Below are 55,551 nucleotides of genomic sequence, written 5' to 3' on the forward strand. Positions count from 1 at the left end.
CCGGATTCGCGCCCGCCGCACGGCCTGACGCCGGTCCGGCCACCAGGGCCTCGTAGGGTCGGGGGATGACCACACCGGAATTCATCCGCGCCATCCGCGCCACCGCCGGGAGCCGGCTGCTCCTGCTGCCCGCCGTCACGGCCATCGTCTTCGACGACCGGGGCCGGGTGCTGCTCGGCCGGCGCTCCGACACCGGACAGTGGTCCGTGATCGGCGGAATCGCCGAGCCGGGGGAGCAGCCCGCGGACACCGCGGCGCGCGAGGTGTACGAGGAGACGGCGGTGCGTTGCGTGCCCGAGCGGGTGGTCCTCGTCCAGATGCTGAGGCCGATCACCTACCCCAACGGCGATGTCTGCCAGTTCCAGGACATCACCTTCCGCTGCCGGGCGACCGGCGGGGAGGCGAGGGTCAACGACCACGAATCCCTCGAAGTGGGCTGGTTCGAGGTGGACGCGCTGCCGCCGCTGGAGCATTTCGCGCTCGACCGGATCCACCGGGCCCTGCGGGACGAGCCGACCTGGTTCGAGGCCGCGGCCGAGATAGCGCCCGAGGCCGCGCACTAGGCGAAGCAACTCGGTCCGGCCCCGGTCGTCCGGCCGCGGTCTGACGGTGCTCCGGCCGGGCTCCGGCCGCGGTCCGACCGGGCTCCGGCAGGGGCCGGGTCGGGGCCGGGCCGGTGTCGGACCGGGCCGGTGTCGGACCGGGCCGGTGTCGGACCGGGCCGGAGAGCTTAGCCGGCGGAAAGGGCCGCCTCCCGGTACAGGGCGACCGCCTGGTCGCCCATCACGGCGCTGTACGAGACCTCCGGCACGGTTCCGCCGCCCTCGTGGCCGCCCAGCACCCCGGCCAGCGCGCCGTCCACCAGCCAGGGGCTGCCGCTCGTGCCGCCGCTCAGGTCGGGGCAGTCGATCCGGCGCTGGGTTTCGGAGAACAAGCCCGTGGTGTTGGCGCACCGCAGCGGGGTCTCCGCCTCGCGCGGGTACCCGATGACCGTCGCCGTGGCGTCGTCCGGCTGATCGGCCGCCACGGGGAAGCCGCCCACGAGGTCCTCGACGGACCCGCTCTCCCCGCTGTCCACCGGGGCCACCGTCGCGAAGGCGATGTCCGCGTCCGGATCCTCACCGTCGGTCCAGCCGCGGGAGACGTGCACGCCGGTGAGCTTCCAGATCCCGTACGGGGCCTCGCCGTCCCGGTAGCCCGGCGCGAAGACGGTCGTGTCCGGACTGCCCAGGCAGTGCGCGGCGGTGGCGATCACATCGCGGCCTTCGCTCCGGACCACGGCGGCGGTACAGAAGTGCCCGCCGTCCAGACCACCCGCGAAGAGCGCGCCCACCCGGTCCGAGGTGGCGCCCGGCAGGGCCTCGGCTGTGACACCGAGCGGCGCCACGGCCGCGGCGTCGGGCACCTCCATGCCGGCCATCGTGGCCATCGCGGCCAGCGAGAGCAGGATCCGGGCTGCCCGGCGGGCGCGGGTGCGGGCAGGCCGGGGGTGCTGGGGCATGCGGTGGATCATGCCCCGAGCCTCTCCGGCGAACCTATGTCCGGAGCCCGGTATTCCATATGAATCGGCTGTGAACCGTCAGGCCGCGGGTCTCGGACGGCGAAGCTACAGCCGGGCGGCACCCTGCGCGACGCGAGGGCTCAGCGCCGCTCGTACACCGTCACCCGGCGGCCCCGGACCTGCCGGTCCTGCACCACCGTGAACCGCTCGGCCAGCACCGCGGCCTTCACCTTGTCCCGCTCCGCCGACGGCGCCTTGGCGACCTTCGCCGCATCCGTCACCAGCAGCACCCGTCGCTGGGCGAGCAGCGCCGCCCGGATCCCCGCCGGCTGCGCCTCCTCACCCTTGAGGGTCCCCGAGGCGACCGGGCTCCGGTCCAGCGCGATGTCCGCCAATCCGGCGAAGGCTCCGGGGGAAACCAGCGCGGTGTCCCGCCGGGCGGCCGGAACGAACAGCACCGCGTCCCCCGACCGTTTCAGCCGGGACACCTCACCCGCCACCGCCAGGACGTCGTCGACCCGGCTCGCCGGAGCCCGCTTGCCCCGCTCCACCGGCAGCAGCGCCAGCACCGCCACCCCTATGACGCCCGGCACGACCAGGCCCGCCGCCCCCGGGAACCTGGGCGCGGTGGCCCCTGCCGCCGCGCCCAGGGCCGCGCCGATCAGCAGTGCCAGACCCAGCATGCTGAACAGCACGTACCGGTCCAGGAACAGCGGCTGGACCAGCGACAGCCCGATCAGCCCGAGCTGCGGCACCCCCAGCAACGGCAGTCCGACCGCCGCCACCGACAGCCGTCCGGCACGCGGGCCCTTCCACCGGACCACCCCGGCGCAGAGCCCGCCGACCGCCAGCAGGATCCCCGGACCGATCAGCATGTGCCAGGTCAGCGGCGGTATCCACGACACCTGGTCGGACTGGCCGCGGCTGAACAGGATCAGCGGCAGCGCCCCCGCCACCGCGCCCGCGCCGCCCGCCGCCCAGCGCAGCCAGAGCCCCCGCCCGGCCCGCGCCCACCACAGGGTCGCGGCGTGAGCGGGCAGGATCAGCAGCGACAGCCAGTTCAGCAGGGCGCACACCAGCAGGGTGATCCCGTACGCCGTCCAGCGCGGCCAGGCCCGCCGCCCGGGCCGGTCCGCCACGAGCGTGACCAGGAACAGGGTCGACAGTCCGGCACCGGCCGCGACGAGCGCGTACGGGCGGCCCTCCTGGAGGTAGAACTGCACGGCCGGCAGCAGCCCGAGCGCCAGCCCGCCGCCGAGCCCCGCCCAGAACCCGGCGAGGCGCCGCCCGATGAGGGCCACACAGGCCGCGGCGGCCGACACCGCCAGGACGGACGGCAGCCGCAAGGTCGTCGTACCGGCCCCGAAGACGTCGAAGAGGCCGTGCATCAGCAGGTAGTACAGCCCGTGCACGGCGTCGACGTTGCCGAGCATGTCCCAGATCTCGCCCGCCGACCGTCCGGCCACCTGCCAGGTCGCCGCCTCGTCCCGCCACACGCTGTCCTGGCGGGACAGCCCCCACAGACCGAGCGACACCGTCCACACGACCGGAAGCAGCCACACGAGATGCCGTCGCCGGCCGGGGGACAGGTGGAAAGGCAGGCCGGCGGATATGTGGGAAGGCATGGAGATGCGCGGGTCCTCGGTGCGATGCGTGGGCGGAAGGCACCAGTCTATGGACGACACGGACGGGTTTCGGACCGGGTGTTGTGCAGCGCGGAGCGTGATCGCCGGGGCCGGCCGCGCCTAGCCTCGCCGCAGGAGCACGAACGAGGGGCGGTACCCGGTGAACTGGCTCATCCACGATTACCGCGAGAGCGATCTCGCCGCAGTCGTCCATCTGATCGACACCACGGCCGAACTCGGCCAGGAATCCGTCTTCTCGCTCGCCGAGTGCATCAGCGCCCTCACGGACCGGCAGCCCTGCGTGGTCGCGGTCCACCAGGGCGTTCCGATCGGCGCGGCCCTCGCCTGCGTCACCGGGGAGCGGGCGTGGGTGATGCGGATCGCGATCGCGGCGGGCTGGCGCGGCCGCGGTCTGGCCAGCGCCCTGCTCGTCGAGCTGGAGCGGCGGCTCATCGCCGCCCGGGTCGGCCGGATCGCCTACGTCCTGCCCGAGGAGGACCTGCTCGGCGAGGGCCTCCTCAACGCCGGGTACACCCGGCAGCCCGCCGTCGCCTACTTCGAGAAGACGGAGCCGCTGCACGGCCCGGCGGCGGGCCTCCTCGACGACCTCGGCGGCCGTTTCCTCCCCAACGACCTGTGGGCCAAGGTCGCCGGCATGGAGAAGGAGAAGGAGCTGATCGAGCGGCGGGTGGTGCTGCCGCTCGCCGAACCCGAACGGGCCGCCTCGCACGGGGTGCGGCCGCCCCGTGCGATCGCCCTCTTCGGCCCGCCCGGCACCGGCAAGACCACCTTCGCCCGGGGCATCGCCTCCCGGCTCGGCTGGCCCTTCGTGGAACTGCTGCCCTCCCGCCTCGCGGACGAGGGAAATCTGGCCACCGCGCTGCGGGACGCCTTCGCCAGGATCGCCGAGCTGGAACGCGTACTCGTCTTCATCGACGAGGTCGAGGAGATCGCCCCCGTGCGCACCGAGCCCGCGCAGCCCGGCGGGATCCACGGAGTCACGAACGAGCTGCTGAAGCTGATACCGGGCTTCCGGGAGGGCGACGAGCGGCTCCTGGTGTGCGCCACCAACTCCATCCGCTCCCTCGACCCGGCCTTCCTGCGGCCCGGGCGCTTCGACTACCTGATCCCGATCGGCACCCCCGACGCCGGGGCCCGCGCCGCGATCTGGGCCCGCTACACGGAGCGGCGCGCGGACGTCGACGTGGCGGCCCTGGTGGCGGCGACCGAGCTGTTCACGCCGGCCGACATCGAGCACGCGGCGCGAATCGCGGCGCAGGTCTCCTTCGAGCGCGACCTGGAGGCGGTCGGCGCGCGGGGCGCGGCGGCCGCGCAGCTGGGCGCGACGACCGAGGACTACCTGGCGGCGGTCGCGCAGTGCCGTCCGACCGTGACCCCCGCGATGACGGGGGAGTTCGAGGCGGACATCACGGCGCACGCCCGGTTCTGAGCTCCGTCCCCCGGTTGCGGCGGGGGACGGCCAACCGGCCCGCAGCCACTCCCCAAAGCGGCTGCGGGCCTCCCGCACGAACTGGAGGTCCGTGCGGGACGGTCACGCTCCGGTTGGGGTGTACCGCCGGCTGGAGCGTGACGCGCGAAATGCCGCGGAGGGTGTCCTGAGCGCCCTCCGCGACACCTTCGAGTCAACCAGCGGGCGGGGTGCCCGTACATCGGCCGGACGGACACAGTGGCCCCGGCCGAACGGCCGGGGTGTCGGCCACGGCCTCCGGGGGCGATACACCTAGTGCCGTGCCGTGCCGGGCGTCGCGGGCCGGTGAACCTTTCCGGTCACAGCACTAGCGTGCGCAGCGGTACGTGAATTCCACCGCGGCCGTGCGCTGCCCGGGCGACAGCAGCTGGAGCTCGGCCCGCGCCGGATACGTTCCGGCGCCCTGGAAGGTCCAGAGCAGATGCAGCCGGGCCTCCCGCTGCCCGCGCGGGACCCGCTCGGTCAGCTGCTCCGAGGAGGTGCCGTCGCTGCGGAGCCAGCGGTACGTGAGGGTCCCCGGGCGCCCGTTGGTCCGTACGACCGCCACCACGTCGGCCGTCGCATCGCAGGAGGGGCCTTGCGCATCGGTGGTCACGGCCACGTCCCGCACCTCGATGGAGGGCCCGTACCGCTGCCATGCCAGATACGCGAGGACCGCGAGCAGCACGACCGCGGCGAGGGCGTACCGGCGCAGGCCGGCGCCCCGGTGGCCGCGGGGCGCCGCGGCGACGGCCATCGGGAACGGCGCGGGCATGGCCGCCGTGACGCCGGGCCCGAAGCGCAGGACGGAGCCTTCGACCCGGTCGGGTGCGACCCCGGCCGGCCCGGCGGCCTCGGCGATCCTGGTGACCTCGGTACCTCCTGTGAGCTGCGTGCCCGTGCCGTCCGGGCCCTGCGCCGGTTCCCGTGGAGGCCCGCTGAACCAGTGACTGCCGAGGACCGTGGCGCTGTAGTCGTCGCCCTGCGGGGCGGGGGAGCGGGGATCGTTCATGAGACGGGCTCCTGACAACGCAAGAGGTACTGCGAGTCGGACGCGGACTTGTTCCCGGCGGTGGGCTTGGTGGTGACCCGGACGCCGCCGTAGCAGCCGCGTCCCCGGGTGAAGGTGTGGGCCTGCACCACCGTGGCCGGCGAACCGGGCTGGACCACGACCGTGTCCGTGCCGTCCGCCACGGCGTAGTCGCCCTGGGCGGAGCCGAGGAACCACTCCAGTACGACGGTGACCGGCCCGGTGCCCTCGGCGGCGACCGAGACGGTGGCCTCACCCGTGTACACGCCGGTCCGGAGCGAGACGGCGACCTTCGTGACCTTCAGCGTCGGCGTCGGCGTCGGAGTGGGCGTCGGAGTGGGCGTGGGCTTGGGCGTCCAGGCCGGAGTCGGCGTCGTCGTCCAACTCGGCGTCGGCTTCGGGGTCGTCGCAGTGGGCGTGGGCGTGAGGATCGGGGACGGGGACGGGGACGGCGAGGGAGAGGGGCTCGGCGACATGGACGGGGACACGGCCGCACTAGGGGCCGCGGTCGGCGAAGCCGGCCCGGCAGGCGAGGCGCTCGTCGTGGCGAACGCGCTCAGGGCGGAGGCCCCGCCGGGGGCCGCGCCGATCGCGTCCGTCGTGAGGATCAGCGCGGCCCCCAGGACCAGCGCCACCCCCGCCGCGAACCAGCCGCCGCGCCCGGGGGCCCAGCCGGAGCCACTGCTCAGCGTGGTCGTGGCCACCGACGTGGTGCCCGCCGCCGCCTCGCCCGCCGAGGGGAACAGCAGCGGCAGCAGCGCCGCCATGGCCGCCAGCCTGCGCTGCCCGCGCTCCTCCCAGTCGGGGCCGTACGCGGCGAGCGCCACACCTTCCAGTTCCGCCACGAACACCTCGGCGTTCTCCGGCCGGTGCTCCGGCTGCTTGGCCAGCCCCCGCCGGATCAGCGGGCGTACGGGCTCCGGGGCCTCGGTCTCCGGCACCGGCGCCTCTATGTGCTGGACCGCGAGCTCCGCGAAGTTGTCACCGTCGTAGGGCTTGCGCCCGGTCAGGCACTCGAAGAAGGTCGCAGTCGCCGCGTACACGTCGGCCGCCGGCGAAGCGGGCCGGCCCTGCCACTGCTCGGGGGCCATGTAGGCGGGCGTTCCGGCCACCCCGGGCGTGGTCCCGCGCCCCGCCGCGATGCCGAAGTCGACCAGCTTCGAGGAGCCGTCCGCCGCGACCAGCACGTTCTCCGGCTTGTAGTCGCGGTGGACGACGCCGGCCCGGTGCGCCGCGGCGAGCCCGAGGAGGGAGCCCTTCAGCAGCACCAGCGCGGCTTCGGCCTCGGCCCGCCCGGACTGCCTCAGCAGCGCGCGCAGGGAGATGCCGTCCACCAGTTCCATGACGATGGCCGCCCCGCCGGGAGCTTCCACGTACTCGTACAGCCCCACCACGTACGGCGACCGCAGTCCGCCGAGGAGCCGCGCCTCGGCCCTGAACTCCTGTACGAAGACGGTGTCCTCGCGCAGGCGGTCGCTGAGGTACTTCACGGCGACCGCCGTGCCCGTACCGTCGTGGACGGCGAGCACCACGCGGCCGCTGCCGCCCGAGCCGAGTTCCCGGATCTCCGAGTAACCGGGGACCGTCCACGTGCTGTTCATCGTTCCCGCCCTCTGCCGTGGCGTCGCCACGCCGCCACCAACGTCCCCCGGCTGGCCGGTCCTGGCCGGTCCTGGCCGATCGGTGACCGGCCCCTGTGGGCCGGTCTTCCCCTGGGACGTGGTTTCCGCCACGGCCGGTTCCCACCCCGTGGGGCGTATCGGAGTGTGTCCCGGACCGGTCGCGGGACGGTGTCTAGGCCGCGGCCGGGACCGCTCCGATCATGGCGTGCAGCCGCTCGGCCGCCGCCCGCCCGAAGGCCGGGTCGTTGATGTGGGTGTCGTAGTCGTGGAGCCGGGCGGTGCTGCCCCGCAAGCCGTCGCGCAGCGCCGAGAACAGGGCCCGGTCCGCGCCGGGATCGTGGTACGGGCCGCCCGGCGCACCGAGCGTGGACAGTCCGCGGAGCGGGATGCACACGGCTGTGGGCCCGGTCGCCGCGCGGAGTTTGGCGGCGACTCTGCGGCCGAGCTCCGTGCACTCGGCCTCGGTCGTACGGACCACCGTGACGGACGGGTTGTGGACGCGCACGCGCCGGTCGCGGGCCCGCTCGGGCAGGGTCTCCAGCGGGCCGAACTTCACCATGTCCAGCGCCCCCAGGCTCACCACCTGCGGAATCCCGGCCCGCCCGGCCGCGCTGAGCCGGTCGGGGCCCGCGCTCAGGATGCCGCCGCACAGGTCGTCCGCGAGTTCGCTGAGGGTGAGGTCGAGGACGCCCGCGAAGATGCCCTGTCCGGCCAGGGTCTCCAGGGTCCGGCCGCCGGTGCCGCTGACGTGGAAGACCAGTACCTCGTAGCCCAGTTCGGTCAGCCGCTCCCGGGCCGCGTCCACGCCGGTCGTGGTCACGCCCGCCATGCTCGTCGCGATCAGCGGGCGGGCGCCCTCGCCCAGCGTGGCCGGGCGGTGCGGGTCGAGGCAGGACCGGGCGTAGGCCTTGGCCATTGCGGCGACCGCCTCCACCGCGTTCGCCATGATCGGCGCGGAGACGCTGTTGATCCCCGCGATGTCCACCACGCTGTACATCATCGTGATGTCCGAGGACCCGACGTACGGGGCGACGTTCCCGGACGCCATGGACGAGACCATGAGCTTCGGTACGCCCAGGGGCAGGGCCCGCATCGCCCGGGTGGCGATGGAGGTGCCCCCGCTCCCGCCGATCGAGAGCACCCCGTGCAGCCGGCCTTCGGCGTGCAGGCGTGACAGGGTCGCCTCGGCGCCCCGTGCCATCGTGGTCACGGCCGCGCCCCGGTCGGCGGCCGCGCGCAGTACTGACAGTTCCGTTCCCGCTGCCCGCGCCACCGCGTCCCGCGGCACGTCGGCGGGCACCCGTGGCTCCCCCATGATTCCTGTGTCGACCAGTACCACCTCGACGCCGGCGCGCAGCAGTTTCTCGCGCAGCCAGCCGTACTCCACACCCTTGGTGTCCAGGGTTCCCACCAGCACGACGTTCGTCATAGGTGCAATGTCCATGCGGGCGGGGTTCGCTGGCAAGTAAAGGGAAGGTCAACCATTCCGCTTCAGGAGTTCCAACAACGTCTCCAGGAAGGGGATCTGAGAGGCGATCAGCTTGTTCTCGGCCACCGGGGGAGGGAACCAGGCCACCCGGTCCAGCTCGGGGAACTCCTGCACGTTTCCCGAGTGCGGCGGCCACTCCATGGTGAAGGTCCCGGGCTCCATCAGCGCGGGGTCGAGGTCCGCCTCCACCGCCCAGACGGTCACCAGCTTTCCGCTGCGCAGTCGTACCTCCCCCAGCGGCAGGTACTCGCCCTCCGGCGGCGGCAGCCCGATCTCCTCGGTGAACTCCCGCCGGGCCGCGTCCCGCGGCGTCTCGTCGGGACCGTACTCGCCCTTGGGGATGCCCCAGCCCCCGGCGTCCCGGTCGGCCCAGAGCGGGCCGCCCATGTGCCCCAGCAGGACCTCGACTCCCGGCTCCGCCTCCTGTCCGCCGGTCCGGCGGAACAGGAGCAGGCCGGCGCTGCGCTTGTGCGTCATGGGCCATGTATGCCCCGTGCGCGCGGCGGCCAGTGATCCGCGAGCAGGGTTCGGACGTCCGGGGACCGGTTTCACGGGCGGTCACTGGTCCTGCGGTCACTGGTCCTGCGGTCACTGGTCCTGCGGTCACTGGTCGTGATGTCACTGGTCGTGCCGCAGCGGCCCGCGGTCAGTGGTCGTGCGGGCCGTGCCGGTGGACCGGGCCGTGGGCGTCCGCGCAGTGCGGGTCGTAGGCCGGGTCCTCGCCCGGTCGGCCGAGCGTGAGCAGGGAGTCCTGCACGTGGTCCACCTGGAGCGTGGTGTGCGTGATCCCGTACTCCTTGCTCAGCAGCTGCTCCAGGTCGCGGCGTACGGCGTGGCAGTCGCCCGCCGGCTCCACGAGCACGTGCGCGGAGAGCGCCGCCTGCCCGGAGGTGATGGTCCATATGTGCAGGTCGTGCACTTCGGTGACCGGCGGCTGCTGGACGAGCCGGTCACCGACCGCGTCCGGGTCCAGGTGGGCCGGGGCGGCCTCCAGGAAGATCCGGCCGGAGTCGCGGACCAGCCCGTAGCCCGCCTTGACCATCAGGGCCACCACCACCAGGGTGGCGATCGCGTCGGCCTGCCGGAATCCGGTGGTGAGGACGATCAGACCGGCGACGGCGGTCCCGATGAAGGCGAAGAGGTCGTTCAGGATGTGCTGGTAGGCGCCCTCGACGGCGAGCGAGGAACGGTTCGCCCTGGAGATGCACCAGGCCGCGGCGACATTGACGGCGATGCCCGCGAGCGCGGTCACCACGACCAGACCGCCCTCCACCGGCGGCGGGTCGGCCAGCCGCCGCACCGCCTCGTACGTCAGCCAGATCGCCAGCAGGAACAGGGTCAGGCCGTTGGCCTGCGCGGAGAGTATCTCCGCCCGCTTGAGGCCGTACGTGTACCCGCCGCGCGCGGGACGGGCGGCCAGCCGCATCGCGATCAGCGCGAGGATGATCGAGACGGCGTCGGTCAGCATGTGGGCGGCGTCCGAGATCAGGGCCAGGGAGTTGGCCAGGACGCCGACGACCACCTCGATGGCCATGAAAGCGCAGATCAGGATGAGCGCGATCGCCAGCCAGCGCCGGTCGGCGTCGGCGGACACCCCGTGACTGTGGCCCGCGTGGCCCCCGTGGCCCCCGTGGTCCGTGTCGCTCGCGTGGCCCGTGGTGGCCCGTCCCGGCCCATGCCCGTGATCGGCGTGGTCCTGCGCGTCGTGCCCGCTCATGGTGTCCCCCGTCTCATCGACTCACCCGTTTGTTCGGTTCTGTCGCGTGTAGTGAAGCGCACCCCGGCGCGAGGAGCAAAGGCTGCAACGGGGACCGTTGTCATTACCCATAAGAGGCCTCTGACCTGCGACGATGCCCGCCGCTGCCGGGTCTTGCGGATCGTGGGAAAATCGGGTCATGGTCCAGCGCCCTGGTGTGCCGACCGCACCCGAGCTCGTTCTGCGGACCGACCAGGGCTCCACCGTGATCAGCCCGGGCCGGACGTATCAGGTCGGCCGTGACCCCCTCTGCGAGATCTGCCTCGACGACGCCCGCGTCTCCTGGCACCACGCGATCCTGCGCCCCGAGGGAGACCACTGGACGGTGGAGGACAAGGGCAGCACCAACGGCACCTGGGCCGACGGACACCGCGTCCACGAGTGGAACGTCGGCGTGGGCAGCGAACTGCGCTTCGGCAGCGCCGCCGACGGCCCGCGCGCCGTCCTCGTCGGCCCCACGTCCACCCTCGTGTCGGGCGCCGGCCGGCCGTCCCAGGTCTCGAACCCGCCGCTGACCAGGACCTTCCGCTCGCCCTCCACCGTGCGCCCGCTGCCGGCCCGTACGACCGTCCGGATCGGCCGGGCCGCCGAGAACGATCTGGTCATCAACGACCTGGTGGTCTCCCGCCGACACGCCGAACTGCGCGGCCTGCCCGACGGCAGCTACGAGATCGTCGACCTGGGCAGCCACAACGGCACCTACCTCAACGGCGCCGCCGTCCAGGTGGCCCGCGTCGCCGAGGGCGACATCATCGGCATCGGCCACTCCGCCTTCTGCCTGGTCGGCGACCGGCTGGAGGAGTACGTCGACACCGGCGAGGTGTCCCTCGACGTCCAGGACCTGACCGTCACCGTGGACCACGGCCGCAAGACCCTGCTGGAGGGGGTCTCCTTCCCCGTGGGCGCCAAGTGCCTGCTCGCGGTCGTCGGTCCCAGCGGCGCCGGCAAGTCCACCCTGCTCGGCGCGCTCACCGGCCTGCGCCCCGCCGACCGCGGCACCGTCCTCTACGACGGCCGCGACCTCTACCGGGACTACGCCGAACTGCGCAGCCGCATCGGCCTGGTGCCCCAGGACGACATCCTGCACGCCCAGCTCACCGTCCGCCGCGCCCTCGCCTACGCCGCCGAACTGCGCTTCCCGCAGGACACCGCCAAGGCCGAGCGGGAGGCCCGCGTCGACGAGGTGATCCGCGAACTCGGCCTCGTCCAGCGCGCCGGCCAGCCGATCCACAGCCTCTCCGGCGGCCAGCGCAAGCGCGTCTCCGTCGCCCTCGAACTGCTCACCAAGCCCTCCCTGCTCTTCCTCGACGAACCCACCTCCGGCCTCGACCCCGGCATGGACCGCTCCGTCATGCACATGCTGCGCGGCCTCGCGGACGACGGCCGCACGGTCATCGTCGTCACCCACAGCGTGCTCAACCTCGAGGTCTGTGACCGCCTCCTGGTCCTCGCGCCCGGCGGGCGCATCGCGTACTACGGCCCCCCCGAGGAGGCCCTCGGATTCTTCGGCTTCGAGCAGTGGCCCGAAGCCTTCGAGGCGTTCGAGAACCAGCGCGACCGCGACTGGGCGGGGCAGTACCGGACCTCACCGCTGCGCCGCCGCTACGTCGACGTCGCCGCCGTCCGGCCACCGCTCGCGGGGGAGGCCGAACGGGCCGCCGGCGTCCGGCCGCAGCCGCCGCCCAAGGCCCAGAGCTGGGTCTCCCAGCTCTCCACCCTGATCCGCCGGTACGCCGCCGCGCTCAGCGCCGACCGCACCTTCCTGGCCATCATGGTCGGGCTGCCCTTCGTCATGGGTGCCATGGCCCGCGCGCTGGCCGGCAGCGCCCTCACGCTCGACACGGCGATGAACGCCCTGTTCATCCTGTGCGTGGGCGGAGTCCTGACCGGCGGCGCCAACGCGGTGCGCGAACTCGTCAAGGAACGCGTCATCTACCAGCGGGAGCGCGCCGTCGGCCTGTCCCGGTCGGCCTACCTGATGTCCAAGGTGGTGGTCCTCGGCGCGGTCACCGTCGCCCAGGCCGTGGTCCTCACCCTGGTCGGTCTCGCCGGAGTCCGCTCCAACGCCCCCGGCGGCAAGGGTGTCTTCCTCCCGCCGCTGATCGAGATCGCCCTCGCCGTCGCCCTCGTGTCCGTCACCACGATGGTGCTCGGCCTGCTGATCTCCGCCCTGGTGAGCAAGGAGGAGGTCACCATGCCGCTGCTGGTCCTCCTCACCATCGTCCAGGTCGCCTTCTGCGGCACCTTGCTGAAACTCACCGGGGTCCCCGTCGTCGAGCAGCTGGCCTGGTTCGTGCCGTCGCGGTGGGCGTTCGGCGCGATGGCGGGCACCATCGACCTGGGCGCGATCGTGCCCGGCAAGATCACCCAGGACCCGCTGTTCGCGCACGAGGCCGACGTGTGGCTCTTCGATGTGGGCATGCTGGTCGGCCTGTCCGTGCTGTTCGGTGTGGTGGTGGCCCGGCTGCTGCGCCGCCACGAGCCGGCCATCATGCGGAAGTAACCGCCCATGACCAGCAGCCCCGGCCAGGTCGCGGACTTCCGGCCCACCCACGTCGTCCCGCAGGAGGGACTGCCCGCGTGGGAGGCCCCGGACGTGTCCCGCCCCACCGTGCCGCTCGACGCCTTCCTCCCCGTACAGCTACTGTCCCGGCTCGGCGAGTGGGGGGAGGTCCTGTGTGCCAACGGGTGGTCCGCCTGGGTGGACGGGAGGCTGCTCGTCGCCGTGCCGCAGCCGCCGCCGACGGCCGGGGGACGGCCGCCGGTGCGCGCCGAGGACCCGCGGCCACTGCTCGTACGAAGCGCCGAAGCCCTGGAACGCTACCGGCGGGCCATGGACGAGCTCGCCGCGGGGACGGCCGACACCGAGGCCTTCCGGCGATCCGTACAAGGACTGCGGGCCGGGGTGGTCCTCGACGGCGAGTCGGTATGGCTCTACGACGATACGTCGGGACGGTGGCTGTACGGCGACGGGACCCGCCTGACGACCTACGCGGTCGTCGCGGGACCGGGGGCCCCGCTCGCCCCGGAGCCGCCGCCGGAGACGGTGGTGGGCGGTGGGGCCGACGTACGGAAGAATCCGCCACCGGCCGACCGGGTCGGGACCCAGCTCGGAGAAGTCGAGGGCCGGCACGACCGGGCGGCGGGGCATGACCCGACCCGGATCGTGGACACCCGGGAGCCCGGAGCCGGGTGACGGGGAAGAGCCGGCCGGCGGGCGCCGCCTGCCCCGAACCGCCTGCCCCCGAACCGGCCCGGCACGACCCCTTCGCCGACGAGTCCGAGGTGGCCGCGGCGAGCGCCCCCGCCACGCGGGGAGCCGTGCCCGGGAGCGCGTTACCGCTGGGCGGTGGGATCGTCGACGCGGCCTCGGCGGTGGATCGGGCGGGCCAGCAGGGCGCCCAGGAAGCCCGCGACCGCGCCCCAGAGGAGGGCGAGGCCTACGGTGCGCCACAGGAGCGGGTCGAGCGCTACCTCGCCGCCGAGGCCGTCCACGTCGCCGATGCCCAGCAGGGACAGGCCAAACTGGGCCTGGACGCGGGCCAGCAGGCACACCGTCAGGGTGGCGAGGGCGAGGGCCACGCCCAGGTGAAGCGCGTGCTGCAGGGGCCGGACGCCGGCGGGGGACCGTACGGCGGCCAGGACGCCCGCGCCGAGGAGCAGCACGGCCGCCACCACCACCAGCCACCACGCCCGCGGGTCCTGCTCCGCGAGCGAGGCCACGTCGACCGTGGAGAGCTCGGGACCGCGCAGGACCTGGTCCAGGAGCTGCGGCATCGGCAGCCCGAACGGCCCCTCGACCTTGCCCTCCCAGGCGCCGCCGAGGCCCAGGGTGAGCGCGAGCCAGGCGAGGTTCGGCAGCCCGAGCAGGACCACGGCCAGGGTCTGCGCGGCGTGGCCCCGCGTCGCGGCGACCACCAGGCCGGTGCCGACCCCGAGGAAGACGTACGCGAGGAGCAGCGCGGCCGTGGCGAAGGCCGCCGGGCGCACCGCCGCGTGGAAGCGGACCAGCCCGGCGGGGAGCGGCGCGCGGCGGGAGACGAGCAGGGTGATCAGCAACAGGCCCAGGATCCACAGCAGTCCGAAGAGGAGGGTGGCGGGCAGGTCGGCCCGGAAGCCCACGGTCGGGGCGGCGTCGAGGAGTTCACCGATCTCCCCGAGGGGGGAGTCGCCGGGGGAGATGCCGAAGGTCTGGCGGGCGAGGAGAGCGGCGCCGGTCAGGGCGAGGAGCCACAGCAGTACCAAGGGGCCCGCCCGGGACAGCAGTTCGCGGGGCCGCGCCACCGCTCGGTTGTGCAGGGGGCGCAGGAAGCAGTAGCCGGCAGCGAGCGCTCCGGCCAGGCTGACCGAGAGCGGCAGCAGGGACAGGCGCGCGTCCGCCCCCGCCAGGAAGCCGGCCCCGCCCGTCACCTCGACCGAGCCGCCGGCCGCCATCACGACCACGGCGGCCACGACCTTCGGGTAGGCCCCGCCGGGCAGGCCGTCGGCGCCCGCGAAGGCCAGGCCGGCCGCGGCGACGACGGTCATCGCCACGAATCCCGCCAGTACCGCGACCACGGCGTCACGCCAGTAACGGCTCACACGGCCACCGTAGGCAGGCTCGGCAGGTGGCCACCACCTGAACGGCGCAACCGGTAGTGCGCCGGAGTGACGGATGTCCGCAGACTTCTAGGGACGCACCCGCAGGTCCGGGTGCATCCGGCCGCGACCGGAACGTCTGCGCACGGGAGGGTACCGGTGACAACGCAACCTTCGGGCACACCGCCGCCGGAACGCCCCACCGGCCCTCCCACCGGCCCTCCCGCCGGGCCGCTCTCGGGTGGCCGGGAAGGGCCACCGACGCCGCCGGGCCCGCCCCCGCCCCCGCCCCCCGGGGGGCCGGGCGGACCCGGAGGCCCGGGGTCCCCCGAGGAGCCCGCCAGGAAGCCCTGGTGGCGTTCGAAGCCGCGGCTCGCCACCGCGCTCGTCGCGCTGGCCGCGGTCGTGGCCCTGGTCGTGGTGCTGACCCGGCCCAACGGCGCCTCCGACAGCGCGGGCGGCGAGGTGTTCCTCCAGCCCGCCGCCGCCTCGGGCCCCGACCCGTTCACCGAGTCCACGGCGGCGGCGGCGACGCAGGCCACGCCCCCGCCGGCGAGCCCGCCGCCGACCGTCGACACCACGCAGGGCACCACGGTCACCCGTAGCGTCAGCGGCGCCGCCCCGGGCGTGTACGGGGGCACCAAGGACGTCGCCAGCTGCGACGTCGAGAAGCAGATCAAGGTGCTGGCCGCCCAGCCCGCCAAGAACAGCGCCTTCGCCTTGGTGCTCGGCATCGGACCGACGGACGTCCCCGGCTACCTGCGCTCCCTCACGCCGGTGCAGTTGCGCATGGACACCCGGGTCACCAACCACGGCTACAAGGAAGGCCGCGCCACCGCCTACCAGGCCGTGCTCCAGGCCGGGACGGCCGTGCTGGTGGACGGCAAGGGCGTGCCCCGGGTGCGGTGCGCCTGCGGAAACCCGCTGAGGGAGCCGGTGCCCCTGAAGCCCAACTCGAAGCGGTACGGGCAGCCGTGGACCGCCTACCACCCGCAGAACGTGGTGGTGATCGCGCCCTCCGTGAAGATCATCAACAAGATCGTGATCTACGACCACAAGAACCGCCGCTGGTACGAGCGCGACCGCGGCGCGAAGCCGGCGACGCCCGACAAGCCCATCGCGCCGCCGGCGGTCCCGACGCCGACGTACAGCACGCCGCCGGCGGTCCCGACGCCGACGTACAGCACGCCGCCGGTGATCCCGGCCCCGACGTACAGCACGCCGCCGGTGATCAGCACGCCGCCCCCCACCTCACCCACCGAGAGCGACATCCCTACAGACACCCCCACGGATGCCCCCACGGATGCCCCCACCGCCACGCCCGCCACGTCGCCGGCGCCGCCGGCGCCGACCGACCGGACCGCCACGTCGAGCGAACCGGCGACACCCAGTCCGCCCGACACGCAGACTTCCGGCGCGGAGCCTTCCAGCGAGCCTCCTCCCAGCGAGCCTGCTTCCAGCGCGGCGCCGACCTCGCCTTCCCCTTAGGGGAACGGGGCCCGCACGTGGCGATGCCGCCCTGTGCCACGCGCGGAGCGGCACACGCGCGATCTGCCGGCGGCGGCCCCCGCTGACCGTCACCGCCCCGCAGGGACACCGGCCGAGGAGAATGAGACCCTGGCTGCATGACCCAGAGGGAAGAGAACCCTGAGGTCGACTGGCCCGCGCGGCCGGACACGAGTCTCGCGCTCAACCGCATGGGTACCTTCGACTGGGACCTCGACAGCGGGCAGATGCATCTGGATCCCACCGCCCTCGAGGTCCTCGACCTGCGCCCGGAGGAGTTCCCGGGAACCCCCGCCGGACTGCGGCAGCGCGTCGCCTCGCCCCGCGAGGAGGCCCGCCTCGACGCCCGGGTCACGCAGGCGCTCAAGGAGGGCCGCAGCCACTACGGGGCCTACGTCCGCAGCCGCCGCCGCGACGGGTCCCGCTCCTGGACCCACGTCCAGGGGCACATCCTGCGGGACCCGCAGGGCCGGCCGTACCGCGTCATCGGGATCCTGCGCGACGCCGCCGACGACCCCTGCGAGCCCGGTGCCGCCGGGGAGCAGGAGGAGGGGCGCCGCCGTATGACCGGCGTCGTCGAGCGCACCACCGCGATCCTCGCCCACGCCCGGACCGTCAACGACGTCACCGACGTCCTCAAGGACCCCGAGGCCCTCGGTCATCTCGGCGCGGTCAGCGTGATGCTGGGGGTCGTCGACGGCGGCCGCATCCACCTGGTCGCGGAGGGCCAGCTGGGCTCGTACGTGCCGGAGATCGAGTACACCCGGATCGACGCGCGGTTCCCGATGAGCGAGGCCGTACGGACCATGCAGCCGGTCTTCCTCGCATCGAGGGCGGAGTTCCAGCAGCGCTACCCGCAGCTGTGGCCGTACATCGAGCCGCTGGCCGTGCGCAGCGGGGTCTACCTGCCGCTGATCGCGCAGGGCCGGGCCGTCGGCGCGCTCGGGCTCCTCTACACGCGTGAGGGCGACTTCACCGCCGAGGAGCGGAACCTGCTGGTGGCGCTCGGCAGCGGCATCGCGCAGAGCCTCCAGCGCGCCATCCTCTTCGAGCAGGAGCACGACCTCGCCGAGGGGCTCCAGCGGGCCATGCTGCCCCGCCGCATCCCGGAGGTGCCGGGCGCGCGGATCGCCGTACGGTACCGGGCCGCGCGGATGGGGCGGGACATCGGCGGCGACTGGTACGACGTGATCCCGCTCGGCGAGGGCCGGGTCGGGGTGATGATCGGCGACGTGGAGGGGCACGACACGGACGCGGCGGCCGTCATGGGCCAGCTGCGCATCGTCCTGCGCGCGTACATCATCGAAGGGCATACGCCCGGTACGGCCATGGCGCGGGCCTCCACCTTCCTGCGCGAGCTGGAGACGGAACGGTTCGCCACCTGTACCTACGCCGAGGTGGATCTCACCAGCGGCATGGTCCAGATGGTCCGCGCCGGCCACCTGGACCCGGTCGTAAGGCGCGGCGACGGCAGTTGCCACCGGATCCAGGTGGCCGGCGGACTGCCGCTCGGACTGCCGCCGCGCGACCGGTCGGGGGCGGGCTCCGGCTACCCCGTCACCAGCCTCGAACTGCACCCGGGCGACACCCTGCTGCTGTGCACGGACGGCCTGATCGAACGGCCCGGCGGTGACCCCGACACCGGCATGCGGGAGTTCATGGCGGCGGCCCGCAGGGGCCCGGTCGACGTCGAGGAACTGGCCGACGTGCTGTGCGACCTGGTGGGGGACGCCGGAGGCGGGGACGACATGGCCCTGCTCCTGCTGCGCCGCCGCGGCACGCCGGCCGCACGCGGCGGCGGCCCGCTGCGCCAGCGGCTGGACCCGGGCGACGCGGACGCCCCGGCGATGGCCCGTCATCTGATCAGGGCGGCGGTGGCCGCCTGGGGTGCGGGGGACCAGGCCGACGAGATCGAACTGGCGGCGGACGAGCTGATGACCAATGCCCTGGTCCACACCGACGGCGGCGGCCACGTCAGCATGCGGCTGATGCCGAAGGGCCGGATCCGGATCGAGGTCGAGGACTCCAGCAGCGCGCTGCCGCAGCGGCGAGAGCCGGGGGACTGGGCGGTGTCGGGGCGCGGCCTGATGCTGGTGGAGGGGCTCGCGGACGCCTGGGGCGTGGAACCCCGGGGCGGCGGGAAGTGCGTGTGGTGCGAGTTCGCCGTCGCTGCTCCTGAGGCTCCCCGGGCCCCTGAGGCTCCCGAGGGCGCCCCGTGAGCCTCAGACCGCGGCGTACGGGCCCTGCGCGGCCTTGGTGTTCTGCATGGACGTGAGCTTGCGCACGAAGAGGATCGCGAGGACGGCGGCGGCGGCCGTGAGCAGGGAGGACACGGCGCCCACGGCGCTGGCCTCGCGCAGGGACTCGGCGGTGTCGGCGCGCTCGTACAGCGCGGCGGCGATGCGTTCGACGACGGCCGAGGCGGCCCACGCCACCCACCAGGCGGTGAGCGGAGCGGTGGAGACCCGGCGGTCGGAGCCGTCGGGTCCGAACTGGGTGCTGGCCGTCCAGATCTGTCGCGCTGTCCGGAAGGGGAGGACCAGGTTGGCGAAGGGGATGAACCAGCCGCCGATGGCCCAACCGCGGGTCTGGGTGAAGGCGTCGGGACGGAAGACCTCGCCGTTGACGCGCACGCGGTAGAACCAGACGATGAAGACCACCGCCGTGGCGAGCAGCGCCAGGACCTGGAGGCCGCCGGTGAGCCCGGTGAGGATGTCCGCCGTGTCCAGCGCGTCTTCCGAGACCGCGTCGGGGTCCTCGGCGAGGTCCTTCATCAGCGACCAGGTGTACAGGTCGACGCCGGCCGCGAGGACGTTGACCGCGGCGGCGAGGGAGAGCAGCACGCTCACGCCGGTCGCGAGGCCCTGCGGCGAGCGCGGCACGCCGACGGCCGGCGGCGGGCCGGGGTAGGGCTGCCCCGGGTACCCGGGCTGTCCGGGATACGCCTGGCCCGGGTACACGGGTTGGCCTTGGTACACGCCCTGGGCGGGGTGGGCCTGCCCGGGGTAGGGGGCAGGCGCCGCGTGCGGCGGCCCGTAGGGCGGAGGCGGCGTCGGCCGCGCATCGTACGGCTGCGGTACGGGGCCCTGGGGCGGCGGCGGTGAGCCGGGCGCGCTGAAGGACATGCTGGTGTACCCCCCACGGGAACGTGTGACATGCGAGTGGTCCCGCCGCGCGCGGGCATCGCCGAAACATATGCCAGCCCCGCGACCGCCGTCCAAACGATTGCGCGGGGTCGAACGCGTCCGCACCCGACGCCGGACCGCTCACGTGCCGGACCCCTCACGTGCCGGACCGCTCACATACCGGCCCCCTCACATCCCAGCCCCCTACATCCCGGACCCCGCCGCGTCCAGGAGGATCCGCGCCAGTTCGCGCGGCCGGGAGAACATGGGCCAGTGGCCCGTGTCCATCTCGACCAGCCGCCAGTGCTCGCCGGTCAGCAGCTCGGCCACGTCCTCATCCGGCTCGGCACCGTCGAGCAGGCACTTGACGTACGTCGCGGGAAGGTCGCCGAGCGGGCGGGCCAGCACGGCCGGTTCGATCAGGGTGGCGGACGGGTGCGGGGTCGAGCCGCTCACGATCCGTGCGATCTGCTCGTCGCTGAGGCCCTGGCCGTCGTAGTCCGCCGCGGTCATCGGCGCCAGGAACCCGCCGTTCTCGGCGATCGAAGCCTCCACCATCGCCCGGCCCGCCGGCCAACCCGTCACGAACGAGGCGCCGTCGGCCGGAACTTTGGAGTCGACGAACACCAGGCGGGTCAGCCGGTCGCCTATCCGCTCGCCGGCCTGGCCGACCGGGATACCGGAGTAGCTGTGCCCGACCAGGACGACGTCGCGCAGATCGTGGCGTTCGACCTCGTCGACGATGTCCCGGACATGGGTCCGCAGCCCGGCCGGCACGCCCTGCTTCTCGGCGAGGCCGGACAGCGTCAACGGATGGGCGCCGTGGCCCGCCGCGCGGAGCAGCGGCACCACCTCGTCCCACGCCGACGATCCGAGCCAAGCCCCTGCCACCAGTACGAAGTTGGTCATGATCGGAAACGTAGCGCAGCGCTCTGACATCCCGGGCTCCGGGTCAGAGGCGCACGAGCGTCACCTCGGTGGCCTTCACACTGGTCCACACCTCGGCGCCGTCGACGATGCCCAGCTCGGCGGCCGCTTCCGGGGTGATCTCCGCGACCAGGTCCGGCGCCTCGGGCGAAGCGATCAGCACGCGCAGCCGGCTGCCGACCGCCGTGATCTCCCGTACGGTGCCCGGCCAGACGTTACGGGGACTGCCGCCCGGGCGGTCCCGGTGCACCGACACCGCCTCGGGGGCGATGATCGCGAGAGCCTCGGCCCCCTCGGGCAGCGCCTCGGCGACCACCAGCCGCCCCCCGGCGGCGAGGGCGAGCCCGTCGGGCGAAGCGGTGCCCGGCCACGCGTTGCGCCCCAGCATCCGGGCCACCCAGGGGGAGCGCGGATGCCGGGTCACCTCGGCCGGCGGCGCGTCCTGCAGGGTGCGCCCGTCGGCGAGTACGAGGACCCGGTCGGCCAGCGACACCGCCTCGACGGGATCGTGCGTGACGATGAGGCAGACCCCGCCGAAACCGGCCAGATGGGTGCGCAGGGTGTGCCGGACGTGCGCCCGCGTCGTCTGGTCGAGGGCGGCGAGCGGCTCGTCCAGCAGGAGCAGGCGGGGCCGGGCGGCCAGGGCGCGGGCGAGGGCGACCCGCTGGGCCTGGCCGCCGGAGAGCTGGGCGGGCTTGCGGTGGGCGAGGTGTCCGACGCCGAGCCGGTCCAGCCAGGCGTGCGCCTCCCGGCGGGCCTCGGCGCGCGGTACTCGGCGGGCCCGCAGCCCGTACGCGGTGTTGGCCACGGCGCTCAGGTGCGGGAACAGCGCCCCGTCCTGCGGGACCCAGGCCACTTGCCGCTGGTGCGGGGGCAGGGCGGTGACGTCGGTGTCGCCGAGCCTGAGCTCCGCGTGGGCCCGCGGGGTCAGGCCGAGCAGGGCGCGCAGCAGGGTGGTCTTGCCCGCGCCGTTCTCCCCGACGACCGCGATGGTGGTGCCGGGTTCGGCGTCCAGGGTCAGCTGGTTGAAGCCGGTGACCGTGGCGTGCAGGGTCCAGTGGCCGCCGTCGTGCGGGGCGGCCGTGGGAAGCCCGGCGGCAGGGGCCGGGGCAGGGGCCGCGGTGGGAGCTTCCTCGGCCACCGGCGGCGCACCGGCCGCTTTACGGGCGAGCGGCGCGCCCGTCCAGCGGCCGCGCAGGGCCACCAGTACGGCCATGGCGATCGCGAGGAGCAACAGGGAGACGGAGGTGGCTGCTTCGGGCTGGTCCTGGAGCAGCAGGTACACCTGGAGCGGCAGGGTCTGGGTGGTGCCGGGCAGGTTTCCGGCGAAGGTGATGGTCGCCCCGAACTCGCCGAGCGCGCGGGCCCAGGTGAGCGCGGCGCCGGCGGTCAGGCCGGGAGCCACCATGGGCAGGGTCACCGTGAAGAACACCCGGACCGGAGAGGCGCCGAGCGAGGCGGCCGTCTCCTCGTAACTCTGCTTGAGGCCGCCGAGCGCGCCTTCCAGGCTGATGACGAGGAACGGCATGGAGACGAAGGTGGCGGCGACGACGGCGCCCGAGGTGTGGAAGGGCAGGGTGATCCCGAACGTGTCCTCCAGGAAGGGCCCGAGCAGCCCGCGCCGGCCGAAGCCCAGCAGCAGGGCGACACCGCCGACCGTCGGCGGCAGCACCATCGGGAGCAGGACCAGCGAGCGGACCAGGGCCTTTCCCTTGAACTCGACGCGCGACAGCAGCCAGGCGAGCGGCACGCCGAGGACGAGTGAGAGCCCGAGGGCCCAGAAGGAGATCAGCAGCGAGAGCCGGAAGGCCTCGACCACACCGGGGGTGGAGAGGTGCGTGGAGAGCTCGGCCCACTGGGTGCCGGTGAGGATGCCGATGAGCGGCAGCATCAGGAACGCGACGGCGAGCAGCGCGGGGAGCGCCAGGGTCAGGGGAGGCCGGGTGCGGCTGCGGGTGCGAAGTCTGCTCATGAGGGGTTCCTGGCGGGGAGGTCCTGGCGGCGGGGCGGCGGGTGGTGCCGGTCCGGGGGGAGGCACCGGTGGCGGGCCCGGCGCGGGCCGGGCGCGGGTCGGCGGGGGCGCATACGGGTTACGCCTTCTGGAAGCCCGCGTCCTGGAGGATCCGCTGCGCCTCCGGCGTGCTCAGCCAGGCCACGAACGCGGCGGCGGCCCCGGCGTTCTTGGACTGCTTCAGCGTGGCGGCCGGGTAGGACACCACCGCGTTCTGGTCGTCCGGGATGTCCACGGTGACGACCTTGTCGCCGGACTTGGCGGAGTCCGTCTTGTAGACGAGGCCGGCGTCGGCCTCGCCTAGCTCGATCTTGCTCAGTACGGCGCGGACGTTGGGCTCCTGGGAGACCGGCTGGGCCGTGATCTTCTGTGCGTCGAGGATCTGCCTGCTGTAGCGGCCGACCGGAACCTCGGGCGCGGCCAGTACGACCTTGATCTTGCGGTCGGCGAGGTCCGCGAGCCCGTCGATCTCGAACGGGTTGCCCTTTCCGGCCGCGATGACCAGGCGGTTGGTGGCGATGACCGTGGCCTCCCCCGTCTCGGCCCGGAGACCGTCCATCGTCCTCGTGTCGGCGGTGATCAGCGCATCGGCCGGGGCGCCCTGCTTCACCTGTGCGGCGAGTTCCTGCGAACCGGCGAAGGAGAAGGTCAGCTTCGTGCCCGGGTGGGCCTTCTCGTACGCGGCGCCCGCGGTCTTGAAGACGTCGGTCAGCGAAGACGCGGCGAGCACGGTGAGCCGGGCGGCCCCGGGCGCGGTGGAGGCGGCGGACGTCCGGTCGCCGTCGGCGTGGCCCTTGCCGCAGGCCGCCAGCGGTACGAGCAGGGCGGCGGCCAGCGCGGCGCCGAGGACTCGGCGGCGGCGCGGGTGCGGGTGCCGGGTCGAGCCTGGCGGGTACAGGATCGGGAACATGCGCGGTCCTCCTCGGTCGGGTTCAGGCGCGGTCGATGTGCACGCTGGTGGACTTCACACGGGCGGTGGCGCGCACGCCCACCTCCAGGCCGAGCTCCTCGACGGCCTCGCGGGTGAGCAGGGAGACCAGGCGGTGCGGGCCCGCCTGGATCTCGACCTGGGCGGCCACGTCGCCGAGCTTGACGGCGGTGACGATGCCCGGGAAGGCGTTGCGCGCCGAGGTGTGCGGCTCCTCGTCCTCGCTGTGGGCGCCCTGGCCGACCTCGATGGAGAAGGCGGCCAGGTCCCGGCCGCTGATCAGCCGGCGACCGCCCTCGTCGCGATGGGTCGCGACCCGGCCGGCGTCGGCCCAGCGGCGGGCGGTGTCCGGGCTGACGCCCAGCAGACGTGCGGCCTGCCCGATCGTGTAGGACTGCATGTGCGCCACGGTAGGCGGAGTCTGCCCGCATGTGCAATGTAATGCGGATTATCCGCCTGGCAGCTGCCGAGTCGGTTGTGGCATCTGCCGAAAGCATTCCCGGCTCAGCGGCCCGTCTCGCTAGAGTCGTGGCATGGCTGATGAGGTAACGGGAACGGGAACGGGAACGGTGCGGGTGGACGCGTGGATCTGGTCCGTGCGCCTGACGAAGACCCGCTCGACTGCGGCGACCGCCTGCCGGGCGGGCCACGTGAAGGTCAACGGGGAACGCGCCAAGCCGGCGCAGCCCGTGCGCGCGGGTGACGAGGTACGGCTCTTCCACGCGGGACGCGAGCGGATCGTGGTGGTCAAGCGGCCCGTGTCCAAGCGGGTGGGCCCGCCCGTCGCCGCGGAGTGCTTCATCGACAACAGCCCGCCGCCGCCGACCCGCGTCGAGGCGGCCGTGGTCGGCATCCGCGATCGCGGCGCGGGCCGCCCGACGAAGCGCGAACGCCGCGAGATCGAAAACCTGCGCGGCCGCTGACGGCGCAGGGCGGCGCCGGGCCCGCGCGAGGCCCGCCGCCGACCTCTCAATGCCTGTCCGTCACGTCTTGTCCATCACGCCTTTTGTCGGTCACGCCTTCCGGTACGTGTAGGCCTCGGCGGCCGCCGCCTCGACCGCGTCCAGCGCGACCCCGGCGGACGCGGCGACCACCGCCGCGACCGCGCCCTCCAGGAACGGCGCGTCCACCAGCCGGGACCCCGCGGGGAGCTCGTCATCCACCAGCAGTGCCTTCACCGTCAGCACCGAACTCCCCAGGTCGGTGAGCAAGGCGACACCGGCGCCCCGGTCCACCTCCCGCGCGGCCGCGACGATCAGCTCGGCGCTCGTGCCGAGCCCGCCGTCGGCGGTACCGCCCGCCGCGGCCACCGGGACCACCGGCCCGCCCGCCGCGAGACCGCGCGCCAGCTCGGCCACCGACTCCGCGACGCGTGCGCTGTGGGACACCAGCACGATCCCGACCACCGCCGGGCGGCCGGTCACGGCGCGCCGCCGGTGGTGCTCCTGCGGCCCTTGTCCGCACCCGCCGCATCCGCCGCGTCCGCCAGCGCCCCGAGCAGCAGCGCCGCCGACGTCGCCCCCGGATCCTGGTGTCCGATGCTCCGCTCGCCCAGGTAACTGGCCCGTCCCTTGCGCGCCTGCAGGGGCACCGTCGCCAGCGCGCCGTTCTCCGCGGCGTCGGCGGCCGCCCGGTAGGAGGTGGTCAGCGCGGCCACGCCCGGCACCAGAGCGTCCAGCATCGTCTTGTCGCCCGGCGCCGCCCCGCCGAGCTGCGCCACCGCACCCACCCCGGCGTACAGGGCCTTGCGCAGCTCCTCGTCGGACACTCCGGCGGCCTGACCCAGCTCCTTGCCGGTGCGCCGCAGCAGTGTCCCGTACAGCGGCCCCGACGCCCCGCCCACCGTCGAGATCAGCGTCCGCCCGGCCAGTTGCAGCACCGCGCCGGGCGCCGCCGGAGCCTCCGCGTCGAGGGCCGCCCGTACCGCCGTGAAGCCCCGCAGCAGATTGCTGCCGTGATCGGCGTCCCCGATGGGGGAGTCGAGCTCGGTCAGCCGGTCCGCCTCGCGCTCCACCGCGGCCGCCGTGGCCGCCATCCAGCGCCGGAAGAAGTCTGTGTCACGCACGGGATCCCCTCGCCTCACATCGCCTGGCCGGTCCGTCCGCCACCTTACGTTCGAGGACTCGCTCAGAGGCGGACCCGGCCGTCTCTTTCCCGGCCGGCCCACGGCCCGTGTGACCGGGGCACGCGGCCGACAGCATCCCGTACCCCACGAACCCGGCATGCAGCGGCTCGTGCCCGGACCCGCCCCCGGACACCAGCCCGACCCGCCCGCCGGCCCGCGCGTCCCGCCGTACGACGACCCGGCGCTCCACATCGACGTCCAGCTCGGGGTGGGCGGCCGCCATCCCCCGCAGGGCGTCGGCGACCACGGTCTCGGGGCTGTTGATCAGCGTCTTCACGGCTCACTCCCGGTGAGGTCGATTCGCTCTCAGGGCGACGGCAAGGGAGCCTGCCCCGCGTAGCCGCCCTTTTGCGGGAGCGGTCGAGGGACAGCCTCAGCGCGCACCCTGCTCGGGCAGGTCCGCCTCGGCCGGGGTGACGGCGAAGCCGCGTGTGGTGGCCGGCGTGGACCGCTCTCCGCAGAAAGCGGCTTCGAGCGTCCCGCCGAGGGCCGTGTTGGCCGTGCCCCTGTTCGAGGTGTTCGCCATGGCGGCCAGGCTGCGGCGGCCGTCACGGGTGGCGAACGCGTAGGTGTAGAAACCCTGCACGGTGCCCGTGTGGCCGTACACCGACGTGCCGCAGGAGAGCTTGTAGCGGCGCAGTCCCAGGCCGTAGAAGCGGGTGCCCGCGGCATCGGTCGGGCTCGTGGTCAGCATGGCGTCCAGCAGGGGCGAAGTGAGCAGCCTGCCTCCCAGCAGGGCGGACATGAAGGTGTTGAGATCGGCCGGGTCGGAGATCATCGCACCGGCGGACTGCGCCCATGACGCCGTCTGCTCAGTGGAGTCGACCAGGGGCGCTCCGGCCTGGTCCGGGTGGAGGTAGCCGCGTGCGTGGAGTCCCTGGATGCGGGTGGCGGGATGGACGTAGGAGGTGTTCCGCAGGTCCAGCGGCTTGATGATGCGGCGGTCGTACTCCACGGCCACCGGGTTTCCGGTGGCCTTTTCGATGAGCATGCCGACCACGACGAAATTGGTGTTCGAGTACCGGTACGCCGAGCCCGGCTCGGTCGTTCTCGGTTCGCTCAGCGAGAGCTCCACGAGCTCCCGGTAGCCGAACACCTTGTTCCGGACGGCCTCGAAGCCGGGAACGGTGTGGGTGAACATGGCTTCCGTGTAGTCCGCCAGCCCGCTCCTGTGGTTGAGCAGATGACGCACCGTGATCCGGTCGTCGGGCAGCAGGCCCGGCAGGTAGTGGTTGACCGACGTGTCCAGCCGCATCCGGCCCTCGGCCACCAGCTGGAGCAGCACGACGGTGGAGAACGTCTTCGTGACGCTGCCGATCCGGAAGCGGGCCCGCGGGTCCATGGCCGAGCCGGTGCTCTTGTCGCGTACGCCCACGGCCTCGGTCCGGGCGCCGTTCGGGCCGGTGAAGCGGGCCATGGCGCCGGGCGCACCGCTGGCGGTCGTGTTGCGCAAGGCCTGGACGAGGGCCTCGGTGTCGGGAGCCGGGTGGCTGCCGCCCGTCGGGTTCCGCGCCGCCTCGGCGGCGTGGGCCACCGGGGCCGCGGTCACCGGTGCCACGCCGGCGAGCACGGCCAGCAGGGCGGCGCTGAGGGAGAGGCGGCGTCGGTTCGGGGAAAGGGACACGTGGTTCCTCGACGTGATCGGTGACGCGGACAGGGGCGGGGCCGGCGGATTCACCGCCCGGGGCGCTCGGTTGGCGCGGGCGGAGCGACGCGAGCCTACGGAGGACGCCGCGGGCGCGGGTGGACGGCGCGCGTGCGCCCCGGGGCAGCCCCCGGAATGGAGGCGCGCGTACGCGATGCCCCGCGGCCGGGTCCCGGCGGTCGACGGGCGCGATGGCCGGCCCGCCACCCCTCGGCACACCGCTATTCGTGTGCGTGTTCGAGTGATGGGGTTACGCTGGAAGCATGTACGCGGTCCAGGGCCTTCAGGGCTCCCTCTTCGACCAGGGCGACGAGATCCGGCTCGGCCCCCTCGTGGGCATCCGGCGCACGGACCTCGGCGCCGGAGCGTGGGTCGACCACCTCCCCGGATGGATGGCCGGCTCCGACGCGCTGTTCGAGCGGCTCGCCGCCGACGTGCCGTGGCGCGCCGAGCGGCGGAAGATGTACGAGCGCGAGGTGGACGTGCCGCGCCTACTGGCCTTCTACGGCGAGGGAGAGGCCCTGCCGCATCCCTCGCTCGACGAGGCCCGCGAGGCGCTGAACAGGCACTACGCCCCCGAACTCGGTGAGCGCTTCGTCACCGCCGGACTGTGCCTCTACCGCGACGGCCGCGACAGCGTCGCCTGGCACGGCGACCGTACGGGCCGCTCCTCGACCGAGGACACCATGGTCGCGATCGTCTCCGTCGGCGACCCGCGCGACCTCGCGTTCCGTCGCCGCGACGGCGGTGCCACCCTGCTGCGCCTGCCCCTGGGGCACGGGGACCTCGTCGTCATGGGCGGTTCCTGCCAGCGGACCATGGAGCACGCGGTACCCAAGTCGGCGCGGGCCGTGGGTCCCCGCATCAGCGTCCAGTTCCGCCCTCACGGCGTTCTCTGAGTCCGGGGCGGAGCGTGTGCGGCCCGGGGGCCGCGTTCGAGTCGTCCCGTCCGCCGTCACACCGTGCCGGGCTCCTTCGCGGGCCGGGTCGTCGCGGCGGAGGCCGCCGCCGCGTGCAGTGACCGCAGCGCCAGCAGCAGGACGCCGATGTCGTCCAGATACACCGGGTCCGGGATCAGATCCACCGGTGAGACGGTGTAGATCACGGCGACCCAGAAGAGCGCCTTGTCGCGCAACGGGACTCCCGCGTCGAGCAGCAGCCGCCGCACCCGGAAGACCCGTACGAGCAGCACGAGCGCGGCGATCGCCAGCCCGAGGGCGACGATCACGGCCAGCGTGAGCCAGACCTTTCCGTCCATCGCGTTCACCCCTCCCTTGATCCGCCTCCCTGTACCGCACCCGTATACCCGCACCCCGCGCCCGCGTACCGCTTCTGCGGCGCGCCGCGCCGGACGGCGCTCAGGCGGGCCGCTCGCGCAGCCGCCGGCTGACCTCGCCCAGGCCTTCGGCGAGGGCGTTGAGCTGCTCGGGGGTCAGCACGTCGATGAGGACCTCCCGGACCGTGGCCACATGCCCGGGCGCGGCCTCGTCCAGCCGGGCGTTGCCGGCGTCGGTGAGGACGGCGAAGACTCCGCGCACGTCCGAGGGGCAGCTGCGGCGGCGGACCAGCCCCGCCTTCTCCATCTGGGTGATCTGGTAGGTCAGTCCGCTCTTGGAGTTGATCAGGCCGTTCGCCAGTTCGGTCATCCGTAGCTCGCGCCCGGGGGCCGCGGCGAGCCTGACGAGGATCTCGTACTGCGGGTGCGAGAGTCCGGAATCGTCCTTGAGTTGCTGGTCGAGGCAGCGGTTCACCAGAGCCGACGCGGCCAGGAAGCCGTTCCATGCCCGCATCTCGCGCTCGTCCAGCCATCTCGTGTCAGCCATGCTTTCAGAGTACACAGGTTGTTCGAATTTGAATCACTGGGCTAGGGTCGGGGCTGGCGGTTCAAATCTGAACCACTTCCCTGCTCCTCGGGCCGCCCGACCGGAAGGATCCCCCCATGACCAGCCCCTCCGTCACCTCGACGAAGTCGCAGGCCGCCGCACCGGCCGTCCAGCTCGCCCCCTCCACCCCCGGCCACGACACCGGCCTGCTGCTCCTGCGCCTCGTCCTCGGCCTGACCATGGCAGGCCACGGCACCCAGAAGCTCTTCGGCTGGTTCGGAGGCGGCGGCATCAGCGGCACCGGCGGCTTCTTCACCGCCAGCGGGTACCCCGCGGGCGACGCCATGGCCGTACTCGCCGGCCTCACCGAGACCCTGGGCGGCCTCGGCCTCGCCCTCGGACTGCTCACCCCGCTGGCCGGCGCCGCCATCGTCGGCACCATGATCAACGCCATCGGCGTCCACGGACTCGGAGCCTTCTTCGCCCCGAAGGGCATCGAGTACGAACTGCTCCTGGCCGCCGGCGCCGCGGCCCTCACCCTCACCGGACCCGGCCGGTTCGCCGTCGACCGCTTCCTGCCGCTGCTGCGCGGCCACCGACTGGCCCACGGAGCCCTCGCGCTCGCCCTCGGCGTCGTGCTCGGTGCCGCCATGCTCCTCGTCCGGAGCTGAAGCCCTCCGTCGGGTGTCCCGGGGCCGCGCTGATTGGCCCCGGGCATTCGGGGGAAGAGCGCACGAATGACACAACCCATCGAAGACTACGCACTCATCGGCGACTTGATGACCAGTGGACTGGTCGGCCGCGACGGGTCAATCGACTGGCTGTGCCTGCCCCGCTTCGACTCCGCGGCCTGCTTCGCCGCCCTCCTCGGAGACGAGGAGAACGGCCACTGGCGCATCGCCCCCGCCGACGCCCCGGACGCCGAGCCGTGCACCCGCCGCGCCTACATCGACGGCTCGCTGGTCCTGGAGTCGTACTGGGAGACCGGCCACGGCACCGTCAAGGTCACCGACTTCATGCCGCAACGCGACACCGCACCCGATGTGGTCAGGATCGTCGAAGGCCTGACCGGCGAGGTGACCGTACGCAGCACCCTGCGCCTGCGGTTCGACTACGGCCACATCGTCCCCTGGGTCCGCCGCAGCGACGGCGAGCGGGTCGCCGTCGCCGGGCCCGACTCCACGTGGCTGCGCAGCGAACCGCCCGTGCCCACCTGGGGCGAGGACCACAGCACCCGCTCCGAATTCACCGTCGCCGCCGGGCAGCGCGTGGCCTTCGTCCTGACCTGGCACCCCTCGCACGAACCGCGCCCCCCTCGCATCGACCCGTACGCGGCACTGGAGCAGAGCCTCGCCGACTGGCGCGCATGGACCTCCCAGTGCCGCTACCAGGGCCCCTACCGGGAGGCGGTGATCCGCTCCCTGATCACCCTCAAGGCCCTCACGTACGCCCCGACGGGCGGCATCGTCGCCGCGGCCACCACCTCCCTGCCCGAGGAGATCGGCGGGGTCCGCAACTGGGACTACCGCTACTGCTGGCTGCGCGACTCCACCCTCACCCTCGGCTCGCTCCTGGCCACCGGCTTCCTCGAAGAGGCCCGGGCCTGGCGGACGTGGCTGCTGCGCGCCGTCGCCGGCGACCCCGCCGACCTGCAGATCATGTACGGGATCGCCGGCGAGCGGCGGATCCCCGAGACCGAGCTGCCATGGCTGCGCGGCTACGCCTCCTCCGCGCCGGTCAGGATCGGCAACGCGGCCGTCAACCAGCTCCAGCTCGATGTGTACGGGGAGGTCATCGACTCCCTCCACCTGGCCAGGTCCACCGGCCTGGCATCCGAGCGCCACGCCTGGAGGATCCAGCTCGCGCTCCTCGACTTCCTGGAGCGCAACTGGCGCCGCCCCGACGAGGGGCTCTGGGAAGTACGCGGCCCGCGCCGCCACTTCGTGCACTCGAAGGTGATGGCGTGGGTCGCCGCCGACCGCGCCGTGCGCACCCTGGAACACGATCCCGACCTGCCCGGCGACGTGGGGCGCTGGCGGGCCATGAGGGACGAGGTGCACCGCGAGGTGTGCGAGAAGGGTTACGACCACGAGCGCAACACCTTCACCCAGTACTACGGTTCGCGCGAGCTCGACGCCGCGACCCTGCTCATCCCGCGCGTCGGATTCCTCCCGCCCGACGACCCGCGCGTCCTCGGCACCGTCGACGCGGTGCGCACGGAGCTCGGCAGCAGCGGACTGGTCCGCCGCTACACCACCGAAGGCCCGTCCGTCGACGGACTCCCCGGCGACGAAGGCGCCTTCCTCGCCTGCTCGTTCTGGCTGGCCGACGCCCTGCACCTGACGGGCCGGACCAAGGAGGCACGGGACCTCTTCGAGCGGCTGCTCGAGGTACGCAACGACGTGGGGCTGCTCGCCGAAGAGTACGACCCCGTCGCGGGACGCCAACTGGGAAACTTCCCCCAGGCGTTCAGCCACATCGGGCTGGTGAACACCGCCCTCACCCTGGGTCTGGGCGCGGACGCGGACTGACCCTGCCGACAGGTCTCATGGGGGAGGAGCTCCTCCGACCGCGGTCCCCTGTGCCTGCGGGCCTTGCGCGCGCGGTCCGTTCGTACGGGACGCCAGCAACAGGGCGATGTCGTCCGGCCGGTCGGCGGCGCTGCCGGCCTCGCTGATCAGCCGGTCGGCCATCTCCGTCAGCGGCGTCGGGCGGGCCGCGGCCAGAGCCACCCGCAGCCGCTCGACCCCGCGGTCGATGTCCGTGCCCGCCTCCTCGACCAGCCCGTCCGTGTACAGCGCGAGCACCGAGCCCTTCTCCAGCCGCAGTTCCGTGACGGGGTACACGGCCTCCGGGTCGATGCCGAGCACCACCCCGCCCGGCAGGTCCAGCACCTCGGTCCGGCCGTCGGGATGGCGCAGCAGCGGCTGGGGGTGTCCGGCCCGGACCGCCCGCGCGTCGCCCGTCAGCGGGTCGAGCAACACGTAGCAGCAACTGGCGAACTGGCCCGGGTCCAGGTCGATGAGCAGCTGGTTGGTGCCGCTCATCACCTGCGCCGGGGTACTGCCGCTGAGCGCGAAGGCCCGTACCGCACTGCGCAGTTGCCCCATGGTCGCCGCGGCGGCGACCCCGTGGCCCTGGACGTCCCCGATGACAAGGGCGAGCAGCCCGCCGCTCGTCTCGACGACGTCGTACCAGTCGCCGCCGACGTCCATGCCGAGCGTGCCGGGCAGATAGCGGGCCACCGTGTCCACGTGCTCGCGTACCGGCAGGCGGTGCGGCAGCAGGCCCGCCTGGAGTCCGCGCGCCAGCTTCGCCTCACTGTCGTAGCGGCGGGCCCGCTCCAGGGCCTGCGCGATCAGCCCGGCCAGCGCGGTCAGCACCGTACGCTCCTCCGGGCTGAAGCCGCGGGGCGCGTCGAAGCCGAGGATGCACGAGCCGACCGGCCGCCCGGAGGCGATCAGCGGCAGGAAGGCGCGGGCCCCGACATGGGCGTCCAGCGGGATGCCGGGATAGGCCGCGGCCAGATGCTCCATCGACTCGAAGAACAGCGGCCTGCCCGAGGTCAGCGTCTCGACGCCCGGCAGACGGACGTCGAGCGAGACACCGTCGAACCGGTTGAGGAAGCCCCGCGGGAATCCGGTCTCCCAGGCGAGGTGCAGGTGCCGCTCGTCCAGCAGGTAGATCGCCAGCTGGCGGCCGCCGAACGCGGGCAGCAGCTCCTCGGTGACCACCGCCGACACCTGGCGGGCCGTGACCGCCTCGGTCAGCGCGATGGCGAGGGCCACCGGCCGGTACAGCGCGGTGGCCCGGTCGGCGGGTGAGCCGAGGCCCCCGCCCGGCTGGGCCACCGACGCGGGCGCGTAGGCGGGCCTCTCGGTGGCGCCGATCGTCAGGGTCACCCCGTCGGTCCCCGGGTGCAGCCCCACCGAGAGCCAGTCCCCGGACGGGTCCCGGCCGCGGCGGGCCGAGAAGTGAACCGGCTCGGTGGACATGAAGACGGCCCGGAAGTGGTCCTCGTAGGCGGGATGCCCGAGCCAGGGCAGCGCCTCCCAGACGATCCGGCCCAGTACCTGAGGCCCGCCGAGGCCGAGCAGGTTCTCGGCGGCGGCGTTCACGAAGCCGATCCTGCCCTGCCGGTCCACGGACAGCACCGCCTGCGCGAGCCGGTCCAGGGCCGCGCGGGCATCCGCGGCCGGGGCGGCCGGCGGCACCTCCACCGGGTCGCCGTCCCAGGCCACCGCATCGCCCGCCGCCGTAAGCGCGGCCAGCTCCTGCGCCAGCCGGTCGGCGGCCTCGCGCATCCGCTCGCGGTCGACGGCACCGACCGGGACCCCGGGGGTCGCCGGGCGCAGCACCATCAGCACGCCGAACCGTTCCGGCCCGGCGGTCACCGGCTCGTACAGCGATGCGAAGGGGAACGGCAGCCCGGCCATCAGCTGCGGGAAGCGGCTCATGGCCGCCTCCGCGTCGGGCAGGTGGACCGCCTGGAGGGAGCGGTACGCCTGGGCGACCGGGTAGGGGCGGTTCACGTGGATCCGCCACCAGGGGCGGAACAGCTGCCGTGGCAGTCCGGTGAGCGCCGCCAGCCGCAGCAGCCCCTCGGTGCCGGAGCGCAGGTAGACCCCGCCCGCGTACCCGTCGACGGCTGCCACCGCATCGACCGCCGCCCGCGCGAGCGCCCGGGCCGAGGCGTCCTGGGCGGGGCCGTCGCTGTCCGGTCTCGCCGTCACACCGTCAGGATGCGCCCTCGGCGGCGGGGCCTGCATCCCGGCGGCGGCGTGCGAGCCGCAGCCGGGCACGCCGCCCGGGCCGGGCACGCCGCCCGGGCCGGGTCTGCTCAGAGATCCGCCGCCGCCCGGATCAGCTCGACGATCCGGGCGCGCGCCGCCCGCCCCTCCGGTACGGGCAGCAGCGGGTACACGTGCGGCAGTCCCAGCGCCTCGTGGAACTCCACCTCCACCCCGTCCGCGCGGGCCCGCCGCACCAGCTCCCGGCTGTCCGTGCTCAGCACGTCCCGCGTCCCGGTGAACACCGTCAGCGGCGCCAGCCCCCCGAAGGACCCCCGCAGCGGGCTCACCCGCGGATCGTCGGCGGCCAGCGTGCCGGCGTACAGACGCCCGGCCTCCAGCAGTCCCGCGCGCGCCAGCACCGGATCGCCCGCCTCGATCGCCGCCTGGTCCGGATGGCTCATGGTCACGTCCAGCCAGGGCGAGATCAGCACGATCCGGGACGGCTGCGCCCCCGTGCGGTCGCGCAGCCGCTGGGCGGCGGCCAGCGCCAGCCCGGCGCCGGCGCAGTCCCCGACGAGCACCGTCCCGCCCGCGCCGCCGCTCGCGATCAGGCCGCTGAGCAGGTCGGCGGCGACCGGGACCGTCCGGTCGGCGGTTCCGCGCGGGGCGAGGATGTAGGCGGGCACGACAACCCGCGCCCGCGCCTGCGTGACCAGGGCCCGGACCAGTGCCCAGTGCGGCCGCACCAGTTCGTTGACGTAACCGCCGCCGTGCACGTACAGCACCTGGGCGGTGGGCTCGGTCCCGCGCGGGGACACGTCGTAGACCGGCCAGGCCCCGACGAAGGTCCGGGAGATCTCGGCCACCCGCCCCAGCGAGCGCGGCGGCAGATGCGACGCGGGCCGTCGTGCGGATTCGGCCACACGGGTCTGGACCGCCTCGGCACTCGTGAACCGTCTTCGCCGTCCCGCCGCGATCAGCGCCGCCGACAGCGCCCTGCTGCGCAGACTCGGCACGCCCCCCACCTCCCTGTTCCCCTGCCCCGTCACGTGAGGAGCATAGGCGTGAAGCTGCGCTGTCGACCCGCTTAAGAAAGTCTCGATGGACTGATCACCGAGCGGCTCGGCAGATTGGTGCCCGACATAGACGCCGCCCGCGCCCGCGCGCTCGCGGCGCCCCCTTCCGCATGCCTGGAGCCACCCCATGAAGGCACTCGTCAAGCACAAGGCCGAGCCCGGCCTGTGGCTCATGGACGTCCCCGAGCCCGACTACGGTCCCGGCGATGTGCTGATCAAGGTGCTGCGTACCGGCATCTGCGGAACGGACCTGCACATCCGTGCCTGGGACGGCTGGGCGCAGGGAGCGGTCAAGACCCCCCTCGTCCTCGGACACGAGTTCGTCGGTGAGGTCGCGGCGCTCGGCGCGGACGTGCGCGACATCGAGATCGGCGCCCTGGTCAGCGGCGAGGGCCACCTGGTGTGCGGGAAGTGCCGCAACTGCCTGGCCGGGCGCCGCCACCTGTGCCGCAGCACGATCGGGCTCGGTGTGGGGCGTGACGGCGCCTTCGCCGAGTACGTCGTCCTGCCCGCGCAGAACGTGTGGGTGCACCGGACCGCGGTGGACCTGGACGTGGCGGCGATCTTCGACCCGTTCGGCAACGCCGTGCACACGGCGCTGTCCTTCCCGCTGGTCGGGGAGGACGTGCTGATCACCGGCGCGGGCCCGATCGGGATCATGGCGGCGGCCGTGGCCCGGCACGCCGGAGCGCGGAACGTGGTCATCACCGACGTCAGCCCCGAGCGGCTGGACATCGCCCGCAAGGCGGGAGCCACGCTCGCGGTGAACGTCGCCGAGTCCTCCATCGCCGACGCGCAGCTCGCGCTCGGCCTGCGCGAGGGCTTCGACGTCGGTCTGGAGATGTCCGGCCGGGCCGAGGCCATGCGCGACATGATCGCCAACATGACGCACGGCGGCCGGATCGCCATGCTGGGCCTGCCCGCGCAGGAGTTCCCGGTGGACTGGGCGAAGGTCGTCACGTCGATGATCACCATCAAGGGCATCTACGGCCGCGAGATGTTCGAGACCTGGTACGCCATGACGGTGCTGCTGGAGGGCGGGCTCGACCTCAGTCCGGTCATCACCGGCCGTTATGCGCACACGGAGTTCGAGGCCGCCTTCGACGAGGCGTCGACCGCCCGCAGCGGCAAGATCATCCTGGACTGGACGGCGTAGGACCGCCGAGCGGCCCCGGGCCCGCGGGCGGCGGCGTACGACCGCCGAGCGGCCCGGGTCCCGACCGTCCGCCTCCGGCCGAGCCACAGCCCCGGGCCCGGGCGAGCCGGCCGAGCCACAGCCCCGGGTCCACCGACCATCTCCCTGGGCCGGGCCCCGCCCACCCTCCCCCTCCCCGGGGCCCGGCTCCCCTTTCGTCCGCCTCCGCCGCACAAGGAGAACGCACCATGTTCGAGTCCGTCCGCGACGACCTCCGCACCACCCTCGACGAGATCCGCGCCGCAGGCCTGCACAAGCCCGAGCGTGTCATCGGCACCCCGCAGAACGCCGCCGTCGCGGTCACCTCGGGCGGCGCCCCCGGCGAGGTACTCAACTTCTGCGCCAACAACTACCTGGGACTGGCCGACCACCCCGAGGTGGTCGCCGCCGCCAAGGACGCACTGGACCGCTGGGGCTACGGCATGGCCTCCGTCCGCTTCATCTGCGGTACCCAGGAGGTGCACAAGGAACTGGAGGCGCGGCTGTCCGCGTTCCTCGGGCAGGAGGACACCATCCTCTACTCCTCCTGCTTCGACGCCAACGGCGGTGTCTTCGAAACCCTCCTCGGCGCCGAGGACGCGGTGATCTCCGACGCCCTCAACCACGCCTCGATCATCGACGGGATCCGCCTCTCCAAGGCCCGCCGCTACCGCTACGCCAACCGCGACCTGGCCGAGCTCGAAACCCGGCTCAAGGAGGCGCAGGACGCCCGCCGCCGCCTGATCGTCACCGACGGCGTCTTCTCCATGGACGGCTACGTGGCGCCCCTCGCGGAGATCTGCGACCTGGCGGAGCGCTACGACGCCATGGTCATGGTCGACGACTCGCACGCCGTCGGCTTCGTGGGCCCCGGCGGGCGCGGCACGCCGGAACTGCACGGGGTCATGGACCGCGTCGACATCATCACCGGCACGCTCGGCAAGGCGCTCGGCGGCGCCTCCGGAGGCTACGTCGCGGCGCGCGCCGAGATCGTCGAGCTGCTGCGCCAGCGCTCGCGCCCGTACCTCTTCTCCAACTCCCTCGCCCCGGTCATCGCGGCGGCCTCCCTCAAGGTCCTGGACCTGCTGGAGTCGGCCGGGGACCTGCGCGACCACCTCGCCGCCAACACCTCGCTCTTCCGTACGAAGATGACCGAGGCCGGCTTCGAGATCCTGCCCGGCGACCACGCCATCGCCCCGGTGATGATCGGCGACGCGGCGGAGGCGGCCAGGATGGCGGAGCTGCTGCTGGAGCGCGGCGTGTACGTGATCGGCTTCTCCTACCCGGTGGTGCCGCTCGGCGCGGCGCGCATCCGCGTCCAGCTCTCCGCCGCCCATTCGACGGCCGACGTGGAGCGCGCGGTCGCCGCCTTCGTCGACGCCCGTGCGGCGCTCGGCGTCTGCGCAGGCTGAGACAATGGCAGGGTGATCGACCCCCGCCGGCTGCGCATCCTGCGTGCCGTGGCGGACCACCGTACGGTGACCGCCGCGGCCGCAGCCCTGTACCTGACCCCCTCCGCCGTCTCCCAGCAGCTCGCGGCGCTGGAACAGGAGACCGGCCACGCGCTGCTGTCCCGCAGCGGGCGGGGCGTACGGCTCACCGCGGCGGGCGAGATCCTGGTCGGGCACGCCCACGAGGTGCTCGCACAGCTGGAGCGCGCCGAGGCCGAACTCGCCGCGTACGCGGGCGGCACGGCGGGCGTGGTCACGGTCGCCGCCTTCGCGACGGGGATCGCGGAGGTGCTGGCTCCGGCCATCGCCCGGCTGAAGTCGCAGCACCCGGGGATCCGGCTGCGGGTACGGGACGCGGAGGGCGACCAGAGCGTGCCGCTGCTCCTCGACGGCGAAGCCGATGTCGCGCTGGCGGTCGAGTACCGCGGGGCGCCGGGTGCGGACGACGGCCGGCTCTCGGTCCTCGCGCTGTACGCCGAACCCTTCGACGCCGTCCTGCCCTCGGGCCATCCGCTGGCCGACCTGCCCGCGGTGTCGCTGGCGGATCTGTCCGACTCGGACTGGGTGGGCCAGTATCCCGGCAATCCGTGCCACGACGTGACGCTGCTGGCGTGCGAACTGGCGGGTTTCCAGCCCCGGTTCGCGCACTCCTCCGACGACTTCCGCGCCGTGACGGCGCTGGTGGGCGCGGGGGCCGGGGTGGCGCTGGTCCCGCGCTCGGCGCTGCGCGGCATGGACCTCAAGGAGGTGCAGGTCCGCCCGGTCGCCGGTCCGGCCGCCACCCGCCGGGTCTTCGCCGCCACCCGCCGCGGGGCCGAGTCCCACCCGCTGATCGCCCCGGTCCTGGCCGCCCTGGTCCGCGAGTCGGAGCGGCTGCCGGCCCACTGAGTGCCCGGGTGGCGCCCCGCCGGAAGCCCGCCGGCCGGCTCACACCCGTACGACCTCCACGCCCGCCGCCGTGAACTCCCGCGCGACCCCCGTCGGCAGGCCCGTGTCCGTGACCAGGACGTCCACCGACGACGTCGCGCAGATGCGGGCGAAGGCGCGCACGCCGAGCTTGCTGGAGTCGGCCGCGATGACCACCCGGCGGGCCCGCTCGCACAACAGACGGTTGACCGACGCCTCGTCCTCGTGGCGGGTCGCCGCGCCGTCCGCCGGGTCGAAGCCGTCCACGCCCACCACCGCGGTGTCCACGGTCAGCTGGCCGAGCACCTCCTCGGCGAAGGGGCCCGTCAGCTCGTACGACTGGGGGCGGGCGACACCCCCCGTCAGCACGATCTTGAACTGGGGCCGGATGACCAGCTCACCGGCGATGTTGAGGGCGTTGGTCACCACGGTCAGCGCCGGTGAGCCCGAGGCCAGGTCCGGACGGCCGGCCAGGGCCCGCGCCACCTCGGTGGTCGTGGTGCCGCCCGTCAGCCCGACCACCTCGCCCGGGGTGATCAGAGCCGCCACCGCCTCGCTGATGCGGCGCTTCTCGGCGGCGCGGCGCGAGGTGCGGTAGCGCAGGGGCAGTTCGTACGAGACCCCCTGCAGCACCGCCCCGCCGCGCGTGCGGACCAGCAGCTGCTGCTCGGCGAGCTGGTCGAGGTCACGGCGGACGGTCGCGGCGGACACACCGAGGGCCGCCGCCGCCGGCTCGACCTCCAGCTCCCCCCGCTCGACCAGCAGATCCAGCAGCGTCTGCCAGCGCTCCTTGCGGGTCATCGCCCGCCCCCTTCGGTGTTCGCCCTGTTCTCCATTGGCCTACCCGCCGACATTAACTCAGGGGATCAGTCCGTTGATGCTTGAAGTTGCGCGAAACAGCCGGATATCTTGCATTATCTTGCATGAACGCATCCGGTCCCATCCGCCGCCGTACCAGGGAGCCTGTATGAGTCACGTCGCGCACGAGCTGGGCACGCAGCCGGAATGCTGGGAGCGGGCCGCCGAGCTGGCCCCGGCGCAGCGGTCCGTGCTTCCGCGGCCGGGGGAGCGTACCGCCATCGTCGGGTGCGGGACCTCGTACTACATGGCCCAGGCGGCCGCCGTGCTGCGCGAGGAGGCCGGGCAGGGCGAGACCGACGCCTTCCCCGCCTCCGAGTTCCCGCGACACCGTCGCTACGACCGCGTCGTCGCCCTGACCCGATCCGGCACCACGACGGAAGTGCTCGACCTGCTGGCCGGGCTGCGGGACGCGGGCACGCCGACGACCGCGGTCATCGGCGACCCGGCGACCCCGGTGATCACCCTCGCCGACGAGGTCGTCGTACTCGCCTTCGCCGATGAACGCTCCGTCGTGCAGACCCGGTTCGCGACGACGGCCCTGACCCTGCTGCGCGCCCACGTCGGACGGCACACCCCGAAGGCGGTCGCCGACGCCCGGACGGCGCTCACCGAGCCGCTGCCCGCGGACCTGGAGAGCCGCGGGCAGTTCACCTTCCTCGGCCGCGGCTGGAGCGTCGGCCTCGCGCACGAGGCCGCGCTGAAGATGCGCGAGGCCTCGCTGTCCTGGGCCGAGGCCTACCCGGCGATGGAGTACCGGCACGGGCCCATCAGCGTCACCGGGCCCGGGACCGTCACCTGGTCGCTCGACGAGGCCCCCGACGGACTCGCCGAACAGGTACGGGGCATCGGCGCCCAGTGGGTGGCCGGGCGGCTCGACCCGCTCGCCGAGCTGGTCCGGGTGCACCGGCTGGCCGTCGCCGTCGCCGCCCACCACGAGCTGGATCCGGACGCGCCGCGGAATCTGACCCGCTCCGTGATCCTCGCCACGGGCGAGGAGGCCGTCCGATGAGCCTCGTCCCCGCCGGCTCGCTCGTCCGGGAGGCGGCCGTCGCGGGCCGCGCCGTCGCCGCCTTCAACATCATCACCCTGGAACACGCCGAGGCCGTCGTGGCCGGGGCCGAGGCGGCCGGGCGGCCAGTCATCCTGCAACTCAGCGAGAACGCCGTGAAGTTCCGCGCCGGACGGCTGCTTCCCATCTCCCGGGCGGCCGCGGCCTGCGCCGAGGCCGCCGCGGTCCCGGTCGGCCTGCACCTGGACCACGTCAAGAGCTCCGAGCTGCTCCGCCGGGCCTGCGACGCCGGATACGGCTCGGTGATGTACGACGCCGCGCACCTTCCGTACGCCGAGAACCTGGAGACGACACGCTCCGCCGCCGACTGGGCGCACGCCAACGGGCTGTGGATCGAGGCCGAGCTGGGCGAGGTGGGCGGCAAGAACGGCGCCGCGCCCCTGGACCCGCACGCGCCGGGAGCCCGTACGGACCCGGACGAGGCGCGGCGGTTCGTCGCCGACTCCGGGGTCGACGCGCTGGCCGTCGCCATCGGCAGCAGCCACGCGATGACCAGCCGGACGGCCTCCCTGGACCACGCGCTCCTGGCCCGGCTGACCAAGACGGTGGACGTACCACTCGTCCTGCACGGCTCCTCCGGCCTGCCGGACGCCGAGCTCGCGGCGGCCGTCGCGGGCGGCATCCGCAAGGTCAACATCGGCACCGCGCTCAACGTGGCCATGACCGAAGCCATCCGTACCCACCTGACCCGGGCGGACCCCAGGCCGTATCTCACGGCTGCCCGTACGGCGATGGCGGCGACGGCCGAAGCCATGATCAGGGCCCTGAACTGACGCGCCGAGCCGGCGGGCGGCCGCAAGGGCCCGTACGGCCCCAGGAAAACGCCCCAGGGAAACGCCCCAGGGAAACGACGGCCCGCGAGCCTTCCGGATTCTTGTAACAGGTTCTAGTCTGACCGCCGCCACCACAGCGACCGGACGGACCGCGAGAATCCCGGAGGGGCCGTGCACCTCGAATACACGCCCGAGCAGCAGCGGTTGCGCGCCGAGCTGCGCGCCTACTTCGCCGAGCTGGTGCCTGACGACGTCCACGCCCGCTACGAGGACCCCGCCGCCCAGAAACGGTTCTACCGCGAGACCATCCGCCGGCTCGGGGCCGACGGATGGCTCGGGGTCGGCTGGCCGACCGAGTACGGCGGCCGCGGCATGTCGCCGATGGACCAGTTCATCTTCTTCGACGAGGCCGCGCAGGCCGTCGTACCGCTGCCCCTGATGGCCCTCAACACCGTCGGGCCGACCCTCATGCGGTTCGGCACCGACGAGCAGAAGGCGTACTTCCTGCCCAGGATCCTCGCGGGCGAGATCGACTTCGCCATCGGCTACAGCGAACCCGACGCCGGCACCGACCTCGCCGCGCTCAAGTGCAAGGCCGTCCGCGAGGGCGACGAGGACAGCGGCACCTACATCGTCGACGGGCAGAAGATCTGGACCACCAACGGCGACACCGCCGACTGGGTCTGGCTCGCCGTCCGCACGGACCCGGACGCACCCGCGCACCAGGGCATCACCATGCTCCTCGTGCCGACCTCGGACCCCGGCTACTCCTGCACGCTCATCAACACCCTCGCCTCACACGACACGACCGCCAGCTACTACGAGAACATCCGCGTCCCGGCCAGCCGCCGCGTCGGCCGGGAGAACAAGGGATGGCGCCTGATCACCAACCAGCTCAACCACGAACGCGTCACCCTCGCCGCCCACGGCACCATGGCCATCCGGGCCCTGCACGACGTCCAACGCTGGGCCGCGGAGACGAAGCTCGCGGACGGCCGCCGGGTCATCGACCTCTCCTGGGTCCGCGGCCGCCTCGCCCGCACCCACGCCCGGCTCGACGCGATGAAGCTGCTCAACTGGCAGATGGTGCACGCCGTCCAGGACGGCTCCCTCACCCCGCACGACGCCTCCGCGGTCAAGGTCTACGGCTCCGAGGCCCGCAGGGACGCCTACGCCTGGCTCATGGAGATCGTCGGCGCCGCGGGCTTCCTCAAGGACGGCTCCGCCGCAGCGGTCCTGCACGGCGAGCTCGAACGCGGCTACCGCAGCGCCGTCATCTTCACCTTCGGCGGCGGCAACAACGAGATCCAGCGCGAGATCATCTCCTGGATCGGCCTCGGCATGCCCCGCGTCCGCCGTTAGCCCGCCTGCTGGGCCCCCGCCAGTCAGGGCCCTGTAGGTCGGCGGCTGTACGCGGCCCAGGCGCGGGCGAGGCGGCTGGTCAGCTCGGCCAGGGTGGCCTCGGGATACAGGAACGGGATCCTGATGTGATCCGTGTGGCCCGGCTCGCCGGGGACCACCTCTACGCCCTCCCTCAGCGCCAGCTGCGCGAACTCCCGGCCGTCAGCCTCCGGTAGCCACACCCACAGAGCCGAGCCGCCGTCCGGGGTCCGCCAGCGCCACTCCGGTAGCCGGGCGCGCAGCAGGCCCTCCAACTGGGCGAGCTGCGCCTGAGCCCGGGCCGGTCCAGCGGGGGGCCTGCGGAGCAGCCGGACGGCCAGCGCCTGATCGATCACCGGGCTGCCCAGGTCGGCGAGGGTCTTGAGCTGGGCGAGGCGGTCGATGACCGGCGCCGCGGCGCGGACCCAGCCGACCCGCAACCCCGCCCAGACTCTCTTGGTCAGCGAGTCGACGGTGAGGACCGTCGCGCCGGGCGGGGCGTACGCCGCCAGCGGAGCCGGGACAGTTCCGCCGAGGGTCGTGCAGTAGGCGTTGTCCTCCAGGACGGGCACGCCGTGCTGGGCGGCCAGTTCCCCGATCCGCCGTCGCCGGGACTCCGTCATCAGCGTGCCGGTCGGGTTGTGGAAGCTGGGCATCAGGTACGCCAGGCTCGGGTGCGCGGCGAAGGCCTCCGCGACGGCGTCCACCCGCGCGCCTTCCTCGTCCAGGGGCGCCGGGACCAGCCGGGCGCCCGCCGCACGGAAGGCGTCCAGGCAGCCGGGCCAGCCCGGGGACTCCACGACCACGGTGGACCGGCGGCGCAGGAACAGACCGGTCACCAGGCTGATCGCCTGAGTGGCCCCGGTGGTCACCAGGATCTGCCCCGGATCGGTGGGCAGACCCTCGGCGGTGTACCGGCCCGCGATCGCCTCGCGGAGGGACGGCAGGCCACGGGGGTGGTAACCGCCGGCTGCCACCAGCCCGGGCAGGTCCTCCGCCGCGACGGCCGCCAGCTCGGCCGCCAGGTCGCCCGGCACGGCCCCGCCCGCCCCGGCCAGGGAGATGAGCCCGGCCGGCCCGGCGGCGAGCCTGCGCACCACGGCGGTCGTGCCGGCCGGGGACCCGGCCCAGGCGGGCGGGCGGGGCGCCACCCGGCTGCCGCTGCCCCGGCGGCTGTCCAGCACGCCGCGTTCGCGGAGCAGACCGTAGGCGGCGGCGATGGTCGCGCGGCTGACCCGCAGCCCCCGGGCCAGGTCCCGTTCGGCCGGCAGCCGCTCCCCGGACGCCACATCCCCGGCGTCCACGGCGGCCAGCAGCGCCCCGGCCAGCCCGCGGTACAGCGGGCCCGGGCCGCGGGCCCAGTCGCCGAGGATCTCGGCCAGCTCGGGCGCCGTCCAAACCCGGTCCACTTCACTCCTCATTGGCTCGGGCGGAGGGAGGTCCGCCGGGCAAGACTCAGTCTCATGATCACATCTGATACGGCCCGGCTGCGGGCAGTCACCGACTTGATGGCGGCGGTCACCCGCACCGACGCGGGGCGGCACGAGTACGACGGAGTGGTGCAGGACCTGTCCGCGGACGGGGTGCGCCGCGGCCTGGCCGCGCTGGGCGGGCCCGGCGGGCCGGCGGCCGACGGCCACGACCAGCGGCAGCTCGCCGCGGCGGAAGAGGCGCTGCGGGTGCGTTTCGGGGAGCTGGAACTGCACCGGTACGACCCGGCCGTCCACCTGGACAACCTGGACGTGGCTTGTTATGAGCGCGAGTACGCCCCGGCCGCCGAACGCGCCGTGGCCCGCCGGGCGCACCTGACGGCCTGGCCGGACGCGGTGGACGCCGCGATCGACGTCCTCGATCGGGTGCCCGCGCCGCTCGCCGAGGCCGGGCTGGGCGCGGCGCGCCGGCTCGCCGGCCACCTGACCACCCTGCCCGCCCTGGACGCCGACGAGGTCGCCGACCGCCGGGCCGCCGGGGCCGCCCACACCGCGCTGAACCGGCTCGTCACCCACCTCGGGCGCCTGGCCCGGACCGGCGACCCGAACCCGGCGCTGGGCGGCGCGGCCCTGGCCCGGCTCGCCTCCGCCGGCGAGGCCTGCGAGGTGGATCTGACCGCGCTCGCCGCCCGGGTGGAGGCCGAACGGGACACCTGGCGGGCCCGGCTCACCGAGGCCTGCGCACGGATCGACCCCAGCGCGCCGACGGCGGAGGTGATCCGGCGGATCCAGGCGGACCACCCCGGCCCGGAAGGGGTGCTGGAGCTGGCCGCCGATCTGGTCAAGGAGACGACGGCGTGGACGGCCGAGCGCGGACTCGTGCCCCACCTCGACGGCGAGTGCCTGGTCGGGCAGACCACACCCACCCAGGGGTACCAAGTGGCCACCATGACCGGCGCCGCGCCGTACGAGCCGGACGGGCCGAGCTGGTTCCGGATCACGCTGCCCGGCCCGGACTGGGCGGACGAGCGCCGCGCGCAGTGGCTGGCGCTGTACAACCGGACGGGTCTGGCGAACATCGCCCTGCACGAGGCGGCGCCCGGTCACTTCTCCCACGGTCGCGCGCTGCGCCGGGCGACGGGAGACATCCGCCGCACCTTGCAGTCGCCGGCCTTCGTCGAGGGCTGGGCGCACTACTGCGAGCAGCTGGCCGTCGAGGAGGGCTTCCGGGACGGCGATCCGGCCTTCGTCGTCAGCGTGGCCCGTGACGCCCTGCTGCGGATCACCCGGCTGGCAGGTGTGATCGGAGTGCAGACCGGCGCGATGACGCTGTCGGACGTCCGACACCGGTTCGCAGCCGACGTCCACCTGGACGGCCCGGCCGCGGAGATGGCCGCGTACCGGCTGCTGCGCGACCCGATGACCATGTCGTACACCTGGGGGAAGCTGGCAATCCTCGATCTGCGGGACCGGGCACGACGGCGGTGGGGCCCCGAGTTCGACCTGGGCCGCTTCCACGCCTCGATGCTCGCCCTCGGGGCGCCGCCACTCGGCCTGCTCGGCTCCGCGCTGGACCGTGGCTGAGATGTGGGTCTTCCTGCTGGCATCGGCGGCGCTGATCGTGGTGCCCGGGCCGAACATGGCATACATCCTGACCCGTGCCGCCGCGCACGGCCGCAAGGCCGGGCTGGTCTCGGCGCTCGGAGTCGAGGCCGGGACGCTCGTGCACGTCGGCCTGGCCGTGGGCGGGGTGGCCACGGTGCTGGCCGCGTCACCGACGGCCTTCGCCGTGCTCCGCTGGACCGGCGTGGCCTATCTCGCCTACCTCGGCGTCCGGGCCCTGCTCAGCCCGGCCCCGGCCACGGACGGCGCGGCACCGCCCGCCTCGATGTGGCGGATGTTCCGCGACGGACTGCTGGTCAATGTGCTCAATCCCAAGGTGGCGCTGTTCTTCCTCGCCTTCCTGCCGCAGTTCGCCGACACCACGGGGCGACTGCTGTTCCTGGGCGCGGCGTTCTTCGTCCTGGCCCTGGCCGCCGACGTCTGCTACGCCCTGGCCGGCGCGGCGCTGGCTGGCTGGCCCGGACACCGGTCCCGCTGGTCCGGGCTGGTGTACCTGGGACTGGCCGGGTACACGGCCCTGTTGTCGTGAACGCCCGGTTCGTCGGTGGGAGCGGTCGATGCTGACGAGACTGCCCTGACCTCTTGCTGTGCCTATCGAGTTTCGATAGATTTTCATCGTTGGTCGATCGAAGGAGTGACGATGGGAAAGTTGACAGTGCTCGCGCTGCGCGCCGTGCTCGTGGGGCTGCTGGCCGGCTCGGTGTTCGTGCAGGCGGTGATGGTGCCGCTGCTGGCCGCCGATCTGGACGAGGTCGGGGGCGAACTCGCGCACCTGCGCGTACCGGTCCTCGTGATCGTGCTCCTGGGGGTCGTGACGGCCCAGGTGGTCCTGGTCTGCGTGTGGCGGCTGGTGACCATGGTGCGCGGCGGCACGGTGTTCTCCCACGCCGCCTTCCGGTACGTGCACATCGTGATCGGCGCGATCGTGGCGGCCGCCCTCCTGGTGTTCACGCTCGCGGTCCTCCTGGCGCCGGGCGAAGCCGTTCCTCCGGGCGTGATCCTCCTGATGGGCGGGGTCGTCCTGGCGGTCCTGGGGGTCGCGCTCATCGTGCTCGTGCTGCGGATGCTGCTCGCCCAGGCCGTCGCGCGCGACGTCGAAGCGGCGCGGATGCAGGCCGAGCTGGACGAGGTGATCTGATGCCGATCGCCGTCGACATCGACGTGATGCTGGCCAAGCGGAAGATGTCCGTGGGCGACCTCGCGGAACGGGTCGGGATCACCCCCGCCAACCTGGCGGTGCTCAAGAACGGCCGTGCGAAGGCGGTGCGCTTCGCGACGCTCGCCGCGCTCTGCGAGGCGCTGGAGTGCCAGCCGGGAGACCTGCTGCGCTGGGAGGCCGAGGACGCCGCCGACGGGTGACGTCCGCCGCCGGCGAGGGGCGACGCACGCTGTCGTGCCCCGCGTCGGGCACCGTCATCCGGCCACGGTGTCGCCTTGACGATGGGCCACCCTCGACAGTCGGCCCCAGCGGCTCCTACGGCCTCCAGTCCCCGAGGTACGTCTCCCGCGTGTGCGCGGCTCGTGGACGGCGCGAACACCCCGGCGCCTCGCCGGGGTGGACGTGCAGCGGGAGCGGGGTGAGACGGCCGGCCGGGTCGACGCCCCGGTCGGCGACCGGAGACTTAACGAAAACGATTGTCATGGTGTTATGGTCAGGGCTCCGCCGCACCTTGCATGCTCCTGGGGTCTGCCTTGCATTCGCTTGAAAGTTCACATATATGCCGCAGGGGACTCCAGTCCCTCGCCGCGCTGGCTGTCTGCTCGGCCATGCTCACGGGTTGTTTCGCCGCCGGTGACTCCGCCGCGACCAGGTCCGGCGACAGCCGCCTACGCGTCGCGATGATGCAGCCGCCACGGTCAGGTCTCTCGCCGCTGACGGACGACGCGTTCAAACTGTCGCGCTGGTCCACCGCCGAAACGCTGGTCAGGCTCGATCAGGACGGCGACGCCGCACCCGCGCTCGCCACCGGATGGAAGCAGTCCGGCAAGACCTGGACCTTCACCCTCCGCGAGGGCGTGACCTTCCACGACGGCACCGGCCTGACCGCGCAGTCGGTCGTGACATCGCTGACCGCCGCCGCGAGCGCCTCGCCCAAGCCGCGCATTCTCGACGGCGTCGAGCTTTCGGCGGAAGCCGTGGACCCGCGCACGGTCACCGTCACCACCGCGACCGTGGACCACCTCGTCCCGCAGCGGCTCAGTTCGCCGCAGTTGTCGATCCTGGCCGCCAAGGCGTACGCCGGCAGGACGGTGAATCCCGTGGGCGCCGGAACCGGACCGTTCGAGCTGGTCAAGGTGAACGGCACGGCATCGGCGACGCTGGAGCGCTACGAGGGCTACTGGGGAGGCAAGGCCAAGGCAGCGGGCATCGACGTGAAGTTCGTGCCGGACGGCACCGCGCGGGCCGCCGCGCTGCGCAGTGGTGAGGCCGACATCGTGGAAGCGGTACCGGTCTCCCAGGCCGGACTGCTGGACGAGAAGCTGATCACCGAGGTGCCGATGCCGCGCACCAACACCCTCTACCTCAACACCGCGTCCGGCCCTTTCAAGGACGCGGGGCTCCGGGCGGCGGCGCGCCAGGCGATCGACGCCGGAAAGATCGTGCAGAGCGTCTACGAGGGACGGGCCGATGTCGCCCAGGGGCTGCTGGGCCCCGCCCTGCCGTGGGCCGCGAAGCTTCGCCAGGGCGTCGCGCGCACCCCGGCCGCCGAGCCGGGCGGCGCCGAGATCACGATCGGTACGTACACCGACCGGGCCGAGCTGCCCGAGGTCGCCCAGATCCTGCAACAGCAGCTCCAGGCCGTCGGATTCAAGGTCAAGCTCGATGTGCGCGAGTACGCCAACATCGAGGCGGACGCCCTGGCGGGCCGGTTCGACGCGTTCATCCTGTCCCGGGCCACCGTTCTCGACTCCGGTGACGCGGCGGCGTACCTCTTCAGCGACTTCGCGAGCAAGGGTTCCTTCAACATCTCGCGCCTCGCCGACGCGGGCGTCGACCAGGCACTGACCGCAGCCTCCGAGACCGCGGTCGGCGAGGGCCGCCGCAAGGCGGTCATCGACGCGGAAGCTGCCGCGCTCGCCACCGACGCCGCCGTGCCGATGCTGCACGAGCGTGTCATCCAGGGCGACGCGCAGGGCGTGTCCGGCGTCGCGCACGACCCGCGCGAGCGGGAACTCGTCACGATCGACACGTACGTCAAGTGAGGGCCGGACTCACCAGGGCGGCCGCCCTGGCCGCCGTGCTCACCGTGGTGGGGCTGCTGCCCTGGCTGTCCGGCAAGGATCCGGCGCTGAGCCTGCTGCGTGCGAAATCCGCCGAACAGGAGCCCACCCCCGAGGCGCTGGCCGCCATTCGCGCGGACCTCGGTCTGGACGCGGGCCCGCTCGGCTTGCTCGGACGGTGGGCGGCCGGGCTGCTGCGCGGTGATCTGGGGGCCTCCTGGGTGTCGGGGACGGAGGTGCTGCCGTCGGTGGCCGCCGGCCTGCAGGTGTCGCTGGCGCTGATGGGCGCGGCTCTGGTGGTGGCGCTCCTGGTGGCAACCGCGCTGGTCGTGCCGGTGCTGATACGAGGGCGGGGCACGTCCGGGGCCTTCGCCGCGATGCTCACGTCCGTACCCGAATTCCTGTTCTCCACCGTGCTGTTGATCTTGGCCGGGGTGGGGCTCGGCTGGCTGCCGACCTCGGGCTGGGCCGGTCCGGCCCACGTGGTCCTTCCCGCCCTGGCCCTCGGCCTCCCGGCGGGCGGGCTGCTCGGCCGCCTGGTCGCCGAGGCCCTGCCCCCCGTTCTCGACGAACGGTGGGCGCATCTGTGGCGCGGCGCCGGCGTCAGCCACCCGCGGGTCGCCCTGGGCGCGCTGCGGCGCGTAGCTCCGCCGCTGGCCGGGCAGTTCGGGATGGTCGCCGTCGGTCTGAGCGGCGGTGCGGTCGCCGTGGAGACGATCTTCGCGATCCCCGGGCTGGGCCGCACCACCCTCGGCGCCGTCAAGTCCCAGGACGTTCCGCTGCTCCAGGGCTCGGTCCTCGCCCTGCTCGCGCTCGGCCTGCTGGCGGGTGCCGTGGCCTCGGTGCTGCGCAGGCGGCTGCTCGGCCCGGCGCTGCGGGAAGCCGGTCTCACGCTGCCGGCGCCCCGCCCCCTGAAGGTGCCCGCGGCCATCCCGGTCGCGCTCGGCGTCGTGCTCGCCGGGCTGATCGGGTGCGGCCTGCTGCGCGATCCGTACACCATCGACACCGCCGCCCGCCTGGCCGCGCCGTCAGGGGCGCACCCGCTCGGCGCCGACGCGCTCGGCCGCGACGTGCTGGCCCGGCTCGGACACGGTGCGGCGGCCACCGTCGGCACGGCGGCCGTCGTCTGCCTCCTCGGGTATGTGATCGCGCTCGCCCTCGGCTTCCTGCCGAACCTCGCGACGGGACTGGCCGACATCGCCAATGCCCTTCCCCCGGTGCTCGTCGGCGTCCTGGTCGCCGCCGTCCTCGGCGCCGGCGCGGGCGGGGCCGCGCTGGCCGTCGCGCTCGTCTCCTGGCCTTCGCTGACGGCCCATGCCGCCGCGCTGGTCGAAGAGATACGGGCCTCCCGCTTCCTGCTGGCCCAGAAGGCGATCGGCGCGAGCCCGGCCTGGATCCTGACCCGGCACGTCCTGCCCTCGGTGGCCGTCCCGGTGGCCCGGCACGCGGTGCTGCGCCTGCCCGGTATCGCCCTCGCACTGGCCGCGCTGGGTTTTCTAGGCCTGGGCGCCCAGCCGCCGTCCCCCGAGTGGGGCCTGCTGCTGGACGAGGCCGCCGACTACGTGGAGCGCGCCCCGGTGGCGGCCCTCGCCCCGGCCGTGGCGCTGGCGCTCCTCGCCGCCCTCACCGTCACCCTGTCCGCGTACACCGGGCCCCGGCGCGCCGGGCACGTACGCCTGCGAAAGAAGACGAGTTCCGGTGCGCTCTGACCCTCTCCTCTCGGACCCTCTCCTCTCTGACCCCCTCCTCCCTGACCCTCTCCTCTCGGTACGTGATCTGCGCATCTCCTTCGGCGGCGTCGAAGCCGTCCGCGGCGTCTCCTTCGACGTACGGCCCGGTGAAGTGCTCGCCCTGGTCGGGGAGTCCGGGGCCGGGAAGTCGCTGACCGCCCGGGCCGTACTCGGCATGGCCCCGCGCGAGGCGGAGGTCGCGGGCGGTGTGCTGCTGCGCGGCGAGCCGATCAGCCCCTCCCACTGGGGCCGGCGCGTCGCGCTCATCCCGCAGGACGCCCTTTCGGCCCTGTCTCCCGTGCACCGCGTCGGCCCCCAACTGGCTCTGGCCGTACGCGGCGTACGAAGGCTGTCGGCGAGCAGGGCGCGAGCCAGGACCGAGGAGGCTTTGGAGCAGGTCGGCATCCCGGCCGCCCGATGGAGCGCGTATCCACACGAGTTCTCCGGCGGGATGCGCCAGCGCGCCGTCATCGCGATGGCCACGGTCAACGAACCGGACCTGGTGGTCGCCGACGAACCGACCACCGCGCTCGACCCCGAGACGCGCACCCGGATCCTGAAAGTGCTGGCCGAGCGGTGCCGGGCGAGCGGCGCCTCGCTCCTCCTGGTCACCCACGACCTCGACGCCGTGCGCGAGCACGCCGACCGGATGGCCGTCATGTACGCCGGCCGGCTCGTCGAGTACGGCCCGGTGGACCGGGTCCTGGCCCGGCCCGCAGCCCCGTACACCGCCGCCCTCCTCGCCTCCCTCCCTGCGGGCGATCACCCGCGCAAATCCCGGCTGCCCGCCATCCCCGGCCAGCAGCCCGCGCCCGACGCACTGCCGCCCGGATGCGCCTTCGCACCGCGCTGCGCGCACGCCACGGACCGCTGCCGCGCGGAAGTGCCCGTACCGCGCCGCTGGGACGGGCGCGAGGTCGCCTGCCATCTCAACGTCCTGGAGCAGGTATGAACCCGCGTCGCCTGAACCCGCGCCGTCCGCTGCTCGACGTCCGTGACCTGGTCGTCCGGTACGGGACGCGGACCGCGGTCGACGGGGTGTCGTTCTCCGTGGCCGCCGGCGAGACGGTGGGTCTGATCGGCCCGTCCGGCTGCGGCAAGTCCTCGACCGCGGACGCCGTCCTGCAGCTGCGCCCCCCGCACAGCGGGCAGGTGTGGCTGGACGGCACCGAGCTGACCGCACTGGACGAGAAGCGGCTACGGCCGTTCCGGCCCCGCATCCAGCCCGTGTTCCAGGATCCCTACGGTTCGCTCAGCCCGCGCAGGCCGCTGCGCGAGCAGATCGCCGAGCCCCTGCGCGTCCAGGGCCGCTGGTCCCGGGCGACCGGTCCCGGCCGGGTCGCCGAGCTCCTCGACACGGTCGGCCTCGACGCCTCCCACGGCGAGCGGTTCCCGCACGAACTCTCCGGCGGGCAGTGCCAGCGCGCCGGGATCGCCCGGGCCCTGGCGAGTGATCCCCGCCTCCTGGTCCTCGACGAGCCCGTCTCCGCCCTCGACCCCTCCCTGCGTGCCGGAGTCCTGAACCTCCTTCTCGACCTCCAGGAGCGGCTCGGCCTCGGATACCTCTTCATCTGCCACGACATGCCCGTCGTCCGGCACTTCTGCGACCGGGTCCTGACCATGCGAGCCGGAAGGCTCATGGCGTGACTCCGCTCGCCCGGCTGCTGATCGGCAGCCAGTTCGCCTTCAACGTCGGCTTCTTCGCCGTACTGCCCTACCTCGCCGACCACTTGGGAGGCACGCTGGGCCTGGGCGGCGCACTGGTCGGGCTGGTCCTGGGCCTGCGCACCTTCAGTCAGCAGGGCATGTTCGTGGTCGGCGGCGCACTGACCGACCGGTACGGCCCCCGGCCCGTCGTCCTCACGGGATGCGCCCTGCGCGCGGCGGGCTTCGTCTGGCTGGGTCTGGCCCCGACGACCTGGTCGGTGATCGCCGCCGTGGTCCTGGTCGGTTTCGCCGCGGCTCTCTTCTCCCCCGCCGTGGAGACCGAGATCGCGCGGGAGGCCGTACGGATCGAGAAGACCGGCGGCCCCGTGCGTACACGCGTCCTCGCGAAGTTCTCGGCCGGCGGGCAGGCCGGCGCTCTGCTCGGCCCGCTCGTCGGTACGGTCCTGCTCGGCGCGGGCTTCCGCGGCTCGTGCCTGGCCGGAGCCGCCGTCTTCATCCTCGTCCTGGCCGGCCACTGGCGTCTGATGCCTCCTGCCGAGCCGACGGGCACGCGCGAGCGGTTCGCGCTCCGTCCCCTCCTGCGCAACCGCCGTTTCCTGGCCCTCGCCCTGGCCTACTCCACCTATCTGCTCGCCTACAACCAGCTCTACCTCGCCCTCCCCGCCGAACTCGACCGGGCCACGGGCACGCAGCAGGCGCTCGGCTGGCTGTTCGCCCTCTCGTCCGGCATGGCCGTCCTCGGCCAAGTGCCCGTGGAGCGCTGGGCCGCGGCACGCCTCAGCCTGCCCGCGATGATCCGCTGCGGCCTGGCCGTGATCGCCGCCGCCTTCGCCGCGACCGGCGCCCTGCTGCCCCTGGACGGGATCTGGCCCGCCCTCGCCTTCGTCGTCCTGCTCACCCTCGGTCAGATGCTGGTCGTCCCCGCCGCCCGCGCCTACGTCCCCGAACTGGTCGACGCCCGCCGCCTCGGCCTGTTCACCGGCGCGCTCTCGTCGGTCTCCGGACTGGTGGTCCTCGCCGGCGGCGCACCGGCCGGAGCTCTCCTCGACCTTGACGGCCCGGCGCCCTGGCTGGTCCTGAGCACCCTCCCCGTACTGGGCCTGCTGCTCGTGCCGCGCGGCGCCGCGGACGCGGTGACCGCCCGTACGGATCAGCGGGACGCCGGCCGCCCCGGGCCGCCGCAGTCCCTCGGTGTCACTTAGCGCCCGCGGGCACACGGGAGGCCAGCGCCAGGCAGGCGGCGGCCACGGAGAGCGAGGCGAGGAGGGCGAAGAGGTGCGCGTGGCCGCCGAGGGGTGCGGCGAGGGCGGCTCCCGCCCAGGGGGCGAGGGCCGCGGCGATGTGGGCCGGGGCACCGAGGAGGGCGGAGAGGCGGCCGTAGTGGGCGGTGCCCCAGCGGTCGGTGACGGCGGTGGCCTGGAGGAGGGTGAGGTTGCCGCGGACGATTCCGGCGACGACGGCGAGGAGGACGAGCAGGGGTACGGGGCCCGGGATGAGGGCGAGGGCTGCCGTGGTCGCGCCGCCGAGGGCGATCAGGGTGACCGTGCGGGTGGTGACCGAGGTGCGCAGGGAGAGGCCGGCGTAGAGGGTGCGGCCGAGGGTCTGGCCGGCGCCGCCGAGGCCGAGGGCCCAGGCGGCGGTTGTCGCGTCGGCGCCGCGTTCGGTCAGGAGCGGGATCAGGCCCATGACCACCGCGTACATGGCGAATCCGGACAGGGTGAAGGCCGCGGCCAGCAGCAGGAAGGGGCGGCTGCGCGTGACCGGTGTGCGGTCGGCGGCTGGTGGTGTCGGGGGCGCCGCGGGCCAGGGGGCGCGCAGGGCCAGGGCGTGCGCCGGGATGGTGACGGCGGCGAGGACGACCGCGAGGACCACGTACGTGGCCCGCCAGCTGAGGTGTGCGGCGAGGGTGGCCGTCAGCGGGGCGAAGACGGTGGAGGCGAGTCCGCCCGCGAGGGTGACGATGGTCAGGGCCCGGATGCGGTCGGGACCCCACCAGCGGGTGATGGCGGCGAAGGCGGGGGAGTAGAAGGTGGCCGCCATGGCGATGCCCGCGAGGAACCAACCGGCCGTGAAGACCGCGAGGCCGGGCGCCGCGGCGATCACCAGGACGGCGAGGGTGCCGAGCACGGAGCCGCCGGTCATCACGGCGCGGGGACCGTGGCGGTCGAGGATGCGGCCGATCGGGATTCCGGCGACCGCGGACACCAGCAGGGCCAGGGAGAACGCCGCGGTGGCGGAGGTGACCGACCAGCCGGTGTCGGCCGTCAGGGGCGCGAGCAGGACGGGGAAGGCGTAGTAGACGATGCCCCAGCTGGTGATCTGGGTGGCGCACAGGGCGGGGAGGGCGGCGCGCGGCCGCGACCGGAGGCCTGTACCGGTCGCGGCCGCGTCGGCCCGGATGTGCGGCACGTCGGTCAGCAGCCGCCGGAGGAGGCCGGGGCGCCGATGGTGAGTGTGGCGGGGGCCGCGCAGCAGCCGCCGCCGGTGCTCTCCTCGGCTTGGGGCTGGTCGAAGAGGCCGGCGCCGCCGCAGACGCCGGTTTCGGGGAGGGTGAGTTCGACGCGCTCGGCGGCTTCCTGGTCGCCGGCGAGGGAGGCGGCGATGGAGCGGACCTGCTCGTAGCCGGTCATGGCGAGGAAGGTGGGGGCGCGGCCGTAGGACTTCATTCCGACGAGGTAGACGTTCTTCTCCGGGTGGGAGAGCTCGTTGACTCCGTGGGGGTAGACGGTGCCGCAGGAGTGCTGGTTGGGGTCGATGAGCGGGGCGAGTGCGACGGGGGCCTGGAGGCGCTCGTCGAGGCCCAGGCGGAGCTCGTTCAGGAAGGAGTGGTCGGGGCGCAGGCCGGTGAGGACGATGACCTCGTCTACGGGATCCAGGCGGCGGCCGTCCTCGGAGATGAGGACCAGTTGGTCGCCCGTCTTCTCGACGCGGCCGGTGCGGAAGCCGGTGACGGCGTCGGCGTGGCCCTGGTCGACGGCGGCCTTGGCGGCGAGGCCCAGGGCGCCGCGGGCGGGGAGCTGGTCGGCGGTGCCGCCGCCGAAGGTGGAGCCGCTGATGCCGCGGCGCAGGATCCACACGGCGTGGGTGGCGGACTCCTCCTTGGCGAGGTCGGCCAGGTAGGCCAGGGCGGTGAAGGCGGAGGCGCCGGAGCCGATGACGGCGGTGCGCTTGCCGGCGTAGCGGGCGCGGACGGCCGGGTCCTTGAGGTCGGGGATGCGGTAGGAGACGCGGTCGGCCGCGGCCGGCTCCCCGAGGGCGGGGAGGCCGTCGCCGCCGATGGGGCTGGGAGTGGACCA

The 55,551-nt window shown here is 73.7% G+C and carries 52 protein-coding genes (2 of these 52 only partly in view); 26 read left to right on the forward strand and 26 right to left on the reverse strand.

All coding sequences use genetic code 11. The features are described 5' to 3' along the window. Both lnt and ABZX75_RS19435 read left to right on the forward strand, forming a co-directional pair. Positions 1 to 28, forward strand: partial view of an apolipoprotein N-acyltransferase gene (gene lnt / locus ABZX75_RS19430; protein WP_355412015.1) — the end only. The gene continues 1,619 nt to the left of window position 1, outside the view; the window shows 28 of its 1,647 coding nt (coding positions 1,620-1,647); its start codon lies off the left edge, out of view; its stop codon occupies positions 26 to 28. A gap of 37 nt (positions 29 to 65) precedes the next feature. After that, the gene (locus ABZX75_RS19435; protein ID WP_355412017.1) at positions 66 to 563 is read left to right on the forward strand and encodes an NUDIX domain-containing protein; all 498 of its coding nucleotides are present in this window, start codon (positions 66 to 68) and stop codon (positions 561 to 563) included. 167 nt (positions 564 to 730) lie between these two features. Here the strand turns inward: ABZX75_RS19435 and ABZX75_RS19440 are convergent, their stop codons facing one another. Then, positions 731 to 1,501, reverse strand: coding sequence for a trypsin-like serine protease (locus tag ABZX75_RS19440; RefSeq protein ID WP_355412019.1), 771 nt, complete (start codon positions 1,499 to 1,501; stop codon positions 731 to 733). Positions 1,502 to 1,641: 140 nt separating this feature from the next. After that, the gene (locus ABZX75_RS19445) at positions 1,642 to 3,126 is read right to left on the reverse strand and encodes a hypothetical protein (RefSeq protein WP_355412021.1); all 1,485 of its coding nucleotides are present in this window, start codon (positions 3,124 to 3,126) and stop codon (positions 1,642 to 1,644) included. A gap of 160 nt (positions 3,127 to 3,286) precedes the next feature. Here ABZX75_RS19445 and ABZX75_RS19450 point away from each other — a divergent pair, with 160 nt between their 5' ends. After that, the gene (locus tag ABZX75_RS19450; RefSeq protein WP_355412023.1) at positions 3,287 to 4,576 is read left to right on the forward strand and encodes a bifunctional GNAT family N-acetyltransferase/ATP-binding protein; all 1,290 of its coding nucleotides are present in this window, start codon (positions 3,287 to 3,289) and stop codon (positions 4,574 to 4,576) included. A gap of 346 nt (positions 4,577 to 4,922) precedes the next feature. On the opposite strand, the gene ABZX75_RS19455 is transcribed toward ABZX75_RS19450, so the two are convergent. From ABZX75_RS19455 to ABZX75_RS19475, 5 genes are all read right to left on the reverse strand, one after another. Next, positions 4,923 to 5,606: a hypothetical protein gene (locus tag ABZX75_RS19455; protein WP_355412025.1), complete on the reverse strand. Its 684-nt coding sequence runs from the start codon at positions 5,604 to 5,606 to the stop codon at positions 4,923 to 4,925. Next, a complete protein-coding gene (locus ABZX75_RS19460) occupies positions 5,603 to 7,225 on the reverse strand; it encodes a serine/threonine-protein kinase (protein WP_355412027.1) in 1,623 nt (540 codons plus the stop codon). The genes ABZX75_RS19455 and ABZX75_RS19460 overlap by 4 nt, the downstream gene beginning before the upstream one ends. Positions 7,226 to 7,418: 193 nt before the next feature. Next, on the reverse strand, positions 7,419 to 8,675 hold the full coding sequence (locus tag ABZX75_RS19465; protein WP_355412029.1) for a Tm-1-like ATP-binding domain-containing protein: 1,257 nt from the start codon (positions 8,673 to 8,675) through the stop codon (positions 7,419 to 7,421). 48 nt (positions 8,676 to 8,723) lie between these two features. Beyond that, positions 8,724 to 9,212 (reverse strand): NUDIX domain-containing protein, encoded by a 489-nt coding sequence (locus ABZX75_RS19470; protein WP_355412031.1) that lies wholly within the window; start codon positions 9,210 to 9,212, stop codon positions 8,724 to 8,726. Between the two features lie 169 nt (positions 9,213 to 9,381). Continuing rightward, positions 9,382 to 10,452 carry a cation diffusion facilitator family transporter gene (locus ABZX75_RS19475; protein ID WP_355412032.1) on the reverse strand — a complete coding sequence of 357 codons (1,071 nt, stop codon included), beginning with the start codon at positions 10,450 to 10,452 and terminating at the stop codon, positions 9,382 to 9,384. Positions 10,453 to 10,630: 178 nt separating this feature from the next. Here ABZX75_RS19475 and ABZX75_RS19480 point away from each other — a divergent pair, with 178 nt between their 5' ends. Next, entirely contained in the window at positions 10,631 to 12,994 is a 2,364-nt protein-coding gene (locus ABZX75_RS19480) for an FHA domain-containing protein (protein ID WP_355412033.1), read from the forward strand. A 6-nt stretch (positions 12,995 to 13,000) separates the two neighbouring features. Then, complete coding sequence (locus tag ABZX75_RS19485; RefSeq protein WP_355412034.1) at positions 13,001 to 13,687, forward strand: hypothetical protein; 687 nt, start codon at positions 13,001 to 13,003, stop codon at positions 13,685 to 13,687. A gap of 140 nt (positions 13,688 to 13,827) precedes the next feature. Here the strand turns inward: ABZX75_RS19485 and ABZX75_RS19490 are convergent, their stop codons facing one another. Further along, entirely contained in the window at positions 13,828 to 15,072 is a 1,245-nt protein-coding gene (locus tag ABZX75_RS19490; protein WP_355412035.1) for a streptophobe family protein, read from the reverse strand. Between the two features lie 402 nt (positions 15,073 to 15,474). Between ABZX75_RS19490 and ABZX75_RS19495 the strand changes: the two genes are divergently transcribed. Together ABZX75_RS19495 and ABZX75_RS19500 are read left to right on the forward strand one after the other, a co-directional pair. After that, positions 15,475 to 16,557, forward strand: coding sequence for a DUF6777 domain-containing protein (locus tag ABZX75_RS19495; RefSeq protein WP_355412037.1), 1,083 nt, complete (start codon positions 15,475 to 15,477; stop codon positions 16,555 to 16,557). Positions 16,558 to 16,694: 137 nt separating this feature from the next. After that, positions 16,695 to 18,794 (forward strand): SpoIIE family protein phosphatase, encoded by a 2,100-nt coding sequence (locus ABZX75_RS19500; RefSeq protein WP_355412039.1) that lies wholly within the window; start codon positions 16,695 to 16,697, stop codon positions 18,792 to 18,794. 3 nt (positions 18,795 to 18,797) lie between these two features. Here the strand turns inward: ABZX75_RS19500 and ABZX75_RS19505 are convergent, their stop codons facing one another. The 5 genes from ABZX75_RS19505 to ABZX75_RS19525 form a co-directional block, all read right to left on the reverse strand. Continuing rightward, entirely contained in the window at positions 18,798 to 19,700 is a 903-nt protein-coding gene (locus tag ABZX75_RS19505; protein WP_355412041.1) for a DUF4328 domain-containing protein, read from the reverse strand. A 204-nt stretch (positions 19,701 to 19,904) separates the two neighbouring features. Then, entirely contained in the window at positions 19,905 to 20,609 is a 705-nt protein-coding gene (locus ABZX75_RS19510) for an alpha/beta hydrolase (protein WP_355412043.1), read from the reverse strand. A 43-nt stretch (positions 20,610 to 20,652) separates the two neighbouring features. Next, the gene (locus ABZX75_RS19515) at positions 20,653 to 22,599 is read right to left on the reverse strand and encodes an ABC transporter permease (protein ID WP_355412045.1); all 1,947 of its coding nucleotides are present in this window, start codon (positions 22,597 to 22,599) and stop codon (positions 20,653 to 20,655) included. 118 nt (positions 22,600 to 22,717) lie between these two features. Then, positions 22,718 to 23,548, reverse strand: coding sequence for a molybdate ABC transporter substrate-binding protein (gene modA, locus ABZX75_RS19520; protein WP_355412047.1), 831 nt, complete (start codon positions 23,546 to 23,548; stop codon positions 22,718 to 22,720). Between the two features lie 22 nt (positions 23,549 to 23,570). Next, entirely contained in the window at positions 23,571 to 23,966 is a 396-nt protein-coding gene (locus tag ABZX75_RS19525; protein WP_355412049.1) for a helix-turn-helix transcriptional regulator, read from the reverse strand. 133 nt (positions 23,967 to 24,099) lie between these two features. Between ABZX75_RS19525 and ABZX75_RS19530 the strand changes: the two genes are divergently transcribed. Beyond that, on the forward strand, positions 24,100 to 24,489 hold the full coding sequence (locus tag ABZX75_RS19530) for an RNA-binding S4 domain-containing protein (RefSeq protein WP_355412051.1): 390 nt from the start codon (positions 24,100 to 24,102) through the stop codon (positions 24,487 to 24,489). A 90-nt stretch (positions 24,490 to 24,579) separates the two neighbouring features. On the opposite strand, the gene ABZX75_RS19535 is transcribed toward ABZX75_RS19530, so the two are convergent. The 4 genes from ABZX75_RS19535 to ABZX75_RS19550 form a co-directional block, all read right to left on the reverse strand. Then, positions 24,580 to 24,990 carry a PTS fructose transporter subunit IIA gene (locus tag ABZX75_RS19535; RefSeq protein ID WP_355412053.1) on the reverse strand — a complete coding sequence of 137 codons (411 nt, stop codon included), beginning with the start codon at positions 24,988 to 24,990 and terminating at the stop codon, positions 24,580 to 24,582. Next, positions 24,987 to 25,631, reverse strand: coding sequence for a dihydroxyacetone kinase subunit DhaL (gene dhaL / locus ABZX75_RS19540; RefSeq protein WP_355412055.1), 645 nt, complete (start codon positions 25,629 to 25,631; stop codon positions 24,987 to 24,989). The genes ABZX75_RS19535 and dhaL overlap by 4 nt, the downstream gene beginning before the upstream one ends. Further along, positions 25,624 to 25,968 carry a dihydroxyacetone kinase subunit DhaK gene (locus ABZX75_RS19545; RefSeq protein ID WP_355412057.1) on the reverse strand — a complete coding sequence of 115 codons (345 nt, stop codon included), beginning with the start codon at positions 25,966 to 25,968 and terminating at the stop codon, positions 25,624 to 25,626. The genes dhaL and ABZX75_RS19545 overlap by 8 nt, the downstream gene beginning before the upstream one ends. 96 nt (positions 25,969 to 26,064) lie before the next feature. After that, positions 26,065 to 27,315, reverse strand: a complete 1,251-nt coding sequence (locus ABZX75_RS19550; RefSeq protein WP_355412059.1) for a serine hydrolase domain-containing protein — start codon at positions 27,313 to 27,315, stop codon at positions 26,065 to 26,067. Positions 27,316 to 27,599: 284 nt separating this feature from the next. On the opposite strand from ABZX75_RS19550, the gene ABZX75_RS19555 reads away from it, so the two are divergent. Continuing rightward, positions 27,600 to 28,235: an alpha-ketoglutarate-dependent dioxygenase AlkB gene (locus tag ABZX75_RS19555; RefSeq protein ID WP_355412061.1), complete on the forward strand. Its 636-nt coding sequence runs from the start codon at positions 27,600 to 27,602 to the stop codon at positions 28,233 to 28,235. A gap of 56 nt (positions 28,236 to 28,291) precedes the next feature. Here the strand turns inward: ABZX75_RS19555 and ABZX75_RS19560 are convergent, their stop codons facing one another. Together ABZX75_RS19560 and ABZX75_RS19565 are read right to left on the reverse strand one after the other, a co-directional pair. Next, the gene (locus ABZX75_RS19560) at positions 28,292 to 28,594 is read right to left on the reverse strand and encodes a YkvA family protein (RefSeq protein WP_355412062.1); all 303 of its coding nucleotides are present in this window, start codon (positions 28,592 to 28,594) and stop codon (positions 28,292 to 28,294) included. A 100-nt stretch (positions 28,595 to 28,694) separates the two neighbouring features. Further along, complete coding sequence (locus ABZX75_RS19565; RefSeq protein WP_355412064.1) at positions 28,695 to 29,159, reverse strand: MarR family transcriptional regulator; 465 nt, start codon at positions 29,157 to 29,159, stop codon at positions 28,695 to 28,697. Positions 29,160 to 29,275: 116 nt separating this feature from the next. Between ABZX75_RS19565 and ABZX75_RS19570 the strand changes: the two genes are divergently transcribed. Both ABZX75_RS19570 and ABZX75_RS19575 read left to right on the forward strand, forming a co-directional pair. Further along, the gene (locus tag ABZX75_RS19570) at positions 29,276 to 29,830 is read left to right on the forward strand and encodes a DoxX family membrane protein (RefSeq protein ID WP_355412066.1); all 555 of its coding nucleotides are present in this window, start codon (positions 29,276 to 29,278) and stop codon (positions 29,828 to 29,830) included. 66 nt (positions 29,831 to 29,896) lie between these two features. Then, complete coding sequence (locus ABZX75_RS19575; protein ID WP_355412068.1) at positions 29,897 to 31,690, forward strand: glycoside hydrolase family 15 protein; 1,794 nt, start codon at positions 29,897 to 29,899, stop codon at positions 31,688 to 31,690. Between the two features lie 15 nt (positions 31,691 to 31,705). Here ABZX75_RS19575 and ABZX75_RS19580 read toward each other — a convergent pair whose 3' ends face one another. After that, positions 31,706 to 33,928, reverse strand: a complete 2,223-nt coding sequence (locus tag ABZX75_RS19580) for a SpoIIE family protein phosphatase (RefSeq protein ID WP_355412151.1) — start codon at positions 33,926 to 33,928, stop codon at positions 31,706 to 31,708. A 71-nt stretch (positions 33,929 to 33,999) separates the two neighbouring features. After that, positions 34,000 to 34,908, reverse strand: coding sequence for an alpha/beta hydrolase fold domain-containing protein (locus ABZX75_RS19585; RefSeq protein ID WP_355412070.1), 909 nt, complete (start codon positions 34,906 to 34,908; stop codon positions 34,000 to 34,002). Positions 34,909 to 35,095: 187 nt separating this feature from the next. On the opposite strand from ABZX75_RS19585, the gene tdh reads away from it, so the two are divergent. From tdh to ABZX75_RS19600, 3 genes are all read left to right on the forward strand, one after another. Beyond that, positions 35,096 to 36,124 carry an L-threonine 3-dehydrogenase gene (tdh, locus tag ABZX75_RS19590; protein WP_355412072.1) on the forward strand — a complete coding sequence of 343 codons (1,029 nt, stop codon included), beginning with the start codon at positions 35,096 to 35,098 and terminating at the stop codon, positions 36,122 to 36,124. A gap of 227 nt (positions 36,125 to 36,351) precedes the next feature. Next, complete coding sequence (locus ABZX75_RS19595) at positions 36,352 to 37,554, forward strand: glycine C-acetyltransferase (protein ID WP_355412074.1); 1,203 nt, start codon at positions 36,352 to 36,354, stop codon at positions 37,552 to 37,554. 12 nt (positions 37,555 to 37,566) lie between these two features. Further along, positions 37,567 to 38,481, forward strand: a complete 915-nt coding sequence (locus ABZX75_RS19600) for a LysR substrate-binding domain-containing protein (RefSeq protein WP_355412076.1) — start codon at positions 37,567 to 37,569, stop codon at positions 38,479 to 38,481. 39 nt (positions 38,482 to 38,520) lie between these two features. Here the strand turns inward: ABZX75_RS19600 and ABZX75_RS19605 are convergent, their stop codons facing one another. Continuing rightward, complete coding sequence (locus ABZX75_RS19605) at positions 38,521 to 39,300, reverse strand: DeoR/GlpR family DNA-binding transcription regulator (RefSeq protein ID WP_355412078.1); 780 nt, start codon at positions 39,298 to 39,300, stop codon at positions 38,521 to 38,523. Positions 39,301 to 39,466: 166 nt separating this feature from the next. Between ABZX75_RS19605 and ABZX75_RS19610 the strand changes: the two genes are divergently transcribed. From ABZX75_RS19610 to ABZX75_RS19620, 3 genes are all read left to right on the forward strand, one after another. Beyond that, positions 39,467 to 40,369: an SIS domain-containing protein gene (locus ABZX75_RS19610; protein WP_355412080.1), complete on the forward strand. Its 903-nt coding sequence runs from the start codon at positions 39,467 to 39,469 to the stop codon at positions 40,367 to 40,369. Next, a complete protein-coding gene (locus tag ABZX75_RS19615; RefSeq protein ID WP_355412082.1) occupies positions 40,366 to 41,202 on the forward strand; it encodes a class II fructose-bisphosphate aldolase in 837 nt (278 codons plus the stop codon). The genes ABZX75_RS19610 and ABZX75_RS19615 overlap by 4 nt, the downstream gene beginning before the upstream one ends. A 171-nt stretch (positions 41,203 to 41,373) precedes the next feature. Continuing rightward, positions 41,374 to 42,564 carry an acyl-CoA dehydrogenase family protein gene (locus ABZX75_RS19620; protein WP_355412084.1) on the forward strand — a complete coding sequence of 397 codons (1,191 nt, stop codon included), beginning with the start codon at positions 41,374 to 41,376 and terminating at the stop codon, positions 42,562 to 42,564. A 23-nt stretch (positions 42,565 to 42,587) separates the two neighbouring features. Here ABZX75_RS19620 and ABZX75_RS19625 read toward each other — a convergent pair whose 3' ends face one another. Next, positions 42,588 to 43,991: a PLP-dependent aminotransferase family protein gene (locus ABZX75_RS19625; protein WP_355412086.1), complete on the reverse strand. Its 1,404-nt coding sequence runs from the start codon at positions 43,989 to 43,991 to the stop codon at positions 42,588 to 42,590. Between the two features lie 54 nt (positions 43,992 to 44,045). Between ABZX75_RS19625 and ABZX75_RS19630 the strand changes: the two genes are divergently transcribed. From ABZX75_RS19630 to ABZX75_RS19645, 4 genes are all read left to right on the forward strand, one after another. Further along, positions 44,046 to 45,596, forward strand: a complete 1,551-nt coding sequence (locus ABZX75_RS19630) for a DUF885 family protein (RefSeq protein ID WP_355412088.1) — start codon at positions 44,046 to 44,048, stop codon at positions 45,594 to 45,596. A 1-nt stretch (position 45,597) separates the two neighbouring features. Beyond that, entirely contained in the window at positions 45,598 to 46,164 is a 567-nt protein-coding gene (locus ABZX75_RS19635) for a LysE family translocator (RefSeq protein WP_355412153.1), read from the forward strand. 111 nt (positions 46,165 to 46,275) lie between these two features. Continuing rightward, a complete protein-coding gene (locus ABZX75_RS19640; RefSeq protein WP_355412090.1) occupies positions 46,276 to 46,773 on the forward strand; it encodes a DUF2975 domain-containing protein in 498 nt (165 codons plus the stop codon). After that, on the forward strand, positions 46,773 to 46,994 hold the full coding sequence (locus ABZX75_RS19645) for a helix-turn-helix transcriptional regulator (RefSeq protein WP_355412092.1): 222 nt from the start codon (positions 46,773 to 46,775) through the stop codon (positions 46,992 to 46,994). Before ABZX75_RS19640 ends, ABZX75_RS19645 begins: the two co-directional genes overlap by 1 nt. Before the next feature lie 115 nt (positions 46,995 to 47,109). Here the strand turns inward: ABZX75_RS19645 and ABZX75_RS19650 are convergent, their stop codons facing one another. Beyond that, positions 47,110 to 47,277, reverse strand: coding sequence for a hypothetical protein (locus ABZX75_RS19650; RefSeq protein ID WP_355412095.1), 168 nt, complete (start codon positions 47,275 to 47,277; stop codon positions 47,110 to 47,112). A 125-nt stretch (positions 47,278 to 47,402) separates the two neighbouring features. On the opposite strand from ABZX75_RS19650, the gene ABZX75_RS19655 reads away from it, so the two are divergent. The 5 genes from ABZX75_RS19655 to ABZX75_RS19675 are packed head-to-tail and all read left to right on the forward strand — an operon-like array spanning position 47,403 to position 53,457. Continuing rightward, positions 47,403 to 48,839, forward strand: a complete 1,437-nt coding sequence (locus tag ABZX75_RS19655; RefSeq protein WP_355412096.1) for an ABC transporter substrate-binding protein — start codon at positions 47,403 to 47,405, stop codon at positions 48,837 to 48,839. After that, a complete protein-coding gene (locus tag ABZX75_RS19660) occupies positions 48,836 to 50,566 on the forward strand; it encodes an ABC transporter permease subunit (protein ID WP_355412098.1) in 1,731 nt (576 codons plus the stop codon). The genes ABZX75_RS19655 and ABZX75_RS19660 overlap by 4 nt, the downstream gene beginning before the upstream one ends. Next, a complete protein-coding gene (locus ABZX75_RS19665; protein ID WP_355412100.1) occupies positions 50,556 to 51,539 on the forward strand; it encodes an ABC transporter ATP-binding protein in 984 nt (327 codons plus the stop codon). Before ABZX75_RS19660 ends, ABZX75_RS19665 begins: the two co-directional genes overlap by 11 nt. Further along, complete coding sequence (locus tag ABZX75_RS19670) at positions 51,536 to 52,234, forward strand: dipeptide/oligopeptide/nickel ABC transporter ATP-binding protein (RefSeq protein WP_355412102.1); 699 nt, start codon at positions 51,536 to 51,538, stop codon at positions 52,232 to 52,234. The genes ABZX75_RS19665 and ABZX75_RS19670 overlap by 4 nt, the downstream gene beginning before the upstream one ends. Then, entirely contained in the window at positions 52,231 to 53,457 is a 1,227-nt protein-coding gene (locus ABZX75_RS19675) for an MFS transporter (protein ID WP_355412104.1), read from the forward strand. Before ABZX75_RS19670 ends, ABZX75_RS19675 begins: the two co-directional genes overlap by 4 nt. On the opposite strand, the gene ABZX75_RS19680 is transcribed toward ABZX75_RS19675, so the two are convergent. Continuing rightward, the gene (locus ABZX75_RS19680; protein ID WP_355412106.1) at positions 53,450 to 54,664 is read right to left on the reverse strand and encodes an MFS transporter; all 1,215 of its coding nucleotides are present in this window, start codon (positions 54,662 to 54,664) and stop codon (positions 53,450 to 53,452) included. The genes ABZX75_RS19675 and ABZX75_RS19680 overlap by 8 nt on opposite strands. 5 nt (positions 54,665 to 54,669) lie before the next feature. Continuing rightward, positions 54,670 to 55,551 carry the 3' portion of an FAD-dependent oxidoreductase gene (locus ABZX75_RS19685; RefSeq protein ID WP_355412108.1) on the reverse strand. It continues 465 nt past the right edge of the window, so 882 of the gene's 1,347 nt are visible here — the last part of the coding sequence; its start codon lies beyond the right edge, outside the window; its stop codon occupies positions 54,670 to 54,672.

It is taken from the genome of Streptomyces sp. NPDC003038 (assembly GCF_040611115.1).
Taxonomy (GTDB): Bacteria; Actinomycetota; Actinomycetes; order Streptomycetales; family Streptomycetaceae; genus Streptomyces.

Excerpts from the sequence above, each read along its gene's own strand:
- ABZX75_RS19465 (WP_355412029.1), bottom strand. The coding sequence starts at position 8,675 with ATGACGAACGTCGTGCTGGTGGGAACCCTGGACACCAAGGGTGTGGAG.
- ABZX75_RS19460 (WP_355412027.1), bottom strand. The coding sequence starts at position 7,225 with ATGAACAGCACGTGGACGGTCCCCGGTTACTCGGAGATCCGGGAACTC.
- ABZX75_RS19510 (WP_355412043.1), bottom strand. The coding sequence starts at position 20,609 with ATGACCAACTTCGTACTGGTGGCAGGGGCTTGGCTCGGATCGTCGGCG.
- ABZX75_RS19530 (WP_355412051.1), top strand. The coding sequence starts at position 24,100 with ATGGCTGATGAGGTAACGGGAACGGGAACGGGAACGGTGCGGGTGGAC.
- ABZX75_RS19515 (WP_355412045.1), bottom strand. The coding sequence starts at position 22,599 with ATGAGCAGACTTCGCACCCGCAGCCGCACCCGGCCTCCCCTGACCCTG.
- ABZX75_RS19470 (WP_355412031.1), bottom strand. The coding sequence starts at position 9,212 with ATGACGCACAAGCGCAGCGCCGGCCTGCTCCTGTTCCGCCGGACCGGC.
- ABZX75_RS19560 (WP_355412062.1), bottom strand. The coding sequence starts at position 28,594 with ATGGACGGAAAGGTCTGGCTCACGCTGGCCGTGATCGTCGCCCTCGGG.
- ABZX75_RS19570 (WP_355412066.1), top strand. The coding sequence starts at position 29,276 with ATGACCAGCCCCTCCGTCACCTCGACGAAGTCGCAGGCCGCCGCACCG.
- modA (WP_355412047.1), bottom strand. The coding sequence starts at position 23,548 with ATGTTCCCGATCCTGTACCCGCCAGGCTCGACCCGGCACCCGCACCCG.
- ABZX75_RS19610 (WP_355412080.1), top strand. The coding sequence starts at position 39,467 with ATGAGTCACGTCGCGCACGAGCTGGGCACGCAGCCGGAATGCTGGGAG.
- ABZX75_RS19505 (WP_355412041.1), bottom strand. The coding sequence starts at position 19,700 with ATGTCCTTCAGCGCGCCCGGCTCACCGCCGCCGCCCCAGGGCCCCGTA.
- ABZX75_RS19635 (WP_355412153.1), top strand. The coding sequence starts at position 45,598 with ATGTGGGTCTTCCTGCTGGCATCGGCGGCGCTGATCGTGGTGCCCGGG.
- ABZX75_RS19575 (WP_355412068.1), top strand. The coding sequence starts at position 29,897 with ATGACACAACCCATCGAAGACTACGCACTCATCGGCGACTTGATGACC.
- ABZX75_RS19500 (WP_355412039.1), top strand. The coding sequence starts at position 16,695 with ATGACCCAGAGGGAAGAGAACCCTGAGGTCGACTGGCCCGCGCGGCCG.
- ABZX75_RS19525 (WP_355412049.1), bottom strand. The coding sequence starts at position 23,966 with ATGCAGTCCTACACGATCGGGCAGGCCGCACGTCTGCTGGGCGTCAGC.
- ABZX75_RS19640 (WP_355412090.1), top strand. The coding sequence starts at position 46,276 with ATGGGAAAGTTGACAGTGCTCGCGCTGCGCGCCGTGCTCGTGGGGCTG.
- ABZX75_RS19475 (WP_355412032.1), bottom strand. The coding sequence starts at position 10,452 with ATGAGCGGGCACGACGCGCAGGACCACGCCGATCACGGGCATGGGCCG.
- ABZX75_RS19565 (WP_355412064.1), bottom strand. The coding sequence starts at position 29,159 with ATGGCTGACACGAGATGGCTGGACGAGCGCGAGATGCGGGCATGGAAC.
- ABZX75_RS19440 (WP_355412019.1), bottom strand. The coding sequence starts at position 1,501 with ATGCCCCAGCACCCCCGGCCTGCCCGCACCCGCGCCCGCCGGGCAGCC.
- ABZX75_RS19455 (WP_355412025.1), bottom strand. The coding sequence starts at position 5,606 with ATGAACGATCCCCGCTCCCCCGCCCCGCAGGGCGACGACTACAGCGCC.
- tdh (WP_355412072.1), top strand. The coding sequence starts at position 35,096 with ATGAAGGCACTCGTCAAGCACAAGGCCGAGCCCGGCCTGTGGCTCATG.
- ABZX75_RS19580 (WP_355412151.1), bottom strand. The coding sequence starts at position 33,928 with ATGCAGGCCCCGCCGCCGAGGGCGCATCCTGACGGTGTGACGGCGAGA.
- ABZX75_RS19435 (WP_355412017.1), top strand. The coding sequence starts at position 66 with ATGACCACACCGGAATTCATCCGCGCCATCCGCGCCACCGCCGGGAGC.
- ABZX75_RS19670 (WP_355412102.1), top strand. The coding sequence starts at position 51,536 with ATGAACCCGCGTCGCCTGAACCCGCGCCGTCCGCTGCTCGACGTCCGT.
- ABZX75_RS19615 (WP_355412082.1), top strand. The coding sequence starts at position 40,366 with ATGAGCCTCGTCCCCGCCGGCTCGCTCGTCCGGGAGGCGGCCGTCGCG.
- ABZX75_RS19555 (WP_355412061.1), top strand. The coding sequence starts at position 27,600 with ATGTACGCGGTCCAGGGCCTTCAGGGCTCCCTCTTCGACCAGGGCGAC.
- ABZX75_RS19645 (WP_355412092.1), top strand. The coding sequence starts at position 46,773 with ATGCCGATCGCCGTCGACATCGACGTGATGCTGGCCAAGCGGAAGATG.
- ABZX75_RS19445 (WP_355412021.1), bottom strand. The coding sequence starts at position 3,126 with ATGCCTTCCCACATATCCGCCGGCCTGCCTTTCCACCTGTCCCCCGGC.
- ABZX75_RS19605 (WP_355412078.1), bottom strand. The coding sequence starts at position 39,300 with ATGACCCGCAAGGAGCGCTGGCAGACGCTGCTGGATCTGCTGGTCGAG.
- ABZX75_RS19485 (WP_355412034.1), top strand. The coding sequence starts at position 13,001 with ATGACCAGCAGCCCCGGCCAGGTCGCGGACTTCCGGCCCACCCACGTC.
- ABZX75_RS19480 (WP_355412033.1), top strand. The coding sequence starts at position 10,631 with ATGGTCCAGCGCCCTGGTGTGCCGACCGCACCCGAGCTCGTTCTGCGG.
- ABZX75_RS19595 (WP_355412074.1), top strand. The coding sequence starts at position 36,352 with ATGTTCGAGTCCGTCCGCGACGACCTCCGCACCACCCTCGACGAGATC.
- ABZX75_RS19655 (WP_355412096.1), top strand. The coding sequence starts at position 47,403 with ATGCTCACGGGTTGTTTCGCCGCCGGTGACTCCGCCGCGACCAGGTCC.
- ABZX75_RS19650 (WP_355412095.1), bottom strand. The coding sequence starts at position 47,277 with ATGACAATCGTTTTCGTTAAGTCTCCGGTCGCCGACCGGGGCGTCGAC.
- ABZX75_RS19630 (WP_355412088.1), top strand. The coding sequence starts at position 44,046 with ATGATCACATCTGATACGGCCCGGCTGCGGGCAGTCACCGACTTGATG.